Origin of the sequence: Bacillus sp. DJP31 (assembly GCF_049310945.1) — a bacterium.
GTDB lineage: Bacteria > Bacillota > Bacilli > Bacillales > SA4 > Bacillus_BS.
On the sequence record NZ_JBMERO010000021.1, the window covers coordinates 1 to 56,664 of the forward strand.

72 protein-coding genes and 2 other annotated features (1 of these 74 only partly in view) are annotated in these 56,664 nt (G+C 38.8%); of the genes, 2 read left to right on the forward strand and 70 right to left on the reverse strand.

The window, feature by feature from the left end; genetic code table 11:
* Positions 1–371: 371 nt before the first annotated feature.
* On the reverse strand, positions 372–599 hold the full coding sequence (locus ACOI1C_RS16550) for a hypothetical protein (RefSeq protein ID WP_422511706.1): 228 nt from the start codon (positions 597–599) through the stop codon (positions 372–374).
* 143 nt (positions 600–742) lie between these two features.
* On the opposite strand from ACOI1C_RS16550, the gene pdaB reads away from it, so the two are divergent.
* A complete protein-coding gene (gene pdaB, locus ACOI1C_RS16555; RefSeq protein WP_422511707.1) occupies positions 743–1,504 on the forward strand; it encodes a polysaccharide deacetylase family sporulation protein PdaB in 762 nt (253 codons plus the stop codon).
* A gap of 16 nt (positions 1,505–1,520) precedes the next feature.
* On the opposite strand, the gene ACOI1C_RS16560 is transcribed toward pdaB, so the two are convergent.
* Entirely contained in the window at positions 1,521–2,108 is a 588-nt protein-coding gene (locus tag ACOI1C_RS16560; RefSeq protein ID WP_422511773.1) for a KinB-signaling pathway activation protein, read from the reverse strand.
* A 142-nt stretch (positions 2,109–2,250) separates the two neighbouring features.
* On the opposite strand from ACOI1C_RS16560, the gene gerD reads away from it, so the two are divergent.
* Complete coding sequence (gene gerD / locus ACOI1C_RS16565; RefSeq protein ID WP_422511708.1) at positions 2,251–2,877, forward strand: spore germination lipoprotein GerD; 627 nt, start codon at positions 2,251–2,253, stop codon at positions 2,875–2,877.
* A 218-nt stretch (positions 2,878–3,095) separates the two neighbouring features.
* Here the strand turns inward: gerD and ACOI1C_RS16570 are convergent, their stop codons facing one another.
* The 68 genes from ACOI1C_RS16570 to ACOI1C_RS16905 all read right to left on the reverse strand — a co-directional run.
* On the reverse strand, positions 3,096–4,157 hold the full coding sequence (locus ACOI1C_RS16570; RefSeq protein ID WP_422511709.1) for a P-loop NTPase: 1,062 nt from the start codon (positions 4,155–4,157) through the stop codon (positions 3,096–3,098).
* 102 nt (positions 4,158–4,259) lie between these two features.
* A complete protein-coding gene (gene cwlD / locus ACOI1C_RS16575; protein ID WP_422511774.1) occupies positions 4,260–4,976 on the reverse strand; it encodes an N-acetylmuramoyl-L-alanine amidase CwlD in 717 nt (238 codons plus the stop codon).
* 107 nt (positions 4,977–5,083) lie between these two features.
* Positions 5,084–5,524, reverse strand: coding sequence for a DUF2521 family protein (locus tag ACOI1C_RS16580; protein WP_422511710.1), 441 nt, complete (start codon positions 5,522–5,524; stop codon positions 5,084–5,086).
* A 263-nt stretch (positions 5,525–5,787) separates the two neighbouring features.
* Entirely contained in the window at positions 5,788–6,180 is a 393-nt protein-coding gene (gene rpsI, locus ACOI1C_RS16585; protein WP_422511711.1) for a 30S ribosomal protein S9, read from the reverse strand.
* Between the two features lie 17 nt (positions 6,181–6,197).
* Complete coding sequence (rplM, locus tag ACOI1C_RS16590) at positions 6,198–6,635, reverse strand: 50S ribosomal protein L13 (protein ID WP_422511712.1); 438 nt, start codon at positions 6,633–6,635, stop codon at positions 6,198–6,200.
* 162 nt (positions 6,636–6,797) lie between these two features.
* Complete coding sequence (gene truA / locus ACOI1C_RS16595) at positions 6,798–7,541, reverse strand: tRNA pseudouridine(38-40) synthase TruA (protein ID WP_422511713.1); 744 nt, start codon at positions 7,539–7,541, stop codon at positions 6,798–6,800.
* Between the two features lie 10 nt (positions 7,542–7,551).
* Complete coding sequence (locus ACOI1C_RS16600; protein WP_422511775.1) at positions 7,552–8,349, reverse strand: energy-coupling factor transporter transmembrane component T family protein; 798 nt, start codon at positions 8,347–8,349, stop codon at positions 7,552–7,554.
* A gap of 2 nt (positions 8,350–8,351) precedes the next feature.
* Positions 8,352–9,221 (reverse strand): energy-coupling factor ABC transporter ATP-binding protein, encoded by an 870-nt coding sequence (locus tag ACOI1C_RS16605; protein WP_422511714.1) that lies wholly within the window; start codon positions 9,219–9,221, stop codon positions 8,352–8,354.
* On the reverse strand, positions 9,212–10,039 hold the full coding sequence (locus ACOI1C_RS16610) for an energy-coupling factor ABC transporter ATP-binding protein (RefSeq protein WP_422511715.1): 828 nt from the start codon (positions 10,037–10,039) through the stop codon (positions 9,212–9,214). The genes ACOI1C_RS16605 and ACOI1C_RS16610 overlap by 10 nt, the downstream gene beginning before the upstream one ends.
* Positions 10,040–10,193: 154 nt before the next feature.
* Positions 10,194–10,556, reverse strand: coding sequence for a 50S ribosomal protein L17 (rplQ, locus tag ACOI1C_RS16615; protein WP_422511716.1), 363 nt, complete (start codon positions 10,554–10,556; stop codon positions 10,194–10,196).
* 66 nt (positions 10,557–10,622) lie between these two features.
* Positions 10,623–11,567 carry a DNA-directed RNA polymerase subunit alpha gene (locus ACOI1C_RS16620; protein ID WP_422511717.1) on the reverse strand — a complete coding sequence of 315 codons (945 nt, stop codon included), beginning with the start codon at positions 11,565–11,567 and terminating at the stop codon, positions 10,623–10,625.
* A gap of 181 nt (positions 11,568–11,748) precedes the next feature.
* The gene (gene rpsK, locus ACOI1C_RS16625) at positions 11,749–12,138 is read right to left on the reverse strand and encodes a 30S ribosomal protein S11 (RefSeq protein WP_422511718.1); all 390 of its coding nucleotides are present in this window, start codon (positions 12,136–12,138) and stop codon (positions 11,749–11,751) included.
* 19 nt (positions 12,139–12,157) lie between these two features.
* A complete protein-coding gene (gene rpsM / locus ACOI1C_RS16630) occupies positions 12,158–12,523 on the reverse strand; it encodes a 30S ribosomal protein S13 (protein ID WP_422511719.1) in 366 nt (121 codons plus the stop codon).
* An 18-nt stretch (positions 12,524–12,541) separates the two neighbouring features.
* Complete coding sequence (gene rpmJ / locus ACOI1C_RS16635) at positions 12,542–12,655, reverse strand: 50S ribosomal protein L36 (protein ID WP_003156543.1); 114 nt, start codon at positions 12,653–12,655, stop codon at positions 12,542–12,544.
* Positions 12,656–12,696: 41 nt separating this feature from the next.
* Positions 12,697–12,915: a translation initiation factor IF-1 gene (gene infA, locus ACOI1C_RS16640; protein ID WP_422511720.1), complete on the reverse strand. Its 219-nt coding sequence runs from the start codon at positions 12,913–12,915 to the stop codon at positions 12,697–12,699.
* Positions 12,902–13,228: an RNA-binding protein gene (locus tag ACOI1C_RS16645; protein WP_422511776.1), complete on the reverse strand. Its 327-nt coding sequence runs from the start codon at positions 13,226–13,228 to the stop codon at positions 12,902–12,904. The genes infA and ACOI1C_RS16645 overlap by 14 nt, the downstream gene beginning before the upstream one ends.
* A gap of 15 nt (positions 13,229–13,243) precedes the next feature.
* A complete protein-coding gene (gene map / locus ACOI1C_RS16650) occupies positions 13,244–13,990 on the reverse strand; it encodes a type I methionyl aminopeptidase (RefSeq protein WP_422511721.1) in 747 nt (248 codons plus the stop codon).
* The gene (locus ACOI1C_RS16655; protein ID WP_422511722.1) at positions 13,987–14,640 is read right to left on the reverse strand and encodes an adenylate kinase; all 654 of its coding nucleotides are present in this window, start codon (positions 14,638–14,640) and stop codon (positions 13,987–13,989) included. Before ACOI1C_RS16655 ends, map begins: the two co-directional genes overlap by 4 nt.
* A gap of 56 nt (positions 14,641–14,696) precedes the next feature.
* Positions 14,697–15,992 carry a preprotein translocase subunit SecY gene (secY, locus tag ACOI1C_RS16660; protein WP_422511723.1) on the reverse strand — a complete coding sequence of 432 codons (1,296 nt, stop codon included), beginning with the start codon at positions 15,990–15,992 and terminating at the stop codon, positions 14,697–14,699.
* A complete protein-coding gene (gene rplO / locus ACOI1C_RS16665) occupies positions 15,992–16,432 on the reverse strand; it encodes a 50S ribosomal protein L15 (protein ID WP_422511724.1) in 441 nt (146 codons plus the stop codon). Before rplO ends, secY begins: the two co-directional genes overlap by 1 nt.
* 33 nt (positions 16,433–16,465) lie before the next feature.
* Complete coding sequence (rpmD, locus tag ACOI1C_RS16670) at positions 16,466–16,648, reverse strand: 50S ribosomal protein L30 (RefSeq protein ID WP_422511725.1); 183 nt, start codon at positions 16,646–16,648, stop codon at positions 16,466–16,468.
* Between the two features lie 13 nt (positions 16,649–16,661).
* Entirely contained in the window at positions 16,662–17,162 is a 501-nt protein-coding gene (rpsE, locus tag ACOI1C_RS16675; protein ID WP_422511726.1) for a 30S ribosomal protein S5, read from the reverse strand.
* A gap of 18 nt (positions 17,163–17,180) precedes the next feature.
* A complete protein-coding gene (gene rplR, locus ACOI1C_RS16680) occupies positions 17,181–17,543 on the reverse strand; it encodes a 50S ribosomal protein L18 (protein ID WP_422511727.1) in 363 nt (120 codons plus the stop codon).
* A 32-nt stretch (positions 17,544–17,575) separates the two neighbouring features.
* Entirely contained in the window at positions 17,576–18,112 is a 537-nt protein-coding gene (gene rplF, locus ACOI1C_RS16685) for a 50S ribosomal protein L6 (protein WP_422511728.1), read from the reverse strand.
* 32 nt (positions 18,113–18,144) lie between these two features.
* The gene (gene rpsH / locus ACOI1C_RS16690; protein WP_422511729.1) at positions 18,145–18,543 is read right to left on the reverse strand and encodes a 30S ribosomal protein S8; all 399 of its coding nucleotides are present in this window, start codon (positions 18,541–18,543) and stop codon (positions 18,145–18,147) included.
* Positions 18,544–18,573: 30 nt separating this feature from the next.
* The gene (locus ACOI1C_RS16695; protein WP_422511730.1) at positions 18,574–18,759 is read right to left on the reverse strand and encodes a type Z 30S ribosomal protein S14; all 186 of its coding nucleotides are present in this window, start codon (positions 18,757–18,759) and stop codon (positions 18,574–18,576) included.
* Between the two features lie 30 nt (positions 18,760–18,789).
* The gene (gene rplE / locus ACOI1C_RS16700; RefSeq protein WP_422511731.1) at positions 18,790–19,332 is read right to left on the reverse strand and encodes a 50S ribosomal protein L5; all 543 of its coding nucleotides are present in this window, start codon (positions 19,330–19,332) and stop codon (positions 18,790–18,792) included.
* A 22-nt stretch (positions 19,333–19,354) separates the two neighbouring features.
* A complete protein-coding gene (gene rplX, locus ACOI1C_RS16705; RefSeq protein WP_422511732.1) occupies positions 19,355–19,666 on the reverse strand; it encodes a 50S ribosomal protein L24 in 312 nt (103 codons plus the stop codon).
* A 55-nt stretch (positions 19,667–19,721) separates the two neighbouring features.
* Entirely contained in the window at positions 19,722–20,090 is a 369-nt protein-coding gene (gene rplN, locus ACOI1C_RS16710; RefSeq protein ID WP_422511733.1) for a 50S ribosomal protein L14, read from the reverse strand.
* Positions 20,091–20,136: 46 nt separating this feature from the next.
* Positions 20,137–20,400: a 30S ribosomal protein S17 gene (rpsQ, locus tag ACOI1C_RS16715; RefSeq protein ID WP_422511734.1), complete on the reverse strand. Its 264-nt coding sequence runs from the start codon at positions 20,398–20,400 to the stop codon at positions 20,137–20,139.
* A gap of 25 nt (positions 20,401–20,425) precedes the next feature.
* On the reverse strand, positions 20,426–20,623 hold the full coding sequence (rpmC, locus tag ACOI1C_RS16720) for a 50S ribosomal protein L29 (RefSeq protein WP_422511735.1): 198 nt from the start codon (positions 20,621–20,623) through the stop codon (positions 20,426–20,428).
* On the reverse strand, positions 20,613–21,047 hold the full coding sequence (gene rplP, locus ACOI1C_RS16725; RefSeq protein ID WP_422511736.1) for a 50S ribosomal protein L16: 435 nt from the start codon (positions 21,045–21,047) through the stop codon (positions 20,613–20,615). Before rplP ends, rpmC begins: the two co-directional genes overlap by 11 nt.
* A 2-nt stretch (positions 21,048–21,049) precedes the next feature.
* Positions 21,050–21,706 (reverse strand): 30S ribosomal protein S3, encoded by a 657-nt coding sequence (gene rpsC, locus ACOI1C_RS16730; RefSeq protein WP_422511737.1) that lies wholly within the window; start codon positions 21,704–21,706, stop codon positions 21,050–21,052.
* A 3-nt stretch (positions 21,707–21,709) separates the two neighbouring features.
* On the reverse strand, positions 21,710–22,051 hold the full coding sequence (gene rplV / locus ACOI1C_RS16735; RefSeq protein ID WP_422511738.1) for a 50S ribosomal protein L22: 342 nt from the start codon (positions 22,049–22,051) through the stop codon (positions 21,710–21,712).
* 17 nt (positions 22,052–22,068) lie between these two features.
* Positions 22,069–22,347 carry a 30S ribosomal protein S19 gene (gene rpsS, locus ACOI1C_RS16740; protein ID WP_422511739.1) on the reverse strand — a complete coding sequence of 93 codons (279 nt, stop codon included), beginning with the start codon at positions 22,345–22,347 and terminating at the stop codon, positions 22,069–22,071.
* 57 nt (positions 22,348–22,404) lie between these two features.
* Positions 22,405–23,235, reverse strand: coding sequence for a 50S ribosomal protein L2 (gene rplB / locus ACOI1C_RS16745; RefSeq protein WP_422511740.1), 831 nt, complete (start codon positions 23,233–23,235; stop codon positions 22,405–22,407).
* A gap of 27 nt (positions 23,236–23,262) precedes the next feature.
* Positions 23,263–23,550 (reverse strand): 50S ribosomal protein L23, encoded by a 288-nt coding sequence (rplW, locus tag ACOI1C_RS16750; protein ID WP_422511741.1) that lies wholly within the window; start codon positions 23,548–23,550, stop codon positions 23,263–23,265.
* Positions 23,550–24,173 (reverse strand): 50S ribosomal protein L4, encoded by a 624-nt coding sequence (rplD, locus tag ACOI1C_RS16755; RefSeq protein ID WP_422511742.1) that lies wholly within the window; start codon positions 24,171–24,173, stop codon positions 23,550–23,552. Before rplD ends, rplW begins: the two co-directional genes overlap by 1 nt.
* A gap of 26 nt (positions 24,174–24,199) precedes the next feature.
* Positions 24,200–24,823 (reverse strand): 50S ribosomal protein L3, encoded by a 624-nt coding sequence (gene rplC / locus ACOI1C_RS16760; RefSeq protein ID WP_422511743.1) that lies wholly within the window; start codon positions 24,821–24,823, stop codon positions 24,200–24,202.
* Between the two features lie 33 nt (positions 24,824–24,856).
* Positions 24,857–25,165, reverse strand: coding sequence for a 30S ribosomal protein S10 (rpsJ, locus tag ACOI1C_RS16765; protein WP_422511744.1), 309 nt, complete (start codon positions 25,163–25,165; stop codon positions 24,857–24,859).
* A gap of 417 nt (positions 25,166–25,582) precedes the next feature.
* Positions 25,583–26,773, reverse strand: coding sequence for an elongation factor Tu (tuf, locus tag ACOI1C_RS16770; RefSeq protein ID WP_422511745.1), 1,191 nt, complete (start codon positions 26,771–26,773; stop codon positions 25,583–25,585).
* A gap of 131 nt (positions 26,774–26,904) precedes the next feature.
* Complete coding sequence (fusA, locus tag ACOI1C_RS16775) at positions 26,905–28,983, reverse strand: elongation factor G (RefSeq protein WP_422511746.1); 2,079 nt, start codon at positions 28,981–28,983, stop codon at positions 26,905–26,907.
* A 129-nt stretch (positions 28,984–29,112) separates the two neighbouring features.
* The gene (gene rpsG / locus ACOI1C_RS16780) at positions 29,113–29,583 is read right to left on the reverse strand and encodes a 30S ribosomal protein S7 (protein WP_422511747.1); all 471 of its coding nucleotides are present in this window, start codon (positions 29,581–29,583) and stop codon (positions 29,113–29,115) included.
* Between the two features lie 51 nt (positions 29,584–29,634).
* Positions 29,635–30,057, reverse strand: a complete 423-nt coding sequence (gene rpsL, locus ACOI1C_RS16785; RefSeq protein ID WP_422511748.1) for a 30S ribosomal protein S12 — start codon at positions 30,055–30,057, stop codon at positions 29,635–29,637.
* A gap of 107 nt (positions 30,058–30,164) precedes the next feature.
* A complete protein-coding gene (locus ACOI1C_RS16790; protein WP_422511749.1) occupies positions 30,165–30,413 on the reverse strand; it encodes a 50S ribosomal protein L7ae-like protein in 249 nt (82 codons plus the stop codon).
* Positions 30,414–30,509: 96 nt separating this feature from the next.
* Positions 30,510–34,151: a DNA-directed RNA polymerase subunit beta' gene (rpoC, locus tag ACOI1C_RS16795; protein WP_422511750.1), complete on the reverse strand. Its 3,642-nt coding sequence runs from the start codon at positions 34,149–34,151 to the stop codon at positions 30,510–30,512.
* A gap of 241 nt (positions 34,152–34,392) precedes the next feature.
* Entirely contained in the window at positions 34,393–37,929 is a 3,537-nt protein-coding gene (gene rpoB, locus ACOI1C_RS16800) for a DNA-directed RNA polymerase subunit beta (protein ID WP_422511751.1), read from the reverse strand.
* A 300-nt stretch (positions 37,930–38,229) separates the two neighbouring features.
* Entirely contained in the window at positions 38,230–38,844 is a 615-nt protein-coding gene (locus ACOI1C_RS16805) for a class I SAM-dependent methyltransferase (protein ID WP_422511752.1), read from the reverse strand.
* A gap of 444 nt (positions 38,845–39,288) precedes the next feature.
* The gene (gene rplL, locus ACOI1C_RS16810) at positions 39,289–39,648 is read right to left on the reverse strand and encodes a 50S ribosomal protein L7/L12 (protein WP_422511753.1); all 360 of its coding nucleotides are present in this window, start codon (positions 39,646–39,648) and stop codon (positions 39,289–39,291) included.
* Between the two features lie 60 nt (positions 39,649–39,708).
* A complete protein-coding gene (gene rplJ / locus ACOI1C_RS16815) occupies positions 39,709–40,209 on the reverse strand; it encodes a 50S ribosomal protein L10 (protein ID WP_422511754.1) in 501 nt (166 codons plus the stop codon).
* Between the two features lie 41 nt (positions 40,210–40,250).
* Positions 40,251–40,395 (reverse strand) — a sequence feature (ribosomal protein L10 leader region).
* 45 nt (positions 40,396–40,440) lie between these two features.
* Entirely contained in the window at positions 40,441–41,142 is a 702-nt protein-coding gene (rplA, locus tag ACOI1C_RS16820) for a 50S ribosomal protein L1 (RefSeq protein WP_422511755.1), read from the reverse strand.
* Between the two features lie 117 nt (positions 41,143–41,259).
* On the reverse strand, positions 41,260–41,685 hold the full coding sequence (gene rplK, locus ACOI1C_RS16825) for a 50S ribosomal protein L11 (protein WP_422511756.1): 426 nt from the start codon (positions 41,683–41,685) through the stop codon (positions 41,260–41,262).
* Between the two features lie 165 nt (positions 41,686–41,850).
* Positions 41,851–42,384, reverse strand: a complete 534-nt coding sequence (gene nusG, locus ACOI1C_RS16830) for a transcription termination/antitermination protein NusG (RefSeq protein WP_422511757.1) — start codon at positions 42,382–42,384, stop codon at positions 41,851–41,853.
* Between the two features lie 299 nt (positions 42,385–42,683).
* Entirely contained in the window at positions 42,684–42,866 is a 183-nt protein-coding gene (secE, locus tag ACOI1C_RS16835) for a preprotein translocase subunit SecE (RefSeq protein ID WP_422511777.1), read from the reverse strand.
* Positions 42,867–42,929: 63 nt separating this feature from the next.
* Positions 42,930–43,076 (reverse strand): 50S ribosomal protein L33, encoded by a 147-nt coding sequence (gene rpmG, locus ACOI1C_RS16840; RefSeq protein WP_422511758.1) that lies wholly within the window; start codon positions 43,074–43,076, stop codon positions 42,930–42,932.
* A gap of 96 nt (positions 43,077–43,172) precedes the next feature.
* The gene (gene sigH, locus ACOI1C_RS16845; RefSeq protein WP_422511778.1) at positions 43,173–43,793 is read right to left on the reverse strand and encodes an RNA polymerase sporulation sigma factor SigH; all 621 of its coding nucleotides are present in this window, start codon (positions 43,791–43,793) and stop codon (positions 43,173–43,175) included.
* Positions 43,794–43,892: 99 nt separating this feature from the next.
* Positions 43,893–44,399 carry an NYN domain-containing protein gene (locus tag ACOI1C_RS16850; RefSeq protein ID WP_422511779.1) on the reverse strand — a complete coding sequence of 169 codons (507 nt, stop codon included), beginning with the start codon at positions 44,397–44,399 and terminating at the stop codon, positions 43,893–43,895.
* Positions 44,400–44,404: 5 nt separating this feature from the next.
* Positions 44,405–45,151, reverse strand: a complete 747-nt coding sequence (gene rlmB, locus ACOI1C_RS16855; protein WP_422511759.1) for a 23S rRNA (guanosine(2251)-2'-O)-methyltransferase RlmB — start codon at positions 45,149–45,151, stop codon at positions 44,405–44,407.
* Positions 45,152–45,568, reverse strand: coding sequence for a Mini-ribonuclease 3 (locus ACOI1C_RS16860; RefSeq protein ID WP_422511760.1), 417 nt, complete (start codon positions 45,566–45,568; stop codon positions 45,152–45,154).
* 3 nt (positions 45,569–45,571) lie between these two features.
* Positions 45,572–46,972, reverse strand: a complete 1,401-nt coding sequence (gene cysS, locus ACOI1C_RS16865; RefSeq protein ID WP_422511761.1) for a cysteine--tRNA ligase — start codon at positions 46,970–46,972, stop codon at positions 45,572–45,574.
* The gene (gene cysE / locus ACOI1C_RS16870; protein ID WP_422511762.1) at positions 46,953–47,627 is read right to left on the reverse strand and encodes a serine O-acetyltransferase; all 675 of its coding nucleotides are present in this window, start codon (positions 47,625–47,627) and stop codon (positions 46,953–46,955) included. The genes cysS and cysE overlap by 20 nt, the downstream gene beginning before the upstream one ends.
* Before the next feature lie 101 nt (positions 47,628–47,728).
* Positions 47,729–47,958, reverse strand: a binding site (T-box leader).
* 40 nt (positions 47,959–47,998) lie between these two features.
* Positions 47,999–49,456, reverse strand: a complete 1,458-nt coding sequence (gene gltX, locus ACOI1C_RS16875) for a glutamate--tRNA ligase (RefSeq protein WP_422511763.1) — start codon at positions 49,454–49,456, stop codon at positions 47,999–48,001.
* Positions 49,457–49,592: 136 nt separating this feature from the next.
* A complete protein-coding gene (ispF, locus tag ACOI1C_RS16880) occupies positions 49,593–50,072 on the reverse strand; it encodes a 2-C-methyl-D-erythritol 2,4-cyclodiphosphate synthase (protein ID WP_422511764.1) in 480 nt (159 codons plus the stop codon).
* A gap of 14 nt (positions 50,073–50,086) precedes the next feature.
* A complete protein-coding gene (gene ispD / locus ACOI1C_RS16885; protein ID WP_422511765.1) occupies positions 50,087–50,773 on the reverse strand; it encodes a 2-C-methyl-D-erythritol 4-phosphate cytidylyltransferase in 687 nt (228 codons plus the stop codon).
* 12 nt (positions 50,774–50,785) lie between these two features.
* Positions 50,786–51,874: a PIN/TRAM domain-containing protein gene (locus ACOI1C_RS16890; protein ID WP_422511766.1), complete on the reverse strand. Its 1,089-nt coding sequence runs from the start codon at positions 51,872–51,874 to the stop codon at positions 50,786–50,788.
* 226 nt (positions 51,875–52,100) lie between these two features.
* On the reverse strand, positions 52,101–53,480 hold the full coding sequence (gene radA, locus ACOI1C_RS16895) for a DNA repair protein RadA (protein WP_422511767.1): 1,380 nt from the start codon (positions 53,478–53,480) through the stop codon (positions 52,101–52,103).
* 78 nt (positions 53,481–53,558) lie between these two features.
* Entirely contained in the window at positions 53,559–56,003 is a 2,445-nt protein-coding gene (clpC, locus tag ACOI1C_RS16900; RefSeq protein ID WP_422511768.1) for an ATP-dependent protease ATP-binding subunit ClpC, read from the reverse strand.
* Positions 56,000–56,664: the 3' portion of a protein arginine kinase gene (locus ACOI1C_RS16905; RefSeq protein WP_422511769.1), read on the reverse strand. The gene runs 436 nt beyond the window's last position; 665 of the gene's 1,101 nt are visible here — the last part of the coding sequence; its start codon lies beyond the right edge, outside the window; the stop codon is at positions 56,000–56,002. Before ACOI1C_RS16905 ends, clpC begins: the two co-directional genes overlap by 4 nt.

Sequence of the window (56,664 nt, forward strand, 5' to 3'; positions counted from 1 at the left end):
CACCGGCAAAGCTTTTTCGCGATAGCGAAAATAGCTTTCAATAGTTCCCTCACATTAGTGAAAAGAACCTTCATTATTATCCTCGCGTTAGCGAATATAATAATGTTTGTTACATTTTTGACTAGGACTAGAAAGTCCAAGTCACGCTTGACGTTCTGTTTAGTTTTCAAAGAACTTTTTCTCGGCCGCTCAGAAGCGACTTTATTAATATATCACATTTGTCGTTTCGAAGTCAATAACTTTTTTTAAGTAAAAAAGTTATATGTTTCACATGTCCTTGAAGCGACAAGATATAATATATCATACTAAAGTAAAGGCAGTCAATATAAAATTTTTATTTTTAAAAAATCATATTCATTCTCCAGATCTATTCATTTATAATACCTTACCGGTTTCGTGCGAATATACTTTGTACATTCATTAGGATTAGCTACTCTTCTAAACAGATGGAACAAAATTTGATATCTTTCCTCCATTGCTCGCTTTACGATGTGATCTATTCTATTGTCTTGCAAATCATGTAGAATTTCATCCATCTCTCTTTTTAACATATATTCTAATTCCTTTAATTCCTTCTGGTTGACCAAGAAACCTATCATGCGAGTCACCCTCTTAATTAATATATTCTAGTTATTTCCATATTCCTTTTTTTTATGAAAAATATTTTCCCTCTCGTTTTTACTCATAAAACGTACAAGCACGCATATGTATTTCACAAGAGACAAGTCCGAGGAGGATGACTATGAATTTTTTCTTTATATTAAATGGTAGAAGGGTTAAGCAAGCATTAATTATTGTCATTGCCGCATTTTTCACAGCAGGGATATTATTTATCGAGAACTCTTTATATGAGCCTGTTTTCAAGACAAAGGATGGATCAAGGGCTATTTATAAGGGTGAGGAAAAAGGAAATACTGTTGCTCTAACTTTCAACATTAGCTGGGGTGATGAAAGAGCGATTCCTATATTAGATTCACTAAAGTCACAAAACATTAAGGGATGTACATTCTTTCTATCAGCCGCTTGGGCAGAACGACATCCTAATATCGTGAAACGTATAATGGAAGATGGTCATGAAATTGGAAGTATGGGGTATCAATATAAAAACTATACATCAATGGATGAGCAAAAGATAAGGCGTGATATTTTACAGGCTCAAGATGTATTTAAAACACTCGGGATAAAAGAAATTCATTTATTAAGACCTCCTACTGGGAATTTTAATGGTAAAGTACTTAAGGTTGCAGAAAGCGTTGGTTATACAGTTGTTCATTGGAGTATTAATTCACAGGACTGGACGAATCCAGGAACAGACTTAATCGTGAAGAATCTCAAGAATACAAAATCTGGTGACATCGTTCTTCTTCATGCATCTGATTCCGCTAAACAAACGGAGAAGGCTATTCCTCAAATTGCAAAGCTTTTGAGTAGTAAGGGGTACAAAAATCAGTCCCTTTCTGAGTTAATTGCAAATACAGAGGCTTCAACAAATGAAATAAAATAAAAGCTGACCATTAGCGTCAGCTTTTTTTTATAAGGCGATGTAGCAATAATAATTGATAGCTGTTACAAATCATGAGCGGAAATAGCATTAAGTATAACCAACTCTCATCATCTACTTTAAAAGCTGGTACCCATTCGATGACTGTAACGACGACCATAAAAAACAATGCTGGGATAAATGCCTCTTTGTTTGTTTGTTTTCTTTTATAATACGCAATTATAAGTCCAAAAAGTAAAATTATGAATGGGAATGCTAATAGGGGAATGGTATTTTTTTCACTACTGCCCATCAGTTGTTCTCTAAAGAATATTAAGTCGAAAATGACAAAAACAATCAGTACGATTTGAACCAAATTCCATAAAGGTAAGGATCGGAATATCCCTAAGCCAAATCGATGAACGGTCAAATAAGCAAAGAAACCCATTTGACTAATAATGCTAAAAAGTAACCCTAATACAAAGAACCATATTGAAACAGATAGAATTTCAATCATATCGGTCTTGCCAAATTCATCCCATTTAAATAATAATCCGATAATAGTTGTACTAAGTCCACCTACTAATAATGTTGACATAAATAGTCGGACCCAATTACGGCTTCTCACAATAACTTCCTCCATTCATATATTCCCCACTGATTTTACCACGTCCCTTCAAAAAAGCCAGTAAATCAATTTTTATCATGCATAATTCTATTCGTAAAAAATCATATTAAGAGTATGAAGCAGTTTGAAAGGGGAAAATACAATGAGATTTCAGAAGTTGTTCCTCCTTTTCGTTTTTTTACTACTCTTAGCTTCGTGCTCTGGTGGTGGAGAACAAGGCAGTGGAGAACCCGATTATGAACAAACAAAGAAAATGGTAGTTGATATCTTAAAAACAGATGATGGAAAAAAAGCCATTCAAGAAGTAATGGCTGATGATAAAATGAGACAAGCCTTAGTTATGGATCAAGCAATCGTTATAGATACGATTCAACAAACATTAACTTCTGATGCAGGTTCACAGTTCTGGACGAGAACATTTGAAGATCCTAAATTTACAGAATCATTTGCAAAGAGTATGCAACCAGAACATGAAAAAATGATTAAAGGGTTAATGAAGGATCCCGAATATCAAAAGATGATGATTGAACTTCTTCAAAACCCAGAGGTTGAACGTCAGGTACTTACTGTGTTGAAAAGTACAGAGTATCGTGCACACCTTCAGCAAGTCATTTCAGAAACCTTTGAAAGTCCGTTATTTAAGGCGAGGTTAGTTGATGTCATCATTAAATCTGCTGATCAACTGCAAGATACTAGCAGCAAAAAAGAAGAAGATGGCGGTCCTAAAGAAGAGAAAGAATCAGAAGGCGACGGACAGAGCGCTGGATAAATGAACAAAAGGCGCAAGCGCCCCGTTTTGCCTCAGGCATAGCAAATGTTCTAAAAAAATTAAAAGGTGGTTTTCCCTTTTCTTTTTTTCAGGTTATTTGACCTCCAGAGGCAGGGCGCTAGATCCGGATTCAGATGCACTAGCCCATATAAATTCTGATATTATAAAAAAGCACCCAATTTGGGTGCTTTAAAACCTCTTTTAGTTAAAGAGGTTTTTTATTTGTTTTTAATAAGCTGTGTAACTTTTTCTGCAATGTCTAAATAGATTTTACCAATGGTATGGTCTTCCGCATAAACGGATGGAGCGAAATCAACTTCATTCCAATCAGGCTGTTGTAAGGGGATTTGACCTAGAAGTTCAGTTTGTAGCTCATCTGCAAGCTTGTCTCCTCCGCCCTTACCAAAAACATATTCCTTTTCACCTGTTAGCTTACTTTCAAAGAAAGACATATTTTCAATAACACCCAATATTTCATGCTCTGTACGCAATGCCATTGCACCCGCTCTTGCTGCAACAAATGCTGCTGTTGGATGTGGTGTTGTTACGATAATTTCCTTACAGGCTGGAAGCATGGTGTGGATATCTAGTGCTACATCACCAGTCCCTGGTGGTAAGTCTAATAGTAAGTAATCTAAGTCGCCCCACTCTACATCATTGAAGAAATTATGAAGCATTTTTCCAAGCATCGGTCCTCTCCATATAACAGGAGCATTGTCCTCTACAAAGAAACCCATCGAAATGACCTTTACCCCAAAGCGTTCTACAGGTATAATCATTTCACCTCGAACGACAGGACGTTTCGTTATTCCCATCATATCTGGAACACTAAAGCCATATATGTCAGCATCTATAATACCCACTCTTTTTCCAAGCCTAGCTAAAGCAACGGCAAGGTTTACAGAAACGGTTGATTTTCCAACTCCACCCTTACCACTAGCGATTGCGACAAAGCTGGTCTTGTTTGTCGGTGATAATAACGAGTGATCAGAAGAAGTAGAATCGTTTGAAGCGTATTTCGCTAGCTCTTCTTGTGATAAATCAGTAAAGCGAAGCCCTACTGATTCTGCCCCCGCTCCCTTTAAAGCTTGTACAATTGATGATTGTAGCTGCATTTGCTCAGCTGTACCTGTTTTAGCAATAGCAATTTTTATACTAACGTGTGCCTTCTCTTCTTTGACAGTTACCTCTTGGATACCATTTGTTTCTTCTAATGTCATATGTAATATAGGATCCATCATTTTATTTAATATAGAACGAACTCTTTGTTCTGTTAGCATGTAGACACCCCTTATGTATTCGTTTTCTTTCGTTAGTATACCATAATTACCTACTTTTATAGGATAACTTGTTTTCATAATTGTAGCGAACAAAATCCCCCTTTACTCAGGGAGATTGGGTTCTTTTGTATAATAGCGAAGGATACCTTTATATATTGATGCTGCCATCTGATCTTGATAATTTTCTTTTTTCAAAAGATCCCTTTCTCTTGGATTAGATAAGAAACCTACCTCTATTAGTGCCCCTGGAATCTGTGCCTTCTTTAATAAATAAATTCCGCTGATTGCCTTTGCGGTTCGATTTGTATTCTCTAAGTTTCTTTTGATCTCTGTTTGAACAAATGTTGCTAAGCGTTTATTTTCCTCAAGTGATCCGTAAAAAAAGGTTTGAGCACCACTCCAACGCTCAGATGGGATTGCATTTAGATGGATTGTCACAAACGAGCTTGCTTCTGATTCGTTAATAAACTTCACTCTATTTTTTAAATCTTCTACTTTTCTATTTCGGATTCCCTTTGTATCAGGACTGGCAAGGTCATGACTATCTTCTCTCGTTAATAGAACTAAGGCGCCTTGTTCTTGCAGGTAATCCTTAAGCTTTAATGCAATACTTAGCGCAATTTCCCGCTCGAATACATCTTTTCCAAAAGATGCACCACCATCAGGGCCACCATGACCTGGATCAATGACTATTATTTCTCCACTTAGAGGCAGATTCCAGGACTTCCATGAGTCACTGCTTATGAACTGGTACTGAATGATAAGGATGAGAGCAAAAATCCCAATCCCAACACCAACTATTTTCGACTTTTCCTTCAGCATTTCTCTTTCTCCCTCCCGCCTATCCCTATAAATCACTATATGGGACAAGAGGAAGAAATATGAATTAATGAACGGTTTTCACTGAAAATGTTGTTTTTGTTCAATTAATGAAGGCGAAGCTTGTATCTCATCATACCTTTTTGAAACCCTTCATTAATCCACTTCGAAACATATTGTTCACATGCCATATAAAGGGATTCGCTGATAAACTCATTGTCACCCATGTTTCCCCAGTATTGTAAATATTCATATAAAGTATCGATTAAATACTTTTCTTCAGAATATGTACGCTTCTTTATATTTTCAAAGGATTCACCATAATGACCAATCTTCCCGAAGCTTGCTCCAAGTAAATATGCCTCAATGGCCACATCAACACTTCCATCTTCAATCGCTTGAGAAAAAGCAGCACGCAAGAAGAAGTGATGAAAATATAACTTTACTTCTCCCGTTATTTTCTCTAACGAAAGCTCCCTTAATACTTTTCGTTCATATAGTACCTGTTTTTCTTTCCTTTTTTCTTTGAAAGATGTAATAACTGTCATATTGCACCCTCCTTTTTGTAGGTTTGTGTAACCATATAAGGATTTAATTCTATTACTAGTAGGATGCACGAATTTCGAAAAGGTTTGAATGGCAATATTATCACATTAAGGCAATTATATTTTATATGAACTTCCTTTTTGGTAATGCCTGTTTCTAGAAACTTAATTCAAATTAATTTAAGCACCAATAAGCCTACTTATTTAAGAAATTATCCATATAAAAAAGCCCCAGCATAGTGCTGAGACTTTGATTTGAATAAATATTAACGCTTTGAGAACTGAGGTGCACGACGTGCGCCTTTAAGTCCGTATTTCTTACGTTCTTTCATACGTGGGTCACGAGTTAAGAATCCAGCACGCTTTAAAGTCGCACGGAATTCAGGATCAGCTTGTAGTAAAGCACGAGAGATACCATGACGGATCGCTCCAGCTTGACCAGTATAACCGCCACCCTTAACACCTACGATAACATCGTAGCTTCCAAGAGTTTCTGTCGCAACAAGAGGTTGTTTAACAACTTCTCTTAGTGCTGGTAATGGTAGATAGTCTTCAAATTCACGTTCGTTGATTAATACACGTCCGTTACCAGGAACTAAACGTACACGAGCAACCGAGCTCTTACGTCGTCCAGTACCGTAATATTGTACCTGTGCCAATATAATAACCTCCTTAATTATCCGCGAAGTTCGTAAACTTCAGGTTTTTGTGCTTGATGTTCATGCTCGCTTCCAACAACTACATGAAGCTTCTTGCCAACTTGACGTCCAAGTGGACCTTTAGGAAGCATTCCTTTAATTGCAAGTTCTAGCATTTGAACTGGGTAGTTCGTACGCATTTCAAGAGCAGTTCTAACCTTTAATCCACCTGGGTGCATTGTGTGACGGTAGTAAAGCTTGTCAGTTAGCTTCTTCCCAGTTAATTCAATCTTCTCAGCGTTGATAATGATTACATGATCACCAGTGTCAATATGTGGTGTAAATGTTGGCTTATGCTTACCACGTAGAATAGAAGCTACTTCAGTAGACAAACGACCTAATGTCTTACCTTCAGCATCTACCACATACCATTTACGTTCAACTTCAGTTGGCTTAGCCATATAAGTAGTACGCATGTTTTTCCCTCCTAAATAATTCAAACTGTTTATTCTATTTTTTAAGCTATTTTTATTATTCATCACAATAAGAATCCGGGGCTTATCGTGGGGTTTAAAAATAGTACCATATGCTATGATATATCCTGACAACTCTAATGTCAAGGAAATGTTACACCAGGATTAGTTGTCATAACTTACTTTCCATAAATATAAACCACTACCAGGCGCAGTAATTCCAGCCTTTGCTCGGTCACGGGCTTCCAAAATGACCAAAACTTCCTCTGGTCTTTTTAAACCTTGGCCAATCTCAAGCAATGTCCCCACTATGATTCGCACCATATTGTATAAGAAACCACTTCCAACAAATCGAAAGGTTAGAATATCATCTTCCTCAAAGAATTCAATCTCCGAAATGGTACGTATTCTGTCCCTAGTTGTTGTTTTAGCCGAGCAAAATGATGTGAAGTCATGAGTACCAACAAAAAATTTTATGGCTTCCTTTATGGAAATATAATCTAGTTTATAGGGATAATGATAGTGATAGTTTTTCATAAATACATCCCGATGACGTGCTAACGAAACCTTGTATCGATATTCCTTATTTAACACATCATACCTAGCATGAAAATCTGATGTAACAAGCTGAATACTTTGAATTAAAATCTCATCTGGAAGCATAGAATTTAATACAACTTTCCACCTATTAACAGGTATGTTCAATGCTGTGTCAAAGTGAATGGTTTGTCCCACAGCATGAACCCCTGCATCTGTCCGACCTGAGCCAGATATATATACAGGTTCACCCTTATGGATCTTTTTTAAGACTGTTTCTATTACTGCTTGAACAGTTCGTTGGTTTGGTTGAATCTGATATCCGGAGAAGGCAGATCCATCATATGAAATCACACATTTTAACCTTTGCATATACTCACCACTATAATCGAATAACTACTAATATGAGTGTAACCATGACTAAACTCATTATAAAGATCGAGTCCGATACCTTCCACTTTAATTCCCTTAGCTTTGTTCGGCCTTCCCCACCACGGTAACCTCTTGCCTCCATGGCATTGGCAAGCTCCTCTGCTCTTCTAAATGAATTGATAAACAAAGGCACCAACAAGGGAATTACAGCTTTTAATCTTTCGGTAATTGGACCACTGGTAAACTCTACACCTCTTGCTGTTTGTGCCTTCATTATTTTTTCCGTTTCCTGCATTAAGGTTGGGATAAAACGTAAAGATATAGACATCATTAAGGCCAACTCATGTACTGGTAGACCGAACCGTTTAAAAGGGTGAAGCAAGCTCTCCATCCCATCAGTGACTTCAATTGGAGTTGTGGTTAATGTTAACAACGATGTCATGACAACGAGCAAAAAGAATCGAATTGAAATAAAGATTCCGGTCCTTAAACCTTCTTCATAAATCGTGAACCATCCCCATTGAATTAATACATCACCCTCTTTTGTCATTAAAACATGTAGGGCGAATGTAAAAAGGATAATCCATATAATAGGCTTTAGTCCTTTTAAAATATATGAATAAGGTACTTTTGTTAAAAGAGTAACAATAACTGTATATACGATCAATAGGCCGTAGCTTTCAAGATTATTGGCTAGAAAAATAATTATGACATAGCCAAAGATTAATAAAAGCTTTGATCTAGGATCCATTCGATGAATGAGTGAATCAAGAGGAATATACTTACCAATAATGACACTATCCATCAAACTCATACATGATTCTCCTTTGTAAGGAATTGATGAATTGAATGAACCATTTCTTCTATCGTCAAAAAAGTACCACCGATAGATTTACCAACCTTTTTTTCAAGCATCTCTATAAAACGATACGTTTCAGGAATATCTAAACCTACTTGTAAAAGCCTTTCTTTCTGAGAAAAAATTTCGTGTGGTGTACCTCTCATTAACACTTTCCCTTTGTCCATCACAACTACTTGATCTGCATATGCCGCCGTATCTTCCATGCTATGTGTAATCATAATGGTTGTCAGGTTCTTTTCTTGGTGTAGTGAAGAGAATAATTTCATCATTTCTTTTCTTCCACGTGGATCAAGACCTGCTGTCGGTTCGTCAAGGATAATAACATCTGGTTCCATTGCAAGTACTCCAGCAATGGCCACTCTTCTCATTTGGCCTCCACTTAAATCAAAAGGTGAACGGTTCAAAAGGTCCTCATGTAAGCCGACAAGTGCTAACGCTTTCTTTGCTCGTTCCTTGGCCGCTCCCTCTGAAATCCCAAAATTCATAGGTCCAAAGCATATATCCTTCTCAACTGTTTCTTCAAACAACTGGTGTTCCGGAAACTGAAAGACCATACCAACTCGTTTTCGCAAGGATTTTAAATGCTTATCCTTTTGTTTTGGTCCGATTGTAAAATCACCGACACTCACTGTTCCGTCTGTTGGTTTAAGTAGACCGTTAAGATGTTGAATAATTGTTGATTTACCTGAACCAGTATGACCAATAATAGCGATAAATGAACCACTATCTATTGTTAGATCTACTTCATTAAGTGCCAATTTTTCAAAGGGTGATTTATCCTGATAGCGATGAGTTAGCTTATTGATGGCTATGTCCATAACTCTTTAATCAACCCTTCTTCTGTAAATGGTAGGCCTTTCATTCGAATACCTTTTTCCTTAAGTAGCTTACTTACCTTTACGGTAAATGGCACATCTAAGCCTATACTTTCTAGTTGATCTTCTAACTGAAATATAGCTTGAGGTGTGCCTTCTGCAAACACAGATCCTTGATTAAACACAATAATCCGATCTGCCCTTGCTGCTTCATCTAGGTCATGAGTGATCGATAACACCGTTAACTCTTGATTTCGTTTAAGAGAGTGGATGGTGTTAAGGACTTCATAGCGACCTTGAGGATCAAGCATTGAAGTTGCTTCGTCTAGTAATAATATAGCAGGCGCAATGGCAAGAATACTAGCAATGGCAACACGCTGTTTCTGTCCGCCAGATAAATGGTGTGGCTCTTGATCGAGAAACTCTCCCATTTTTACAAGTGATAAGCAGTTCTCAATTCTACGCAACATTTCTTCACGTGGGACTCCTCTATTTTCTAAACCAAAAGCCACATCATCCCTTACAGTTGTGCCTACAAACTGATTGTCGGGGTTTTGAAAGACCATTCCAATTGCTTGACGGAAATCCCAAACCGTTTCTTCTGACAGATAAGTCTGCTGGTTTAAGATAATCTCTCCACTCGTAGGAAGTAACAGTCCATTTAGAAGTTTAGCAATGGTTGACTTACCTGAACCATTATGCCCGACAATGGCTAACCATTCTCCACGTTTTACCGAAAAGTTTACATCCGTCAAAGCAAAAAGCTCTTGATTAGGGTATTGATAAGAAACGTTCTTAACTGAAACTATATTCTCCCCCATCATAACCCTCCTAAGCTATTCTCTTCTAAACTCATCTGATGCTTGAAAAGCATAAGTGCCTTGTTCAGCACTGTAGCCAGAAAAAAACAAAAAAGGGCATAGATCCAGTTACAAGAGAACTGTTCCGCCCTTTTAGTAGTTAAGCGTAAAAGAATTACACTAACTCGATAATTACCATTGGTGCACCGTCACCACGACGTGGTCCAAGCTTAAGGATACGAGTATATCCACCTTGACGTTCAGAGTAACGAGGAGCAATATCACCAAATAACTTTTGAATAGCGTCTTGGTTTGTCTCTTCATTTGCTACTTCATGACGAATGTATGCTGCGGCTTGACGACGAGCATGCAAATCACCACGCTTACCTAGTGTAATCATTTTCTCCACAACTGATTTCAATTCTTTTGCTCTAGCTTCAGTTGTTTGAATGCGCTCATTGATGATTAAGTCAGTAGATAAATCACGAAGTAGTGCTTTACGTTGAGCACTTGTACGACCTAATTTCTGATATCCCATAGGAAGTTCCCTCCTTTTGTTGAAATATAACTGTATCAGTTTAGAAGTAAGCTAGTAAACTGGATTTCAGTCGTCCTTACGAAGACCTAATCCTAGCTCTTCTAATTTATGTTTAACTTCTTCTAAGGACTTGCGTCCAAGATTACGAACCTTCATCATATCTTCTTCGGTTTTATGTGCTAGCTCATGAACCGTATTGATTCCTGCACGCTTCAAGCAATTGTAAGAACGGACAGATAAGTCTAGTTCTTCAATCGTCATTTCAAGCACTTTTTCCTTTTGGTCTTCTTCTTTTTCTACCATGATTTCAGCATTTTGTGCTTCATCAGTAAGACCAACAAAGATATTAAGATGTTCATTTAAAATTTTTGCTCCAAGTGCTACTGCTTCTTTAGGACCTATACTACCATCTGTCCAAACATCAAGAGTTAACTTATCAAAATTTGACAATTGACCAACACGCGTGTTCTCAACTTGATACGTTACACGTGATACTGGTGTGTATATTGAATCAATAGGAATCACACCAATTGGCTGGTCTTCTCTCTTATTTAAAACAGCTGGCGTATACCCTCTTCCACGTCTCGCAGTTAAACGCAAACGAAGTGTTGCACCCTTAGCTAATGTAGCAATATAAAGGTCAGGGTTTAAGATCTCTACATCACTATCAAAAGTTATGTCTGCAGCTGTGACAATTCGCTCACCCTGCACATCAATCTCAAGAGTCTTTTCATCGTCTGAGTAAATCTTGAGTGCAAGCTTTTTAAGGCTCAAGATGATAGTTGTTACATCCTCTACGACACCTTCAATAGTTGAGAACTCATGCAGTACGCCATCCATTTGAATAGCTGTTACAGCGGCACCAGGTAGTGAGGATAATAAAATACGACGTAAGGAGTTACCCAATGTAGTACCATACCCACGCTCAAGTGGTTCCACGACAAATTTACCAAATTTGGCTTCGTCGCTGATTTCAACCGTTTCGATTTTTGGTTTTTCAATTTCGATCATTATAAACCCTCCTTCAAAACGTCGAAACCTCGGCTAGACAATGTGTCTAACCGAAATTCCCCATTAGGCAGTTCCCGTTTTGTGCACAACAACTTGATCAATGTTTTGTAATCGAATTTATCAACGAAAATACTGTATCATTATCCCATTATAGACAGGGTTTCAAAATCTATACAGATAATTATACGCGACGACGCTTTGGTGGGCGACAACCATTATGAGGTACAGGAGTAACGTCTTTAATAGCAGTCACTTCAAGACCTGCTGCTTGAAGAGCACGAATAGCCGCTTCACGACCAGCTCCTGGTCCTTTAACTGTAACTTCTAAAGTCTTTAAACCATGTTCCATAGCAACCTTAGCAGCAGCTTCTGCAGCCATTTGAGATGCGAACGGAGTTGATTTACGAGAGCCTTTGAAGCCTAAAGATCCAGCACTTGACCATGAAAGAGCATTACCATGAGAATCTGTAATTGTCACGATTGTGTTGTTAAATGTAGAACGAATATGCGCGATACCAGTTTCAACATTCTTTTTAACACGACGCTTACGTGTTTGAGTTTTACGAGCCATCGATCATTTACCTCCTTTACTATTTTTTCTTGTTTGCTACCGTACGACGCGGACCCTTACGAGTACGAGCGTTGTTCTTAGTATTTTGACCACGAACTGGTAAACTACGACGATGACGTAGACCACGGTAAGAACCAATTTCAATTAGACGCTTAATGTTTAATGAGATTTCACGACGAAGATCTCCTTCTACTTTTAAACGGTCAATAGCTTCACGAATTTTTCCTAGTTCATCTTCAGTTAAATCACGAACACGTGTATCTTCTGATACACCAGCTTCAGCAAGAACTTGCTTGGCTGTTGTGTTACCAATTCCGAAAACGTACGTTAAGGAAATTACCACACGCTTATCACGTGGAACATCTACACCTGCAATACGTGCCATTAGTGCACCTCCTTCTAATTAACCTTGTTTTTGCTTATGTTTAGGGTTTTCACAAATAACCATTACTTTACCTTTTCGACGAATAACTTTACATTTTTCGCAGATCGGCTTTACGGATGGTCTTACTTTCATCTTTTAAACCTCCTTAAATGTACGGAGTGCTGGTTGTTTTTTTATTTAAAGCGATACGTAATACGACCACGAGATAAATCGTATGGTGATAATTCAACAGTCACTTTATCACCTGGTAAAATACGGATAAAATGCATGCGAATCTTACCTGAAACGTGAGCCAGAACAACATGACCGTTTTCTAACTCTACTTTAAACATTGCATTCGGCAATGTATCTATGATGGTACCTTCCACTTCAATTACATCATCTTTCGCCATCAACAAGCTCTCCCTTCTCCAAATCAGTAACCTGCCCATTGACAAACTTCGTCATAGCAAAACGCAGTTTTCCGTTTGTCACACGACCTGATTCACTTATACTGTTCTGAACCTCCGGAGAAACGTTATCAAATAGTGTAACATGGTTGATATTCTTCTTTTTAGGTTTATCGTATTTTCGCAGATTACCATCAGCAATTAATACAAACCGTTCGTTTAGAATACTTATGATTATGGCATATTGCCCTGCATCTTTACCTTGAGTAATAGAGACAAACTGACCTATTCGTGGACATGAAATAGAATTATTCATCCAAATCACCTTCACTTAGACTTTAGTTAATATCTCATAACCTTCCTCTGTAATTGCAATGGTGTGTTCAAAGTGTGCACACATACGTCCATCCACAGTTACTACAGTCCAGTCATCTTGTAACGTTTTTACATATCGACTACCCGCATTAACCATTGGCTCAATTGCAAGAACCATACCTGGTCTTAACTTCGGTCCTTTATTTGGAGGTCCATAGTGTGGGATTTGTGGATCTTCATGAAGGTCCATCCCTATACCATGACCAACGTATTCACGAACAACAGATAGTTTATTCGCTTCAACGAAGTTTTGGATTGCATGGGAGATGTTTGTTAGACGCTCTCCTGCCTTAGCTTCCTTTAAACCTATATAGAGGGATTCCTCAGTAACGAATAGCAAATGTTGATTTTCTTTAGAGATGGTGCCAACACCATAAGTCCAAGCTGAGTCACCATGATAACCATTGTACTTTGCACCAATATCAATACTAATAATGTCGCCTTCTTGAAGTACTCGATCACCTGGAATTCCATGAACAAGTTCCTCGTTCACAGATGCACATATACTTCCGCGAAACCCATTATATCCTTTAAAGGATGGAACGGCATCATGTTTACGAATAAAGCTTTCCGCAATGGCATCTAGCTCAATTGTCGTAATTCCCGGATGTATATGTTTTTTTAATTCTTGGTGAGTGAGTGCCACAATGCGGCCTGCAACTCGCATTATTTCTAATTCGCGAGGTGTTTTACAAATAATCATTTGTTTATACTCATTAATAGTTCATTGATATCTAAATATACACGGTCAATTTCTTGCTCACCATTGATTGTACGTAGATACCCTTTTTCCTGATAAAAATCAAGTAAAGGATTCATCTGCTTTATGTTCACGTCTAGACGATTTCCAACTGTTTCTACGTTGTCGTCATCGCGTTGATACAACTCTCCTCCACACTTATCACAAATTCCTTCTTGTGCTGGTGGATTGAAAACAAGATGATAGGTTGAACCACAGCTCTTACAAATTCTACGACCTGTAAGGCGTTCCAAAAGTAAACTTTGGTCTACATGGATGTGTAACACATAATCTATAGTACGTTCAAGTTGGTTTAACATAGACTCTAATGCCTCGGCTTGTGCCACAGTACGTGGAAAACCATCTAATAAAAAACCTTTGTTACAATCATCTTTACCTAAGCGTTCACGAACAATACCTATCGTTACCTCATCTGGTACAAGTTGACCCAGATCCATAAAAGACTTTGCCTTTAAGCCCAACTCAGTTCCTTCTTTGATAGCAGCTCTAAACATATCACCTGTTGAAATGTGAGGGATATGATATTGTTCTACTATTTGTTCAGCTTGAGTACCTTTTCCAGCCCCAGGCAAGCCCATTAGTATTAAATTCATAGTAACCTACCCCCTCAGTCTAAATGAGGCAGTGGGAAGAATAGTCTTCCCATTCCCTATTGCTTCATAAATCCTTTATAGTGCCTTTTCACAAGCTGGCTTTCAAGTTGTTTCATTGTTTCTAGTGCAACACCAACAACAATTAACAAACTTGTTCCACCGATCTGTGCAGACTGTGGTAAATTCGCAAAATTAATAAAGAATACAGGTAATACTGAAATAAGTGCCAAGAACAATGAACCCACTAGAGTAAGACGATATAGGATCTTCGTTATAAACTCTTGTGTACTTCTTCCTGGACGAATTCCCGGAATATAACCACCTTGCTTCTTTAGGTTCTCTGACATTTGTTCAGGATTAACTTGAACGAATGTGTAGAAATAAGAGAATGCAATGATTAGTGCAACGTAGACAATCATACCAATTGGCTTTGAATAGTCAAACGTATCACGAATCCACGTTGTTACATCATTTGTTCCAAAGAACGATGCAATTGTTGGTGGAGTAATTATAAACGAAACAGCAAAGATTACCGGAATAACCCCCGCAGTATTAACTTTGAGTGGAATATGAGTAGATTGTCCACCAACAGGGCTTCTTCCTACGAGCTTTTTAGCATATTGAATAGGAATCTTACGAAGTGCTTGTTGGATGAAAATAACACCTACTATAATAGCTAAAACAGCAATCAATAATAGAATAACAGTCACAATACGTAAGAATAATTGTTCGCCTGCACCCTCGATTTGCTGTAAGTAGATTTGGTTTACTGTTGTTGGAATTGCGGCTGCGATACCTGCAAAAATAAGGATCGAAATACCGTTACCTACTCCCTTAGTTGTGATTTGTTCTCCAAGCCACATTAAGAAGGCAGTTCCTGCAGTTAACACCGTTGCAATAAATAAATATGTGAGTATATTTGGGTTCTCAATTAGTTGTCCACCAGCAAGATTGTTAAAGCCGATCGACATACCAATTGCTTGGATAAACCCAAGTACTATTGTTCCATAGCGGGTAAACTGAGCCAGCTTACGGCGCCCAACCTCTCCCTGCTTTGACCATTCTGTAAACTTAGGAACAACATCCATCTGTAAGAGTTGAACAATGATGGATGCTGTGATGTATGGCATGATACCCATTGCGAAGATCGAGAAGTTCTGAAGAGCTCCTCCACCAAACGTATTAAGGATACCGAACACATTAAGTTCATCTTGGACTTTTAATACTTCAGCATTTACTCCCGGTACAGGAATAAACGTTCCAAGTCGGAATACTACAAGCATTAAAAGTGTGAATATAATTTTATTTCTAATATCACTCACGCGCATAAGATTAGAGATTGTCTGAAACATTATACCACCTCAGTGTTACCGCCAGCCGCCTCAATCGCTTCCTTTGCAGAAGAAGAGAATTTGTGAGCTCTGACAGTAAGTTTCTTTTCTAGCGTACCTCTTCCAAGGATTTTAACGCCAGCAGTATACTTGCTGATAACACCAGTCTCAATTAGAAGTTCTGGTGTTACTTCAGTTCCTTCTTCAAAACGATTAAGAGTATCTAAGTTTACAATCGTAAACTCTTTACGATTAACGTTTGTAAATCCACGCTTAGGTAGACGTTGGAATAGAGGTGTTTGACCACCTTCGAAACCAGGACGCACACCACCACCGGAACGAGCATTCTGACCTTTATGACCTTTACCTGAAGTCTTACCGTTACCTGACCCGATTCCACGTCCTAAACGGTTACGTTCTTTACGGGAACCCTCAGCTGGTTTTAATTCATGAAGTTTCATTTGGGCACCTCCTTATTATAACAGTTTAAATAATTATTGTTCTTTTACCGTAACAAGGTGAGAAACTTTGTTAATCATTCCGCGAATCGCAGCGTTATCATTGTGAACAACTGTTTGATGCATTTTATTTAAGCCTAATGTCTTAACAGTCACACGTTGATTCTCAGGACGACCTATCAAACTACGAGTGAGGGTAACTTCTAATTTTTTTGTCATGATAATTCCCTCCTTATCTTAACAGTTCTTCTACAGTTTTGCCACGTAACTTAGCTACATCTTCAGCACGCTTAAGGGCTTTTAAACCGCTAATAGTTGCACGAACCATATTGATTGGTGTGCTAGATCCGTATGATTTAGAAAGGATATCGCCTACACCAGCTAATTCAAGTACTGCACGAACTGGTCCACCAGCAATAACCCCAGTACCTTCAGATGCAGGTTTCATAAAGATGTTACCAGCTCCGAATTTACCAATTACTTGATGAGGAATTGTTGTACCGACCATAGGTACAGTTACAATATTTTTCTTTGCATCTTCAATTGCTTTACGAATTGCTTCTGGAACTTCTTGTGCTTTACCAGTACCAAAACCAACATTACCATTTTTGTCTCCAACTACCACTAGTGCAGCAAAGCGGAAACGACGTCCACCTTTAACAACTTTCGCGACACGGTTAATGGCAACTACACGTTCTTCAAGTTCCAATTTGTTTGGATCAATGCGACGCATGTATGTCCCTCCTTTTTATTAAAATTCAAGACCTGCTTCACGAGCAGCATCTGCAAGTGCTTTAACACGTCCGTGGTATAAGTAACCACCGCGGTCAAATACAACTGTTTTAATACCTTTTTCAATTGCACGTTTAGCAACAAGCTCACCTACAAGCTTTGCAGCTTCTGTATTTCCAGTTGAATCTGCAGAAAGTTCTTTATCTAAAGTTGATGCACTAACTAGTGTTACAGAGTTTGAATCATCAACAACTTGTGCATAAATATGTGAATTTGAACGGAACACGTTTAAACGCGGACGTAGAGTTGTGCCTGTAAGCTTTGAGCGTACACGTGCATGTCTCTTTTTACGAGTAGCATTTTTAGCTGGTTTCGTAATCATTTAGGTCACTCCTTTCTCTTACCTAATGGTAATTACTTCGCAGTTTTACCTTCTTTACGACGTACAAATTCGCCTTCATAGCGAATACCTTTACCTTTATAAGGCTCTGGTGGACGAACGTCACGGATATTTGCCGCTAGAGCACCTACGCGCTCTTTATCTATACCTTTAATGATGATCTTTGTGTTTGCAGGAACTTCAATGTCAATTCCTTGTTCTGGTGTAATTTCAACTGGATGTGAGTAACCAACGTTTAATATAAGCTTGTCGCCTTGCTTTTGAGCACGGTAACCAACCCCAATTAATTCAAGACCTCTCTCATAACCTTTTGTTACACCCTCTACCATATTACCTAACAGGCTAGCTGTAGTACCATGAAGAGCTCTATGTTCTTTGTTATCAGTAGGACGAGCTACCGTTAAAATGTTTTCTTCTATTTTGATTTCCATATCTGGATGGAATGTACGGGTTAATTCACCCTTACCGCCTTTGATCGTTACCGTATTATTGTTATTTGTTACAGTAACACCAGCTGGAACTTCTATTGGTTTTTTACCTATACGAGACATTCTGTTTTCACCTCTCTTTTTCTAACAAGTGATTACCATACGTATGCTATTACTTCTCCGCCGACTTGTTTCTGTCTAGCTTCTTTATCAGTGATAACTCCGTTAGAAGTTGAAACGATTGCGATACCTAGACCATTTAGTACACGAGGTACCTCATCAGCCTTTGCGTATACACGTAAACCAGGCTTACTAATTTTCTTTAATCCAGTGATAACGCGTTCGTTATTTGCACCGTACTTTAAGAAAACACGTAGGATACCTTGTTTGTTATCTTCAACGAATTCAACGTCACGAACGAAACCTTCACGCTTTAAAATATCGGCGATTTCTCTCTTCAATTTTGATGCTGGGATTTCTAGTTTTTCGTGACGAACCATGTTCGCATTACGAATGCGAGTAAGCATATCTGCAATTGGATCTGTCATGACCATTGAATATTACCTCCTTCCCATGCTTGGGTATTACCAACTAGCTTTCTTAACACCTGGAATTTGTCCTTTGTGAGCGAGCTCACGGAAACAAATACGGCAAAGTCTAAATTTACGAAGTACTGAGTGTGGACGTCCACAACGTTCGCAACGTGTATACTCTTGCACTTGGAATTTTTGCTTGCGTTTTTGCTTTGCAATCATAGATTTTTTAGCCATAGTTCCGCCTCCTCTTCATTAGTTGGCATTTTATTTCTTTTGGAACGGCATTCCAAATTGAGTTAATAATTCACGAGATTCCTCGTCTGTATTTGCTGTTGTAACGATAACAATATCCATACCTCTTACTTTTGACACTTTATCGTAGTCAATTTCAGGGAAGATAATTTGTTCTTTAACACCAAGAGTGTAGTTTCCACGGCCATCAAATGATTTATTTGATACACCACGGAAGTCACGCACACGTGGAAGTGAAACAGATACTAATTTATCTAAGAACTCATACATGCGTTCTCCACGAAGTGTTACTTTCGTACCGATTGGCATACCTTCACGAAGACGGAAGCCTGCGATTGATTTCTTTGCTTTAGTTACAACTGGCTTTTGACCAGTGATTGTTGTTAATTCTTCTACTGCGTTGTCTAAAGCCTTTGCATTTGCAACTGCATCACCAACACCCATGTTGATAACTATTTTTTCAAGTTTTGGAACTTCCATTATTGATTTATAGTTAAACTTGCTCACAAGAGCAGGAGTGATTTCTTTTTGGAACTTTTCTTTTAGGCGGTTCATTCAAGTAGACCTCCTTTCAACATTATTTATCTAAAAATTGACCTGATTTTTTAGCAACTCGCACTTTTTTTCCATCTACTAACTTGTAACCAATTCTTGTGGGTTCACCGCTTTTAGGATCTAAGGGCATAACATTAGATACATGAATCGCTGCCTCTTTGCTGAGGATCCCACCTTGAGGGTTTGCTTGTGATGGTTTAGAATGCTTCTTTACTATGTTAACACCTTCAACTAGGACGCGGTCTTTCTTTGGGAAGGCTTCTAGGATTACACCTTGCTTACCTTTGTCTTTACCAGAAATAACCTGTACTTTATCGCCTTTTTTCACATGCATCGATCGTGCACCTCCTCTTACAAGGCATTCATATTTTTCGTACCTTTAATATAAATTATAATACTTCTGGAGCTAGTGAAACGATCTTCATGAAATTGCTATCACGAAGTTCACGTGCAACTGGTCCGAAAATACGAGTTCCACGAGGGCTCTTGTCATCACGGATAATTACGCATGCGTTTTCGTCGAAACGGATATATGAGCCATCTTTACGTCTCATTCCACGCTTTGTTCTTACAACAACTGCCTTAACAACGTCACCTTTTTTAACAACGCCTCCTGGTGTTGCTTGTTTCACTGTAACAACGATTACATCACCGATGTTGGCAGTCTTTCTGCCGGAACCACCAAGGACTTTAATCGTTAATACTTCACGAGCACCAGAGTTATCGGCAACTTTCAACCGAGATTCTTGTTGAATCATACTATGAAACCTCCCTTCGGAATAACATGCTCCGAACTTTAATTAATTAGATAATTACTGTCTTCTCTACGATTTCTACTAAACGGAAACGTTTTGTAGCAGATAGTGGACGTGTCTCCATAATACGCACGACGTCGCCCGCTTTTGCTTCGTTTAACTCATCATGAGCTTTTAACTTTTTTGAGTATTTAACACGTTTACCGTATAGAGAATGTTTTTTATAAGTTTCAACTAGAACAGATACTGTTTTGTCCATTTTGTCAGAAACAACACGTCCAGTATAAACCTTACGTTGGTTGCGCTCAGTCATTTAAGCAAACCTCCTCTTTTGGTTATTATTTCACGCTTAGCTCTCTTTCAGTAACAACAGTTTTCATACGAGCAATTGCTTTACGTACTTCGCGAATGCGAGCTGTGTTTTCTAATTGACCAGTAGCTAATTGGAAACGTAAATTGAAAAGTTCTTCTTTAAGTGATTTCACTTTTTGTTCAATCTCGGCAGTGGTTAGATCACGGATTTCATTAGCCTTCATTAGACTCACCACCAATTTCTTCACGTTTTACAAACTTAGTCTTAATTGGAAGCTTATGTGAAGCAAGACGTAGTGCTTCGCGTGCTACCTCTTCAGATACCCCAGCGATTTCAAACATTACTTTACCAGGCTTTACAACCGCTACCCAACCTTCAGGAGCCCCTTTACCGGAACCCATACGTACTTCTAGTGGTTTAGCTGTGTACGGCTTAGATGGGAAAATCTTAATCCAAACCTTACCACCACGCTTCATGTGACGAGTCATCGCAATACGTGCAGCTTCGATTTGACGGTTAGTAATCCAAGAAGCTTCAATAGCTTGTAATCCAAACTCACCAAAGTGTACTTCCGTACCACCCTTAGCACGTCCGCGCATCTTTCCACGGTGTTCTCTACGGTATTTCACACGTTTAGGTAATAACATTATTATTTTCCTCCTTCCGCATCTTTCTTCTTAGTAGGAAGGACTTCACCACGGTAGATCCATACTTTCACGCCAAGCTTACCATATGTTGTGTCAGCTTCTGCAGTTGAATAATCAATATCAGCGCGAAGTGTATGAAGTGGAACAGTTCCTTCACTGTAAGACTCAGAACGAGCAATATCAGCACCACCAAGACGACCAGATACCATAGTCTTGATACCTTTAGCTCCTGATCTCATAGCACGTTGAATTACTTGTTTTTGAGCACGACGGAATGAAACACGGCCTTCAAGTTGGCGGGCAATGTTATCCGCAACTAGCTTAGCATCCATATCCGCTCTCTTGATTTCCATAATGTTAATATGAACTCTTTTGTTAGTTAATTGGTTAAGTGCCTTACGAAGTGATTCTACTTCAGTACCGCCTTTACCAATTACCATACCTGGCTTCGCTGTGTGAACTGTAATGTTTACACGGTTCGCCGCACGTTCGATTTCAATCTTTGATAATGATGCATCAGCTAAACGCTTGAATACATACTCGCGGATTTTAATATCTTCATGTAATAGATCTGCATAATCTTTACCAGCGAACCACTTGGATTCCCAGTCACGAATTATTCCAATACGCAGTCCGACCGGATTAATTTTTTGACCCACAGCTTATCCCTCCTTTTTTTCTGTTAATACGATCGTAATGTGACTTGTACGTTTATTGATCGCACTTGCACGACCCATAGCACGTGGACGGAAACGTTTTAAGGTTGGTCCTTCGTCTACGAATACTTGTGAAATTACTAAGTTATTTGGTTCCATTTCATAATTATGTTCAGCATTCGCTATAGCAGAGTTTAAAAGCTTCTCTACTACAGGAGACGCAGATCTTGGTGTAAGGCGTAGAATCGAAATTGCTTCGCCTACTTGCTTTCCTCGAATTAAATCTACTACTAATCGAACTTTACGAGGAGCAATACGAATTGTTCTGGCAATTGCTTTCGCTTGCATCGAAATGCCTCCTCTCATTAACGTCTTGTTTTCTTATCGTCACTATCGTGACCTTTGTAAGCACGTGTAGGTGCAAATTCACCCAGTTTATGTCCAACCATGTCTTCAGTAACAAATACTGGAACATGTTTACGGCCATCATATACAGCAATTGTGTGACCAATGAATTGAGGGAAAATAGTAGAGCGTCTAGACCAAGTTTTTATAACTTGCTTTAGTCCAGCCTCTGTCATTTTTTCAACCTTAACCATTAAGTGGTCATCCACAAAAGGTCCTTTTTTTAAGCTGCGACCCATTTTTGAACCTCCTCGTGCAATCGACCTACGGCCCTTTGGAACCGTAGAACAATTACGTTATTTTTTACGGCGACGAACGATAAACTTATCAGACTTGTTTTTCTTCTTACGCGTCTTATATCCAAGTGTTGGTTTACCCCAAGGAGTCATCGGAGACTTACGTCCGATAGGAGAACGACCTTCACCACCACCGTGTGGGTGATCATTAGGGTTCATTACAGATCCACGGACAGTAGGACGTTTGCCCATCCAACGTGAGCGACCTGCTTTACCAATTTTAATTAGCTCATGCTGCTCATTACCTACTTGACCGATAGAAGCACGACAAGTAGAAAGAATCATACGAGTTTCACCTGAAGTTAAACGAACTAAAACATATTTACCTTCTTTACCTAAAACTTGAGCAGATGTACCAGCTGAACGAACTAACTGTCCACCTTTACCAGGCTTAAGCTCTATGTTGTGGATAACTGTACCAACTGGAATATTAGCAAGTGTTAATGCATTACCTACTTTAATATCAGCTTCTGAACCAGACATTATTTCTAGTCCTACAACAAGTCCTTTAGGAGCTAAAATATAACGTTTTTCTCCATCAGCATAATTAATTAGCGCGATGTTTGCAGAACGATTTGGATCGTACTCGATTGTAGCAACGCGTCCTGGTATGCCATCTTTTTCACGTTTAAAGTCAATAATACGGTATTGACGCTTATGTCCGCCACCATGGTGACGTACAGTAATCTTACCTTGGTTATTACGACCAGCATTTTTACTTAAAGGAGCTAGTAGTGACTTTTCCGGTTTATCCGTAGTAATTTCAGCGAAATCAGATGCTGTCATACCACGACGACCAGCAGAGGTTGGTTTGTACTTTTTAATCGCCATCTTTGTTTCCCTCCTTATCTTTAAGAATTAAACTTCAAAGAATTCAAGTTCTTTACTTTCAGAAGTAAGTGTTACGATCGCTTTTCTACGACGTGGAGTATATCCACTGTGACGACCCATACGCTTGAATTTACCTTTATAGTTTTGAACATTTACCTTCTCAACTTTTACATTAAAAATCTCTTCAATTGCATCTTTAACTTCTGTCTTATTAGCTCTTAAGTCCACTTCAAACGTGTACTTCTTTTCAGCCATTAAGTCAGCAGAACGTTCAGTAATTACAGGGCGCTTAATAATATCACGAGGATCTCTCATTATGCAAGCACCTCCTCTATTTTTTCCACCGCAGCTTTAGTCATTAAAAGCTTTTCATGGTTAAGTACATCAAGAACATTAATTCCATCAGCAGTAACCACTGTTATTCCAGGGATGTTTCTAGCAGATAAAACAACCGCTTCGTTAAGATCTCCAGTAACAACAAGGGCTTTCTTTTCAACATTCAAACTCTTTAACACAACTACCATTTCCTTTGTTCTTGGAGCAGCAAGTGTTAAATTTTCAAGAACTAAGACGTTCTCTTCAAGTACCTTTGTTGATAAAGCAGATTTGATCGCTAAACGGCGTACTTTTTTTGGTAGTTTGAAGCTATAGCTTCTTGGAGTTGGACCGAAAACGATACCACCACCACGCCATTGAGGCGAACGGATAGAACCCTGACGAGCACGACCAGTTCCCTTTTGACGCCATGGCTTACGACCACCACCACGAACTTCAGAACGATTTTTTACTTTGTGAGATCCTTGACGTAAGGATGCTCTCTGCATGATTACTGCATCAAATAATACATTCTCATTTGGTTCAATTCCAAATACAGAATCGTTTAATTCGATTTCTCCAACAGTTGAACCTGTTTGGCTATACAATGCAACTTTCGGCATTTGTACTCCTCCTTTCTCGAAGATAATTATTTCGCTTTTACTGAACTCTTAACTGTAATAAGAGATCTTCTAGCTCCAGGAACATTACCCTTTATTAATAAAAGATTACGTTCTAGGTCAACTCTGATAATCTCTAGGTTTTGTACAGTAATAGTTTTAGCTCCCATTTGACCAGCTAACTTTTTACCTTTGAAAACACGGTTTGGAGCAACAGCTCCCATTGAACCTGGACGACGATGATATCGTGATCCGTGGGACATTGGTCCACGTGATTGTCCATGACGTTTAATTACACCTTGGAAACCTTTACCTCTTGAGATTGCTGTAACATCAACTGTTTCACCTTCAGTGAAAACATTAACTTTGACTTCCTGACCAACTTCTAATTCAGAAGTTCCACGAAATTCTCGGATGTAGCGCTTAGGAGCAGTGTTTGCTTTACCTGCATGGCCTTTTTGTGGCTTGTTTGCACGGTTTTCTTTAAGGTTATCAAAACCTAATTGAATTGCCTCATAGCCGTCTGTCTTAACAGTTTTCTTCTGTAGTACTACATTCGGAGCTGCCTCAACAACAGTTACAGCAATAAAATTACCATTTTCAGTAAACACCTGCGTCATACCGATCTTTCTACCTAAGATTCCTTTGGTCATTCGTCACACCTCCTATAGTTTCATTTATTATTATTATAATTTAATTTCGATGTCTACACCTGACGGTAAGTCTAATCTCATTAGAGCATCGACCGTTTGTGGTGTTGGATTAATAATGTCGATTAAGCGTTTATGTGTACGCATTTCGAACTGTTCACGAGCATCCTTGTATTTATGGACTGCACGAAGAACTGTGTAGATAGACTTATCAGTTGGTAACGGAATTGGTCCCGAAACTGTAGCACCTGAACGCTTTGCAGTTTCAACAATCTTTTCTGCTGATTGGTCTAAAATCCTATGATCATATGCCTTTAAACGGATACGAATTTTTTCTTTTGCCATAATTTTCCCTCCTTTTCGCCTATTTGGAATAGACAGTTCTCAATGGAAATTTCCTTACACTCGCCATGGCAAAGCGGCCGTGTGTATCAGCAACCTTCCACATCATCGCAGTCAAAGACCAACATTGTCTATTATATAAAAATATAATAACGAATGCAAGAAAAAGTTGAATAAAATCTATTTCGAACACTTTTGTAAGTATATAGTTTTTTAAGCTGAAACACAAGGAGTGAAAATTACTAAATAATAGCAGCCATTCAACGGGAACTGTAAATATGATTAGTAGTATTAGTAACTGCAATATAGTTAGGATAAATCACTAGATTAAATATAAACAATGTTTACGAAAATAGCCAAAAATAAAAAGAGGCAGATACACAATGTGTATCTGCCTCTTCATTATATAGAAATTTTTAATTATTCAGTAATTGTTGCAACTACTCCAGCACCTACAGTACGTCCACCCTCGCGGATAGAGAACTTAGTACCTTCTTCGATTGCGATTGGAGCAATAAGCTCAATCGTCATTTCGATGTTGTCACCAGGCATAACCATTTCTACGCCTTCTGGTAAGTGACAAACCCCAGTTACATCCGATGTACGGAAGAAGAACTGTGGACGATAGTTTGTGAAGAATGGAGTATGACGTCCACCTTCTTCTTTAGAAAGAACATATACTTCAGCTTTGAACTTTGTGTGTGGCTTAACAGTACCTGGCTTAGCAAGCACTTGCCCACGCTCGATATCTTCACGAGCAACTCCACGAAGAAGTGCACCAATGTTGTCTCCAGCTTCAGCATAGTCAAGAAGCTTACGGAACATTTCTACACCGGTTACAGTAGTTGACTTAGGCTCTTCAGTTAAACCAACGATTTGAACAACTTCTCCAACTTTAACTTGTCCACGCTCAACACGTCCTGTAGCAACAGTCCCACGACCAGTAATTGAGAATACATCCTCAACTGGCATCATGAAAGGCTTGTCAGTTGCACGTTCTGGTGTTGGGATATAGCTGTCAACAGCGTCCATTAATTCATAAATCTTTTCTTCCCATTCAGGTAGTCCTTCAAGGGCTTTAAGAGCAGATCCACGGATTACAGGAACGTCATCTCCAGGGAAGTCATAGTCAGTTAAAAGGTCACGAATTTCCATTTCAACTAATTCTAATAACTCTTCGTCGTCTACCATATCACATTTGTTCATGAATACAACAAGGTGAGGTACACCAACTTGACGAGATAAAAGAATGTGCTCACGAGTTTGTGGCATTGGACCATCAGTAGCAGATACTACTAAAATTCCGCCGTCCATTTGAGCAGCACCAGTGATCATGTTTTTAACATAGTCAGCATGTCCTGGGCAGTCTACGTGTGCATAGTGACGGGCATCAGTTTCATATTCAACGTGTGCAGTTGAGATTGTGATTCCGCGTTCTCTTTCTTCTGGAGCCGCATCGATTTGATCATAATTCATTGCAGTTCCTCTTCCGTATTTCTTATGAAGAGTTACAGTGATAGCAGCAGTTAATGTAGTTTTACCATGGTCAACGTGTCCAATTGTCCCAATGTTAGCATGTGGTTTGGTTCTGTCAAATTTCTCTTTACCCATTAGAATAGCCTCCTCATAATTTAAGCTCATTATAGTAAGTTAGTATGTAATGTTTGAAAGGGAATGCCTTATAGCATCTACACTTTCAGAGCTTACATAGTAGTTATACTTAAAATTAGGGTGAAAATCAATTATTCACCTTTATTTTTTTTGATAATTTCTTCTTGAATACTCTTCGGTACATCCTCGTAATGATCAAAGTGCATTGTAAATACTCCGCGACCTTGAGTGTTTGAACGAAGCGCTGTAGCGTAACCAAACATTTCAGATAGTGGAACCATTGAGCGAACTACTTGCGCGTTCCCACGAGCTTCCATGCCTTCAACACGGCCACGACGGGCTGTAATACCACCCATGATGTCTCCCATGTATTCTTCAGGGATTACAACTTCTACTCTCATTATTGGCTCTAATACAGCTGGACTACATTTTGAAGCTGCGCTTTTAAGAGCCATAGAAGCAGCGATTTTGAATGCCATTTCAGATGAGTCAACGTCATGGTAAGATCCGTCAAACAGTTTTGCTTTGATATCCACTAAAGGGTATCCAGCAAGTACACCATTTTTCAATGCGTCATTAAGACCTGCTTCAACAGCTGGGACATATTCACGAGGAACTGTACCACCAACTACACCATTTATGAATTCAAAGCCTTTTCCTTCTTCGTTAGGAGAAAACTCGATCCATACATGTCCATATTGACCACGTCCACCAGACTGACGTGCAAACTTTCCTTCTACCGAAGCAGAACCACGGAATGTTTCACGATAGGCAACCTGAGGAGCACCAACATTTGCCTCAACCTTGAATTCACGTCTCATACGATCAACAATGATATCTAAGTGAAGTTCACCCATACCAGCGATGATCGTTTGACCTGTTTCTTGGTCAGTATGTGCTCTGAATGTTGGATCTTCTTCTTGCAGCTTTTGTAAGGCAGTTGTCATTTTGTCTTGGTCTGCTTTAGACTTTGGCTCAACAGATAACTGGATTACTGGTTCAGGGAAGTTCATTGACTCTAGAATAACTAAAGCTTTTTCATCACAAAGTGTGTCACCTGTAGTTGTATCTTTTAATCCTACTGCTGCTGCAATGTCACCTGAGTAAACCATTGAGATTTCTTCACGGCTATTTGCATGCATTTGTAAAATACGACCTACACGCTCACGCTTACCTTTTGTTGAGTTTTGAACATATGATCCTGCATTTAATGTACCTGAGTAAACACGGAAAAATGTTAACTTTCCAACATAAGGGTCAGTCATAACTTTAAAGGCTAGAGCTGAGAAAGGCTCTGAGTCGCTTGAAGAACGAACTACTTCTTCATCTGAATCAGGTAAAATACCTGTAATTGCAGGTACATCTAATGGAGATGGAAGGTAGTCAATAACCGCATCAAGCATCATTTGAACACCTTTGTTTTTGAAAGCAGATCCACAAATAACTGGGAAGAATTCAACGTTTACTACACCTTTACGTATTGCCGCTTTTAGCTCTACGTTAGAGATCTCATCTCCATTAAGGTATCTCTCCATTAAATTTTCATCAAGTTCTGCAACTGCCTCAATTAATTTTACACGGTATTCTTGAGCTTGTTCTTGGTATTCTTCTGGAATTTCGCGATCTTGAATATCAGTTCCTAAGTCATTACCATAAAAAGTTGCTCTCATTTCAACAAGGTCAATGATACCGTTGAACTGATCTTCAGCACCAATTGGTAGTTGAATAGGAGCTGCGTTTGCTTGTAAACGGTCAAGGATTGTACCTACTGAATATAAGAAATCAGCACCAATTTTGTCCATTTTGTTTACGAATACAACACGTGGTACTCCGTAAGTTGTAGCTTGGCGCCAAACTGTTTCAGTTTGAGGTTCTACACCTGATTGAGCATCAAGAACTGCAACCGCACCATCTAATACACGAAGTGAACGTTCAACCTCAACTGTGAAGTCTACGTGTCCAGGAGTATCAATGATGTTTACGCGATGACCTTTCCATTGTGCGGTAGTAGCAGCAGAAGTAATCGTGATTCCACGTTCTTGTTCTTGCTCCATCCAGTCCATTTGAGACGCACCTTCATGTGTTTCACCAATCTTATGTATACGACCAGTGTAATAAAGGACACGTTCTGTTGTCGTAGTTTTACCAGCATCAATATGAGCCATGATCCCGATATTACGAGTATTATTTAAGGAGAATTCTCTTGCCATTGGGTATTTCTCCTTCCATTTTAATTTTTTGTGGGTAGTGGCATAGAGTGATATCTAGCCAAAAAGCCGAGGAAAAGAGCATCAGAAATTAAATTCTTGAACTCTCTTCCTTTCTCTTTGAATATAAACCTACCAGCGGTAGTGAGCAAATGCTTTATTTGCTTCTGCCATTTTGTGCATTTCTTCACGCTTTTTTACTGAAGCTCCAGTATTATTCGAAGCGTCTAAAATTTCGTTAGCTAAACGCTCTTCCATAGTCTTTTCTCCACGTTTACGTGAATAGTTTACTAAGTAGCGAAGACCTAATGTTGTACGACGCTCAGGGCGAACTTCGATAGGTACTTGATAGTTAGCACCACCTACACGGCGTGCTTTTACTTCTAGAACTGGCATAACGTTCTTTAGGGCTGTTTCAAATACTTCGATTGGCTCTTTTCCAGAACGGTCTTGAACTAATTCGAACGCTTTATAAAGAATTGCTTGAGCAGTACCTCTCTTACCATCAATCATCATACGATTGATTAGGCGTGAAACTAACTTTGATTTATAAATCGGATCTGGTAAAACGTCTCTTTTTACTACAGGACCTTTACGTGGCATGTTATGTCCCCCTTTCTTGTGTTTTGATCATTTTGATCATGGAACTAGTTATTACTTTTTAGGAGCTTTTGGTCTCTTCGTACCATACTTAGAACGACCTTGCATACGGTTGTTTACCCCAGCAGTGTCTAGTGCTCCACGAACGATGTGGTAACGTACTCCCGCTAAGTCCTTTACACGACCTCCACGAATTAGTACTACACTGTGTTCTTGTAGGTTATGTCCAATACCCGGGATATACGCAGTTACCTCGATCCCGTTTGTTAAACGTACACGAGCGTATTTACGTAATGCCGAGTTCGGCTTTCTCGGTGTCATAGTACCAACACGGGTACATACGCCACGTTTTTGTGGAGATGTTACATTAGTCTGTGACTTCTTAAAGCTGTTATAACCTTTATTTAGTGCAGGAGAATTTGATTTTACAACCTTATTCTCACGGCCTTTACGGACTAACTGATTAATTGTTGGCATGTTATTTTCCTCCCTCCTTGATTAAGTCCACACACCCAGGTGGTTCATTCCTAGGCAAAAACAAAGTTTTTGTAGAACAACTCAAGAGCTATTCCACAAAAACAGTTTTAATTAGTAATTGCTACCGCTGCTGCCCCGACTTCGATTCCACAAGCTTTTCCAAGCTTTTTCATAGAATCTACTCTTGTAACAGGTACTTGTAGTTCCTTCGCTGTCTGCACTACCTTGTAAGTAACACGAGGGTCAGCATCATCAGCCACCACAAGTTCTTTTACTTCGCCGTTTTTTAAGGCTTTGATGGTTTGCTTTGTTCCTACAATCACATTGTAAGCCTGTGACACTTTTTCATAAGACAATTTCCATATCCTCCAAAGTTACAGGTATTTATAGGAGCACCCTCGATATAGTACCATCCTGACATTTAGATGTCAACTACTTGCCAAAAAATGAATCTACTTTTGAAGGGCTTTTTCTGTTTCTAATCCATGTTGATTCTCAACTGCTGTATTATTGTTTTCTCCGTCTTGTTCAGGACCTGTCACGAGAACTACATTTCTGTAGCGTGTCATTCCAGTACCAGCTGGGACAAGTTTACCAATAATTACATTCTCTTTTAAGCCGAGTAACTCGTCTCGTTTCCCTTTTATAGCAGCATCCGTCAGGACACGAGTTGTCTCTTGGAATGATGCAGCTGATAGGAATGAATCCGTTTCAAGAGATGCCTTTGTAATTCCTAGTAGCACAGGTCTTCCGGTAGCAGGTTGCTTACCGTCTAGTAGCACTTGTGTGTTTGCTACTGTAAATTGGTGGACATCTAATAACGAACCAGGTAAGACATTTGTATCACCAGCATCCATTACTCTTATTTTTCTAAGCATTTGACGAACCATAACCTCAACATGCTTATCACCAATTTCTACACCCTGCATACGATATACTTTTTGTACTTCTTTTAATAGGTACTCTTGAACAGCCGTGATATCTTTTACTTTCAGGAGTTCTTTTGGATCAATTGATCCTTCTGTTAACTCTTGACCACGGGAAATCTTTTGTCCTTCAACTACCTTTACGCGTGCACCAAAAGCAGCAATATATGATCTCGTTTCTACTTCACCTTGGATTGTAACCTCTTGCTTATCCTTAGCATCATTTATAGCTGTAACAATTCCATCGATTTCAGAGATTGTTGCTTGACCTTTAGGATTACGTGCTTCAAATAGTTCTTGAATACGTGGTAAACCTTGTGTGATATCATCTCCAGCAACTCCACCTGTGTGGAATGTACGCATCGTTAACTGTGTACCTGGTTCACCGATTGATTGTGCAGCTATAATCCCTACTGCTTCCCCAACCTCTACTTCAGTTCCTGTTGCCAAGTTACGACCATAACATTTTTTACAGACTCCGTGACGTGTGTTACATGTAAATGCAGAACGAATTCTTACTTCTTCAATACCTGCTTCAGTAATGATTCGTGCAATATCCTCTGTAATTAAATCGTTTTCTTCCACAAGAATTTCACTTGTTTTAGGATGCTTTATTGGCTTTCTGGCATAGCGACCTAATAATCGCTCATCAAGCTTCTCAATGACTTCATTACCTTCCATGAGTGCAGAAACTAACAATCCTCTATCTGTACCACAATCTTCTTCTCGCACAATAACATCCTGCGCAACGTCTACAAGACGTCTTGTTAAGTAACCAGAATCTGCTGTTTTAAGAGCTGTATCCGCAAGACCTTTACGGGCACCGTGGGTCGAGATAAAGTATTCTAGAACAGTTAATCCTTCACGGAAACTAGATTTGATTGGAAGTTCAATGATTCGACCTGCCGGGTTAGCCATAAGTCCTCGCATACCAGCAAGTTGAGTAAAGTTAGATGCGTTACCACGGGCTCCTGAATCACTCATCATGAAGATTGGGTTTAAATGATCAAGTGATTCCATAAGCTTACCTTGGATGACATCCTTTGCAGAACTCCATATAGAGATAACTCGGTCATATCGTTCTTCATCTGTGATTAATCCCCGTTTAAATTGCTTTAATACTGTATCTACTTTTCCTTGAGCCTCGGTAATGATAACCTTCTTATCAGCTAAAACGATAATGTCAGAAACACCAACTGTAATACCAGCTTTTGTAGAATATTTAAAGCCCAGATCTTTCATTCGGTCTAGCATTCTAGATGTGTCAGTAATCTTAAAGCGTTTGAATACTTCAGCAATAATATTTCCAAGGATCTTCTTCTTAAAAGGAACAATTTCCTCACGTGAAGAGATTTCCTTCCTTACATCTGTTCCTTTTTCAATAAAGTACTTAGTAGGGGTTTCCTTTTCTAAGTTATATTGAGTTGGTTCATTAATGAAAGGGAAAGAGTCAGGGAGGATTTCGTTAAAAATCAACTTACCAACCGTCGTCATTAGCAACTTTTTATTTTGTTCTTCAGTAAAGGTTTGATTTTTTAATGAACCAGCGTGTACTGCAACACGAGTATGTAGGTGTACATATCCGTTTTGATACGCAATAATCGCTTCGTTTGTATCCTTAAAGATCATACCTTCTCCAATGGCACCAGCTCTCTCAAGAGTTAGATAGTAGTTTCCTAGTACCATATCCTGTGACGGTGTAACAACCGGTTTACCATCCTTAGGGTTAAGAATGTTCTGAGCTGCAAGCATTAATAAACGCGCTTCTGCTTGTGCTTCAACAGATAACGGAACGTGAACAGCCATTTGGTCACCATCAAAGTCCGCATTATAAGCTGTACAAACTAGTGGATGAAGACGAATTGCACGTCCTTCTACTAGTGTGGGTTCAAATGCCTGAATTCCTAATCTATGCAGAGTCGGGGCACGGTTAAGTAATACTGGATGCTCCCTAATTACATTTTCTAGAACATCCCACACATCTGGTGAGACACGTTCAATCTTACGTTTCGCACTCTTTATATTATGAGCTAAGCCACGTTCAACTAGCTCTTTCATAACAAATGGTTTAAATAATTCAAGGGCCATCTCTTTTGGAAGTCCACATTGGTACATCTTCAAGTTAGGTCCTACGACAATTACAGAACGTCCTGAATAATCAACACGTTTACCAAGTAAGTTTTGACGAAAACGACCTTGCTTACCTTTTAACATATGAGAAAGTGACTTTAATGGTCTATTTCCTGGTCCAGTAACCGGTCTACCACGTCTACCATTGTCGATAAGAGCATCTACAGCTTCCTGTAACATACGCTTTTCGTTTTGCACAATAATACTAGGTGCTCCTAAATCTAAAAGACGCTTTAATCGGTTATTACGGTTAATTACCCGTCGGTACAGATCATTTAAATCAGAAGTCGCAAAACGACCACCATCTAATTGAACCATCGGGCGTAATTCTGGAGGAATAACAGGAAGTACATCTAAGATCATCCAAGAAGGATGGTTACCGGAATTTCTAAACGCTTCTAGAACTTCCAAACGCTTAATTGCTCTTGTACGGCGTTGACCTTGAGCTGTTTTAAGCTCTTCTTTTAAACCAGCAACCTCTTTTTCAAGCTCAATATCTGATAGAAGCTTCTTAATTGCCTCTGCACCCATGGCTGCTTGGAAGGATTGGCCGTATTTTTCACGATATGCACGGAATTCCTTCTCAGAAAGTAACTGTTTCCTCTCTAGTGGAGTATCACCAGTCTCAGTTACAACATAAGAAGCAAAATAAATAATTTCTTCCAAAGCACGAGGAGACATATCTAAGACCAGACCCATACGACTCGGAATTCCTTTGAAGTACCAAATGTGGGATACTGGAGCAGCTAATTCAATGTGCCCCATACGCTCACGGCGAACTTTTGCACGAGTGACTTCTACACCACAACGATCACAAACAACACCCTTGTAACGTACACGCTTGTATTTACCACAATGACATTCCCAATCCTTAGTAGGTCCAAATATACGTTCACAAAACAAACCGTCTTTTTCAGGTTTTAACGTACGATAATTAATAGTTTCTGGTTTCTTGACTTCCCCAAATGACCAAGAACGAATCTTGTCAGGTGAAGAAAGTCCAATTTTCATGTATTCGAAATTATTGACATCTATCAAGGGGCCTACCTCCCTTTATTTTAACGCCAGAATTTATGCATATAAATCTGACCGTTTTCAAAACTGTTGTACAACAGTATATCAATCACTAGATATCTGAGAAAACATTATTTAGTTGAAAATTATATACACGAACACGATAAGGAAATAGATGAGAGAGAGAAATCATGTCGATTTCTCTCTTTCTCTACTTCATAATAATATTTCATGAAGACTTCTTATTGGGTTGTCTTCATTTCACTTAAACTTCATTTTTAGCCTCGATATCGATATTTAGCTTATCAGCAGATTGAACATCATCATCATCTGTGTCTCTCATCTCTATTTCTTTATCCTCACTAGACATGATCTTCACATCCATACCTAAACTTTGAAGTTCTTTGATCAATACCTTGAATGATTCAGGAACACCAGGTTCAGGAACATTTTCTCCTTTGACAATTGCTTCGTATGTTTTCACACGGCCCACAACATCATCAGATTTAACTGTAAGAATTTCTTGAAGAGTATAAGCTGCTCCATATGCTTCAAGTGCCCATACTTCCATCTCACCAAAACGCTGTCCACCAAATTGTGCTTTACCACCTAATGGTTGTTGAGTAACCAGTGAATATGGTCCAGTCGAACGTGCATGAAGTTTATCATCAACCATGTGGGCAAGTTTAATCATATACATGACACCTACAGAAACACGGTTATCGAAAGGTTCTCCTGTACGTCCATCGTAGAGTACTGTTTTTGCGTCACGAGCCATACCAGCTTCATGAAGCGTTTCCCAAACATCTTCCTCACGAGCACCATCAAATACTGGAGAAGCTACATGAATACCTAATTTTCTAGCTGCCATCCCTAAATGTAACTCTAGAACCTGACCGATATTCATACGAGATGGTACACCAAGTGGATTTAACATAATATCAACCGGTGTTCCGTCAGGCATATACGGCATATCTTCTTCAGGTAAGATACGAGAGATAACCCCTTTGTTACCGTGGCGTCCCGCCATTTTGTCACCTTCGGAAATTTTACGCTTTTGAACAATATAAGCACGGACCATTTGGTTTACACCTGGTGGAAGTTCATCACCGTCTTCACGATTGAAAACTTTAACGTCAAGTACGATACCACCACCACCGTGTGGTACACGTAAAGATGTATCACGTACCTCACGCGCTTTTTCACCAAATATTGCGTGTAATAGACGTTCTTCAGCTGTAAGCTCAGTTACACCTTTAGGGGTAACCTTCCCTACTAATAAATCGCCATCTTTTACTTCAGCACCAACACGAATGATTCCACGAGCATCAAGGTTCTTTAATGCGTCTTCCCCAACGTTAGGAATATCACGTGTGATTTCTTCAGGTCCAAGCTTTGTATCACGTGCTTCTGACTCATATTCTTCAATATGAACAGACGTATATACATCATCTTTTACGAGACGCTCACTCATGATGATTGCATCCTCGTAGTTATATCCATCCCATGTCATGAACGCCACTAATACGTTACGTCCTAGAGCTAATTCACCTTTTTCCATTGAAGGACCGTCAGCCAAGATTTCACCTGTTACCACTTCGTCTCCAACACTTACAATTGGGCGTTGGTTGTAGCATGTACCTTGGTTAGAACGGATGAACTTTTGTAGTTTATATTTATCAAGGTCACCTTTAACTTTTTCACCAGCTACTTCAGTATATCTTCTGACTAGTATTTCTTTTGCTTGCACTTTTTCAACTACTCCAGGTTGCTTACAAATAACAGCAGCTCCTGAATCTTTTCCAGACATATACTCCATGCCTGTTCCGACAATTGGAGCCTCTGGGTCTAACAAAGGAACAGCTTGACGTTGCATGTTTGCCCCCATAAGAGCACGGTTGGAGTCATCATTTTCTAAGAAAGGGATACAAGCAGTGGCTGCAGAAACAACTTGCTTAGGAGATACATCCATATAATCAACACGATCTTTATAAACAACTGTGTTTTCTCCACGGAAACGCGCAACGATATCATCATCAATAAATGAACCGTCATCTGCTAATCTGGCGTTTGCTTGTGCAACTACATAATTGTCTTCCTCATCCGCTGTTAAGTAATCTATTTGGCTAGTTACTTTCCCAGAATCAGGATCTACTTTACGATATGGGGTTTCAATAAACCCAAAACGATTCACTTTAGCATAACTTGATAGTGAGTTGATTAGACCGATGTTTGGACCCTCTGGCGTTTCAATTGGACACATACGACCATAATGGGAGTAGTGAACGTCACGCACTTCGAATCCAGCACGTTCACGTGTTAAACCACCGGGCCCTAAAGCCGATAGACGGCGTTTATGAGTCAATTCAGCTAAAGGATTGGTTTGATCCATAAACTGTGACAATTGAGAACTTCCAAAGAATTCTTTTATTGATGCAATAACTGGACGTATATTTATTAATGCTTGTGGTGTAATTGCGTTCGTGTCCTGGATAGACATTCTCTCACGTACGACACGTTCCATTCTAGATAGACCGATACGGAATTGGTTTTGTAATAATTCACCAACAGAACGTAAGCGACGATTACCTAAATGGTCAATATCATCTGTATCTCCTACTTTATATAAGAGGTTAAAGAAATGACTAATAGAAGCAATAATATCAGGAGATGTAATGTTCTTAATACTTACATCTATATTCGCATTGCTTAAAACATTAATAACATGATCGCCTTCACCTTCAATTGGCGCAAAGATTTTAATAGACTGTAATGTCATATCTGAAGCTAATATTGAAGAAGAAGGGCGGAAAGTAGTATAGCCAACATTTTCTTCTAAAGCAGGTAATACTCGATCTAACGTACGACGATCTAGTACAGTACCTTTTTCTACTAAGATCTCACCAGTTTCTGGATCTACTAAAGATTCTGCTAAACGTTGGTTAAATAAGCGATTCTTAATATGAAGCTTTTTATTAATCTTATAACGACCAACATTTGCCAAATCATAGCGCTTTGGATCGAAGAATCTAGATTCTAATAGACTCTTTGCATTATCAACTGTTGGTGGCTCTCCAGGACGAAGACGTTCATAGATTTCAAGTAATGCCTTTTCTGTATTCTCGGTGTTATCCTTATCAAGGGTATTTCTTAAGTATTCATTATCTCCAAGTAAATCTATAATTTCTTGGTCAGTACTGAAACCTAATGCACGCAAAAGAACCGTAACCGGCAGCTTCCGAGTACGATCGATACGAACATACACAACGTCCTTGGCATCTGTTTCATACTCAAGCCAAGCACCACGGTTTGGAATAACAGTAGCTGTAAAGCCACGTTTACCGTTCTTATCAATTTTCCCATTATAGTAAACACTCGGAGATCGAACTAGCTGTGAAACGATAACACGCTCAGCACCATTGATGACAAACGTACCTGTTTCCGTCATTAAAGGGAAGTCTCCCATAAACACATCTTGCTCTTTTACTTCACCAGATTCCTTATTAAGTAGACGAACTTTCACCCTTAAAGGAGCTGAATATGTAACATCTCTTTCTTTTGTTTCATCCACAGAGTATTTTGGTTCGCCTAAGCTATAATCTATAAACTCTAGTGACAAATTACCTGTGAAATCCTCAATTGGTGAAATATCATGGAACATTTCACGTAATCCCTCATCAAGAAACCACTGATAAGAAGAGGTTTGGATTTCAATAAGATTTGGTAATTCTAAAACCTCACTAATGCGAGCAAAGCTTCTGCGTTGGCGGTGGCGTCCGTACTGAACTAGTTGACCTGTCAACTGATTCACCCCTCAAATCAAGCATATTTATTTCACATCGAAAACACAAAAGCTTTCGAAATGATGAACAATGATTAAAACAAAATTAGACTTGTAAACTAATACAACCTATTCATTCATAAGACAAAAGAAAAAAGGGTTTCATTTTAGAAAACCACATTTAAACTTTAGGTCCTATTGAATTAGTTTTCCCTTATTATTCGGATATTATACGTTTACTGTATAAAGTTAACCAAGGAAAAAAATATATGTAGGCATTATATAATGCTAACACAGGTAAAATTATCCGTCAATCAATTTTTATGTAATTCTTCTTGACTTTTTTGCCCTTATAATAAAATAGCCTTTACTTCTAGAAATAGTTTCAACCAAAGGTGTAAGAGTCAGTAACTTTTCTATCGCCGATGGCGCACCTTGCTTCTTTTGAATCACAATCCACAAATCTCCGTTGGGGGCTAAGTGTTTGAAGCTTTCCTCAAGTATCTCATGAACAACCTTTTTCCCTGCACGTATAGGAGGATTTGTAAGAATTGCTGCATAATTTATATGGGTGACATTTTGAAGAGCATTACTATAAAACACCTCAACATTCGATACTAGATTAACCATCGCATTTTCTTTTGAAAGTGTTAAAGCACGCTCATTTACATCTACCATATCGATTGTTCTAATAGGGAATTCTTTTGCTAAGGTAATCCCTATTGGTCCATAGCCACAGCCGACATCTAATAATCTCCCATCTACATCTGGCAGACTAAACGAGTCTAGTAATAACCTCGATCCAAAGTCCACATCACCTTTTGAAAATACCCCTGAATCCGTTGTAAATGTTAACTTACTTCCTCGAAGAGTAGATTCCCACCTTTGCGGTTTACTCTCCACAGACGGATTTCGAGAATAATAATGTTCACTCATACACACTACTCCTCTCAATTGATTTGGGTTTGGGTTTTCGTGACGAGGCCGTTGCTTCCCCGAGTAATCTTCACACACCCCCACCCTGATGGATATGAGACTTTTTAAAAAGTACGTGTTAAATATTTCTGTTGATTGCAGCGAGGGGATGCTCGCTTTCCGCTCCAATCAATATAGGCTCCTTAAATTAGCTCTTTTTTCGGAACTATCTACTTTTCCAGTGGTCTCGATGGATACAACGAAGTGCCACACAGAAAAAATTCAAATGAAAAGCTTACTTTTCATTTTGACTTTTTCTCTATTTGAAGTAAGGAAGGAACTGAATAACCAAACAATACTCAGGCTTCAATAAACCTTTTTCATGTACTATATTTTCCCAATCCCATATATTTTTATACAAAAATAAGCTCGCTACAATAGCGAGCTTACCTCTTTTAGCCAATATTACTTAACTTCTACGTTAGCTCCAACTTCTTCAAGCTTAGCTTTAACCGCTTCAGCTTCTTCTTTAGCAACGCCTTCTTTAACAGCCTTAGGCGCGTTATCAACAAGGTCCTTCGCTTCTTTTAATCCAAGACCAGTGATTTCACGTACTGCCTTGATAACCTTGATTTTTTGATCTCCAGGGCTAGAAAGGATTACGTCAAATTCTGTTTGCTCTTCAACAACAACCGCACCAGCACCAGCCATAGCCATAGGAGCAGCAGCAGTAACTCCGAATTCATCTTCAATTGCTTTTACTAAGTCATTTAGTTCTAAAACAGTCATATTTTTAACTGCTTCGATAATTTGTTCTTTAGTCATGAGAAATATCCTCCTTTTATTTTTTAAGGTTTTTTGTTTTACGCGGTACATTTTACTTGATTATGCGCCTTGTTCTTCTTTTTGTTCTGCGACAGCTTTTGTAGCAAGAGCAAGATTTCGAATAGGTGCTTGAAGCACGCTAAGCAACATAGAAAGTAAACCTTCACGAGAAGGAAGTTCAGCAAGTGCCTTCACATCTTCTAGCGTTGCAATATTACCTTCAATGACACCAGCTTTGATTTCTAACTTCTCGTTCTTCTTCGCAAAATCATTTAAGATTTTTGCAGGAGCTACAACATCATCTGTACTAAATGCGATTGCATTTGGTCCAGTAAGAAATTCATTTAGTCCTTCTAATCCAACTTCAGAACTAGCACGGCGAGCAAAAGTATTTTTATATACTTTAAATTCAATACCAGCTTCACGAAGTTGCTTACGTAATTCAGTTAATTGACCAACTGTTAATCCACGATAATCAACTACGATCGTTGATTTACTACCACGAAGTTTGTCAGCAATTTCAGATACAGTTTGTTTTTTCAGTTCAACTGCGCTGCTCATTTCTACACCTCCTGTAAGTTACTCCATAAATACCGTTCAAATGGTGTATTAAAAAACCTCCATGGCAATGGCTGACATGGAGGTAGTAATAGACAGCAAATTAAATTTGCATCTGTTATCTAATCACCTCGGTAGGATTTATGCATGAAACGCACCTACTGTCTACGGTATAAATGATTTATTTTTGAAACAACATTTTATATTTTACAGCCAACAGGGTTAAATGTCAACTTATTTTACTGCAGAAAATGTAGACGAATCTACCTTAACACCAGGACCCATAGTAGAACTTAAAGCAACGTTCTTCATATAAGTACCTTTAGCAGCAGCAGGTTTAACCTTCATAAGTGTATCATATATAGTTGCAAAGTTTTCAATCAGCTTTTGATCATCAAAAGAAACTTTACCAACTGGAACATGTATAATACCCGCTTTGTCTGCGCGGTATTCAACTTTACCAGCTTTAATTTCGTTAACGGCTTTTGTTACATCAAATGTAACTGTACCCGTTTTAGGGTTTGGCATTAAACCTTTAGGTCCTAAAACACGACCTAGTTTACCAACTTCACCCATCATGTCAGGTGTAGCAACGATTACATCGAATTCAAACCAACCTTTAGTGATCTTTTCAATGAAATCGATATCTCCTACAAAATCAGCTCCAGCAGCTTCTGCTTCCTTCGCCTTTTCACCCTTAGCAAATACTAAAACGCGTTGAGTTTTACCAGTACCATTTGGAAGCACTACTGCACCACGAATTTGTTGATCTGCTTTCTTAGGGTCAATCCCTAAACGGAATGCTGCTTCAACAGTAGCATCAAATTTAGTTACGCTAGTCTTTTTCACAAGGTCTACCGACTCAGAAACAGAGTATGCTTTAGTACGATCGACAAGCTTTTCAGCTTCTAAATACTTCTTACCCTTTTTAGCCATTTTCATTTCCTCCTTGATTGTGGTTTTAACGGATATACCTCCCACGATTAAAGGTTGCGAGACTTGGAATTTTTCCATATCCGCAACCTCGGCCATTCAAAGACGCCATTCACGGGATTAGTCTTCGATGATAATTCCCATGCTACGCGCTGTACCTTCAACCATTCTCATAGCAGCTTCTACACTTGCTGCATTTAGATCCGGCATTTTTTGTTCTGCAATTTCGCGTACTTTATCACGCGTAACAGTTGCAACTTTCTTTTTGTTTGGTTCACCAGAACCAGACTGAATTCCAGCTACTACTTTTAATAAAACTGCAGCAGGCGGAGTTTTTGTAATAAATGTAAATGAACGGTCTTCAAATACCGTGATTTCAACAGGGATTATTAATCCTGCTTGATCAGCTGTACGAGCATTGAATTCCTTACAGAATCCCATAATGTTCACACCTGCTTGACCTAATGCAGGTCCTACTGGCGGTGCAGGGTTTGCTTTACCGGCAGGGATTTGAAGCTTAACAATCTTAATGACTTTTTTAGCCACGAGACACACCTCCTTAAGTCCGTGATGTGGTAATAGGGCATTGCCCTCCCACTCATCCTTCTTTATATTATCTAATAAAGAATTTGACGAATATCGCCTTCTTTTTGAAGACATATTGACCTATGCAATATTACCACTTTCATTAGACAATTTCAAGTTTTTCATTTATATTTTTTCGATTTGTGAGAAATCAAGCTCTACAGGTGTCTCCCGGCCAAACATGTTTACATGTACTTTCGCCTTTTGTTTCACCTTATCCATTTCCTCAATCTTACCAGTAAAGTTAGCGAAAGGTCCTTCGATTACTCTTACGCTTTCTTTAAGTTCAAACCTCGTATCAAGCTTCGGTTGTTCCATTCCCATGCGCTTTAAGATGAACGTAATTTCCTCGGGCTGTAATGGAGTTGGTTTAGAACCATGTCCTGAAGATCCAACGAAACCTGTTACACCCGGTGTATTCCGAACAACATACCATGAATCATCTGTCATAATAATTTCCGCAAGTACATATCCAGGGAAAACTTTCTTTTTAGTAACCTTCTTTTTGCCATCCTTTATCTCTGTTTCTTCCTCTTCAGGAACAAGAACTCGAAAGATCTTGTCTTGCATGCCCATTGATTCTACACGCTTCTCCATGTTGGCTTTAACCTTATTTTCATAACCAGAGTAAGTATGAACTACATACCATTGTTTTTCCATGTGCTAGGACGTTTGTCCTTCCCTCCTCAAAATCATATATTTTTAATTAAATCAGGTTTTTGTATCATGTAACTTTCATTAATTATGGGTTATAGACCTAAATCCTCACCTTCTTGGTGGGGTAAGAATGATATCCTATCAACTCAAAAATTCTCCAGTTCCATTTGTTTACAACTATTTAGATTGAATTGCTAAAAAAGACAAATTAAAAAACCCGTGTTACGGGGTTTTTCGGAAATACCTTTATTATCCACCATTATACCATGAGTGTATAAGAATTATTCAAGTAGTGAATCAAATTAAGGAAGCACTAGTCGAATTAACGCGGATATTCCTTGGTCTATAATAGCAAAAAAGACAGCAACAAAAGCAACAGTCGAAACAACCGTAATCGTATAACGAGTTAATTCTTTTCTCTTTGGCCAGCTTACTTTCTTCATTTCACGTACTACATCACGTAAAAATTTCGTTAATCGTTGTATCATGGCTACCATTATGACTACCTCCAACTATCCTACAGTCAAGCTCTTTATATAAAGAGAGTATTATTTTGTTTCCCGGTGAACAGTGTGAGAATTACACACCTTACAAAACTTATTTACTTCTAACCTATCAGCTAAGGTTGTATTCTTCATTGTTGAATAGTTCCTTTGTGAACAAACCTCACAAGCTAGTATTACTTTTTTTCGCATTTTTTCACCTTTTACAATAAAAAAGATAAGTTCAAGCTATCTACAATCTATAAAAATGTATCACAGTTAGAAATTGTATGTCAACAAGCCTTTTGTTTACAATGTTATTTCTCGCAGCTCTAAGTAGCGTTCAAGTTTCCTCTTTACCCTTTGGAGTGCGTTATCAATAGATTTGACATGTCTATTTAGTTCATCCGAGATCTCTTGGTAAGATTGGCCATCTAGATAAAGGGCGAGTACTTTTCGTTCTAAATCACTTAGAAGCTCCGCCATTTTTAGCTCAATATCATCAAATTCCTCTTTGTTAATAATTAATTCCTCGGGATTTAAGATTTTCGCACCCGAAATGACATCCATAAGTGTTCGATCTGACTCTTCATCATAAATAGGTTTGTCCAATGATATGTATGAATTCAGAGGTATATGCTTTTGTCTCGTGGCTGTTTTAATAGCCGTAATGATTTGTCTTGTTATGCATAGTTCGGCAAAAGCTTTAAACGAAGATAGCTTGTCCTCTTTAAAGTCACGAATTGCTTTATAAAGACCTATCATTCCTTCTTGGATAATATCTTCACGATCAGCGCCAATTAAAAAGTAAGAACGAGCCTTGGCACGTACAAAGTTCCGGTACTTGTTAATTAAGTAATCAAGCGCCTCTGCATCACCTTGATGAACATGATCGACTATGATTTCATCTTCTAATACTTCGAACTTCATGTTGTCATTTTCCTTGAGGTACGAATTCACTCCTATCCCTCCGGACTCACACAGTAGATAGAAATATTATACAGCAGTTTTCAGAGGAGCGTCAACTACTCATCGCTCTCCTCTTCTCCATTTTTCAAAAATTTCTGTAAGTTCATCAGATAGCTGGATACGTGAAGGTCTCTTATCTTCCTCTTTTAGAAGGGTTTTTTTTATCCCCTTCTCAATTGTATGCATTTCAATAAGTAGTTCCCGTGCAGATTTTCGTAATGCTCCTTGTCCGAAAATGACCCATTGCTCTGTGAGGTCAGAAGTTGCCACATGTATTTGGGTACGTATATTTCTTAACTCTTTTGTTAATTTTTCAATTCGTTCATCAGCTGTCTCGTCTTCCCTTGTAAAAACAATCTCTACTTTATGATTTTTCTTCTTCTTTTCAATTCCTTTAACCAAATGTGCATCGAAAACGATAATGACCCGGTAACCCGTATAGGCCTGATACTCTGCCATTTTTTCGATAAGAGAATCTCTAGCCGCTGAGAGATCTGTTAGTTTTAATTTCCGTAGCTCTGGCCAGGCACCAATTACGTTATAGCCATCAACAAGCAATACATCGATGTACCTCATTTCCCAAGAGGGTGTCTCTTGCGGAAAACCTCATACATAAGCAAACTTCCCGCTACCGAAGCATTCAGTGATGTTACCCTCCCAGCCATAGGTAGGCTTACTAGAAAGTCACAGCTTTCTCGAACTAACCGGCTCATTCCTTTACCTTCGCTCCCAATCACTAATCCAAGAGGTAATGTCGTTTCCATCTGTCGATAATCGATTTTTCCAGATGCATCCGTTCCGATGATCCATACCCCTTTTTCCTTTAATTCCTCTATTGTTCTTGTCATATTCGTTACTCGAACAACAGGGATATACTCAATGGCTCCTGTTGATGCTTTTGCCACGGTTGCTGTAAGTCCAACAGCTCTTCGCTTCGGTATAATGACTCCATGTGCTCCCGCTGCATCTGCTGTTCTTAAGATCGAACCTAGGTTATGCGGGTCCTCAATTTCATCTAACAAAATAAAAAACGGATCTTGCTCTCTTTCCTTAGCAAGCTGGAACAAATCATCTAGTTCTGCATACTGATAAGCTGCAACATAGGCCACAATTCCTTGATGGGTTCCATCTGATGTTAACTGATCTAGCTTTTTTCTAGGTGTAAATTGAACAATAACCCCATTTTCTTTAGCTAAATCCAAAACTTGCTGTGTTTGCCCCTTTTGAGCCCCCTCAGCAATTAGAATTTTATTCATATCACGTCCAGATCTTAACGCTTCTAGAACAGGGTTTTTTCCATACAAAATCTCTTCAGACATTTATTTTCCTCCTTTCTTTTCTTCAATTAATTCAATGGATAGTTCAATAAGTTCTGTTAATCTTTCGTGATTTTTCGTTAAAAAGTGATGACCAATTAAGGCTTCAAACCCTGTACTGTATCGGTAGGTTTGTACATCTGTGTTTTTAGGGGTTGTTCCGGATTTCGCATTTCTCCCCCTCTTCACAATCCCTTCTTCTTCTTCTGTAATGATACCCCTATTAAATAACTCATGAATAATGTAAGCTTGTGCCTTAGCTGATACAAAGCTAGTCGCTTCTTTGTGTAGCTTATTGGGACGAACACTTCCTTTTAATAAAAGGTGATGCCTTATCTGTGATTCATATATGGCATCACCCATATAAGCTAGAGCTAAACTATTTAATAAATTTGCATTGATTTCCTTATATTGATTCATAATTTATCCTCTTTTCCACCTAATCCCTTGTGGAGTATCTTCAAGGATAATGTTTACATTTTTTAGGTGATCTCGAATCTGATCGGCTAGTGGAAAATCACGGTTATTTCTAGCTTCGATACGTTTTTGTATGAGCTCTTCAATTTCTTCATCTAACATCTCTGCATGTTTTTCCATGGTCAAGCCGAGGACTCCCATTAACTCTTCAAACAATCCTGTGAAACTATGGATAACACCTTCAGATGTTGTCTTTTCTAACAAATAAAGGTTAGCTGTTTTGGTAAGGTCAAAAATGACGGAGATGGCATTTGCTGTATTAAAGTCATCATCCATTTCTGATTTGAAAGACTCACGAAAACCCTCTAGCTTTTCTACCCAAATCTGATCATTTTCCGTTAAATTTGTACTGCTTTTTATGCGATGCTTTAAATTTTCATAAGAAGTAACGATTCGTTCATATCCATTTTGCGCACTATCTACTAAATCCTGACTAAAATTAATGGGATGGCGATAATGCACAGATAACATAAAAAATCGAAGGACTTGAGGGTCAACTGTCTTGATAATGTCGTGAACAAGAATAAAATTACCTAATGATTTCGACATTTTCTCATTGTTAATGTTAATGTATCCATTATGCATCCAGTAGTTTGAAAATGTCTTTTCATTCAGGGCTTCCGATTGGGCAATCTCATTTTCATGATGCGGAAACGTTAAATCTTGACCTCCTGCATGAATATCAATCGTGTCTCCGAGGTATTTTTTTGCCATTGCCGAGCATTCGATATGCCACCCCGGCCTTCCATTCCCCCACGGACTATCCCAGGAAATTTCCCCTTCCTTCGCAGTCTTCCATAAGGCAAAGTCTAATGGGTCTTGTTTCTTTTCTCCAATTTCAATTCTAGCGCCTAATCGTAAATCATCAATAGATTGATGCGATAGCTTACCGTATCCTTCAAAGGACCTTGTCTTAAAGTACACATCTCCTTCTGACTCATACGCATAACCCTTTTCAATCAGCTGTTCAATAAATTCAACGATAATATCCATACTTTCCATTACTCGAGGATGGTAATCTGCCTTTTTGCAACCTAATGCTTCTACATCTTCAAAATAAGCCTCAATAAAACGATTAGCAATCGTTGGAACATCTTCCCCTAGTTCCTTAGCTACTCGGATTAATTTATCATCAACATCTGTAAAATTTGAAATAAACTGTACATCATATCCGCTATATTCAAAATATCGTCTCACTGTATCAAAGACAATAGCTGGCCTAGCATTACCTATGTGAATATAGTTATAAACCGTTGGACCACACACATATATTTTGACCTTACCTTCTTCAATCGGTTGAAACTCTTCCTTTTTTCTTCTTAATGTATTATAAAGTTGGATGGCCACTTTCAATCTTCCCTTCCTTTAGCTGTTTTAATTCTATTTGCAATCTCTCTAGCTCGACCTCTAGAACCTTGAAGCGATCTGCCACTGGATCTGGTAAATTGCAATGGTCTAAATCCTTCTTGATTCTAACTCCATCCTGAATGACGACTCTTCCTGGAATTCCGACAACAGTTGAATTCGGAGAAACATCATGTAATACGACCGATCCTGCTCCTACCTTAGAGTTTTCCCCAATAGTAATGGAACCTAACACCTTTGCCCCTGTTGCGATTAAGGCATTATCTTTAATCGTCGGGTGCCGTTTTCCCTTTTCTTTTCCAGTTCCACCGAGAGTAACACCCTGAAAGATGGTAACATTATCTCCAATTTCACAGGTTTCTCCAATCACCACACCCATTCCATGGTCAATGAAGAATCTTCTTCCAATTGTAGCACCTGGATGTATTTCAATACCTGTGAAAAAACGACTGATTTGCGAAATACTCCTGGCAATAAAGAATAACTTTCGCTTATAAAAAGTATGTGCGAGACGGTGAGACCAGATGGCATGTAGTCCAGAATAGGTCAAAACGACTTCAAATGAGCTTCTCGCTGCTGGATCTTGTTCAAACACAACCTGTATATCCTCTTTAAACCTCTTTAACCACCTAAACAACTTGACTCCCTCCCCTGTAATGCTAAAGCTAGAAACTAAACCCTAGTTAAATATCATATTTCTCACTAATAAAAATATAAAAAAGCGCCTCTGTGTAATAACACAGAGACGCTTGTATGCGCGGTTCCACTCTGATTAGACAAAATAAAATGTCTCAACTCTGACTCTCATAACGGTGAGTATCCGCTTCTACCTACTAAACGCAATCGTAGTTCAATAGAAGACTCAGAGGTGCACTTCAGAAGCATTGTTCTTAGAACCACTTTCAGCCAGTGATGGTTCTCTCTAGAATAGGAACATATGCACTTACTTTCCTCGTCAGCATTTTACATTTTATTATACCCTTACTATATTACATATTAGAACAATTGTTAACCAATAAGTTGCTTAATTCTTAATGTAACTTTTTCTTTACCTAATAAGGAGATTGCTTTTGGTAGATCCGGGCCATGTGTTTGTCCAGTTGTTGCTACTCTAATTGGCATAAATAGCTTCTGTCCTTTTTGACCTGTTGCTTTTTGAGTTGCCTTAATTGCAGATTTAATTTCTTCAGCTCCAAAAACCTCTAAGCGATTAAGTTCAACAAGAAATGCTTTCATAACCTCTGGGACTTGATCCTCAGATATGACCTCTTTTGCCTCATCATCGTATTGGATCTCAGTCTTATAGAAAAGCTCTGTTAACTCAACAATTTCAGCACCAAAACTCATTTTCTCCTGATAAAGGGCTATTAGATCTCGTGCCCAAGCCATTTCTGATTCTGATGGAGTTGCACTAATTCTACCTACCTTCACTAAATGTGGTAGAGAAAGTCCGACTACCTGATCTAAGTCTAGCTTCTTCATATATTGATTGTTCATCCATGTGAGTTTTTGTGTATCAAAAACAGCAGGAGACTTCGAAAGACGAGCTGGGTCGAATATTTCAATAAACTGCTCTTTACTAAAAATCTCTTCCTCCCCAACCGGCGACCAACCCAATAGACTGATAAAGTTAAATAGAGCTTCTGGAAGATAACCTAACGCTTCATATTGCTCAATAAATTGAATAATACTTTCATCCCGCTTACTTAACTTTTTACGCTGATCATTTACAATCAAGGTCATATGTCCAAATGTCGGAATGGACCAATTGAGAGCTTCGTATATCATCATCTGCTTTGGTGTATTTGAAATATGGTCTTCTCCGCGAAGTACATGCGTAATTTTCATTAAATAATCATCTACGACTACAGCAAAATTATAAGTAGGTATGCCATCCTTTTTGACGATAACAAAATCACCTATTCCATCAGCTTCAAAGCTTATTTCCCCTTTAACCATATCGTTAAAACGATACACTTTTCCCTCTGGTACTCGGAAGCGAATACTCGGTTGTCTTCCTTCCTTTTCAAAGGCTTCTCGATCAGCTTCTGTTAAATCACGGTGTCTTCCTGAATAACGAGGCATTTCAGAACGAGCAAGTTGTTCTTCTCTTTCATGCTCTATCTCTTCTTCTGTGAAATAGCATTTATAAGCAAGACCCTTTACCAGTAATTCTTCGTAATATTTTTGATATAAGTCATTACGCTCTGATTGTCTGTATGGACCAAATTCACCGCCAACATCTGTGCTCTCGTCCCAATCTACACCTAACCATTTTAAATATTTCAGCTGGCTCTCTTCTCCACCTTCAATATTACGCTTTTGGTCTGTATCTTCAATTCGGATAATAAATTTTCCGTTTTGATTTCTGGCAAATAAGTAATTAAATATAGCTGCTCTTGCATTCCCAATATGTAAATGCCCTGTTGGACTAGGCGCATAGCGTACTCGTACTTCATTTAACATCAAATAAACACCATCCTATTAAGCTTTTATCCTTCAACCAAGGGTTGCCCCTAGTAATATTTCAAAACTAACAAGCCTTATTTTATCATCACATGAAGGATGTTGCACCTTCTATTCACTCGGATTTAGGCCCTATTTAAATCTTTTTCTGAATTAAAATGACCGCTTGAGCTGCAATGCCTTCTCCACGACCCGTGAAGCCAAGCTTTTCAGTCGTTGTTGCTTTGACATTGACTTGCCCAGGCGTTGCATGAAGTAACTCAGCAATTTGTTCTTTCATACTTTCGATATGAGGGGCCATCTTTGGCATTTGTGCAATAATAGTACAGTCTAGATTCATCAGGACATATCCACGTTGTTCAACCAAATCCCAAACATGAGATAATAATTTGGCTGAATCAGCTCCTTTATAGGCTGGGTCCGTGTCAGGAAAATGCTTTCCGATGTCCCCCTCCCCGATAGCACCCAAACAAGCATCTGCAATCGTATGTAATAAAACATCTGCATCAGAATGTCCAATTAACCCTTTCTCGTAAGGGATCGTAATGCCACCAATAATCAGTGGATACCCAACACCAAGCTGGTGAACGTCAAAGCCTTGTCCAATTCGAAACATAGTAAATTCCCCCTTTATTTTTGACGTTTCTGTAAAATTGATTCTCCATATGTAAGATCTTCTGGCGTGGTTAGTTTAATATTTTCATAATCACCCATAACAATCGTGATAGGCATTCCTAAATATTCAACCAGACTTGCCTCATCTGTCCCAATAAAACCCGCTCGTATTGCCTGTTCATATGCCTCTACTAGAATTGCAACACGAAAAGCCTGTGGGGTTTGTACAGCCCACAAGCTTGATCGCTCAACCGTTTCATCCACTAAATTATTAGTCACTTTTTTTATTGTATCTTTTACTGGTACCGCTAATATTGCGGCACCCTGTTTTGATGCTACATGAACAAGCTCGTGAATTTTTTCGATTGTGACGAAGGGTCTTGCACCATCATGAACTAGAACCAGCTCAACATTAGAATCCATCTTCACTAACCCATTATAAACACTATGCTGTCTTTCTTTGCCACCTCTAACAAGGTGTTGTACTTTTTTGATCTGATACGTCCATAACATTTCCTCAAAAGTAGCGGTTTCTTTCTCATTAATAACAAGGATAATTCCAGTACAGTCAGGGTCATGTTCAAATACGCTTAGTGTATGGATAATGACAGGTAACTGTCCCAACTGAATAAATTGCTTGTTTATCCCGGCATTCATTCTTTTACCTTGACCTGCAGCCGGTATCACGACTTTGTATTTCATATTTCCTCCACGTTACAATGCTTTTTCTAGTAGTTTTAGCTTTGCAAAGATCATTCGACCAGCAGATGTTTGAAGTACACTTGTGACAAGAACATCGATTCTTCTACCAATGTATTCTCGACCGTCTTCCACAACAATCATCGTACCGTCATCTAAGTAAGCCACTCCCTGATTATATTCCTTACCATCCTTAATGACTTGGACGTTAAGCTCTTCTCCCGGAAGTACAACTGGTTTAACAGCATTAGCTAAGTCATTGATATTTAATACGGCCACATTTTGCAGCTCACATACTTTGTTTAAGTTAAAATCATTCGTCACCACTACACCCGAAGTTATTTTTGCAAGCTTTACTAGTTTACTATCCACTTCTTGAATCTCATCAAAGTCACCCTCATAAATCTCAACCTTGATTGCTAGTTCTTTTTGGATTCTATTTAGTATATCTAGGCCTCTACGCCCACGATTTCTTTTTAGTACATCTGATGAATCGGCAATATGCTGTAATTCTTCTAAAATAAACTGAGGGATGACGATTGTCCCCTCTAAAAAACCAGTCTGACAAATATCTGCCACTCTGCCATCTATAATGACACTTGTATCTAGGATCTTTAATTTTTCTTTCTCAATCACTTCATCTTCTTCATTTTCTTTCTTTTTTCCCATTCGGTTGACCGAGAATAGATTGATTAATTCATCCCGCTTTTTAAAGCTTACTTGAAAGCCAAGATAGCCAAGTAACAAGGTTAACAAGAGCGGAATGACGGTATTTACAAGTGGGAATTGAATCGTCTTTATAGGAATAGCAATTAAAAACGCCACAATTAGTCCAAAGATTAATCCTAAACTTCCGAATAGCAAATCCACAATAGGTGCTTTTACAAGAGCTTCTTCAACCCATTTTATAAAGTCAACAACAAAATCGACTAACCAAAATGTTATGATAAAGAATATAATTGCACCTAATCCAGCTTTTATATAAGGAGAATTTAATAACGGAAAAGTACCCACATCTAATAAAGAAAATAAGGACGGGATTAAGAAAATTCCTAGTGTTCCACCAATGAGTAAAAAGCTTAATTGTACAAATCGTTTTATCATACATTCACCTCCTATTAATTCATTATAAACATTTTGCCATCTTTGAAACCTATTATTACAATTGTTTGTTAAAAATGTTGTCTATTTGACATAGACTTGTAAAAAAATAACAAAGATTTATCTATAATAGGAAGTATCGGACGAAATGATTTGTTTTTTCGGTGTACAATTTGTTTGATAATATAGCAGTAAAGTAAAAAAATGTCAACTTTACATATTTTTACTCTCACCATTTTCCAAGTGTGATTTGCAGAGCCTGTTTTACATGATCCACACCAACAAGCTCAATCCCTTTTGGCACTGTCCAATTCCCTATATTTCTAGTTGGTATAATAGCTCGTTTAAATCCTAGCTTTGCTGCTTCCTGTACTCGTTGCTCTATTCTTGATACCCGGCGAACTTCTCCTGTTAAACCTACTTCTCCAATGAGAATGTCAGTTGCAGAAGATGCTTGGTCTTTAAAACTAGAAGCTATACTTACAGCTACAGCTAGATCAATAGCAGGCTCATCAAGCTTTACCCCACCAGCAACTTTTAAATAAGCATCCTGATTTTGCAGTAACAGTCCGACCCGTTTCTCAAGTACTGCCATGAGCAAGGAAACGCGATTTACATCCAGACCTGTTGCCATTCTTCTCGGATTCCCAAAACTTGTTGGAGACACGAGTGCCTGTATTTCAACTAGTACCGGACGAGTCCCTTCCATAGAGGCTACAACTGTTGATCCTGCCGCACCCTTTGAACGTTCTTCAAGAAAGATTTCCGATGGATTTTTAACTTCCTCCAAACCCTCTTCTTTCATTTCAAAGATACCCATTTCATTTGTTGAGCCAAACCGGTTCTTAACTGCCCGCAAGATCCTATATGAATGATGACGTTCACCTTCAAAATATAGAACCGTATCTACCATATGCTCCAAAATTCGTGGCCCCGCTATATTGCCTTCCTTAGTAACGTGGCCAACAATAAAAATAGCTATATTTTTCGTTTTTGCAATGCGCATGAGCTCAGACGTACATTCTCTAACCTGTGACACACTGCCTGGTGCTGACTGAATCTGTGGATGATAAACAGTTTGAATGGAATCTATAATGACAAATGAAGGATTAATCTGTTCAATTGATTTTGTGATATATTCAAGATCTGTTTCAGCTAACACATATAAGGCATCTGACGAGACCGTAAGTCGATCCGCTCTTAGCTTTGTTTGCTTGACTGATTCTTCACCAGATATATAAAGGACCTCTTGATCATTTGATGCTAAGTAGGCGGAAATCTGAAGTAGGAGTGTTGACTTTCCAATACCTGGGTCTCCTCCGATTAGTACGAGTGATCCCCGAACGATCCCACCACCAAGTACACGGTTAAATTCAGTAATGTCTGTCTTAATCCTTGGTTCTTGAATGGTCTCGACTTCCTTAAGTCTAAGAGGCTTAGAAGCTCCTTCATTAGCTGAGGTTGTAAAGGTGAGTTTTCTAGAGGACTTACTTTGTTCCATCTCTTCTGTTAAGGTATTCCATTCACCACATCCTGGACATTTCCCCATCCACTTAGCAGACTCATACCCACAATCTTGGCACATAAATTTTGTTTTAATTTTGACCATGGTAACTCCTTTCTTGAGCAGTTTCTCAACTATAAATGTTATCGGTAAATGAAAGAAAAGAGAGGGCCAAATAGCCCTCTACAGTATACTTGACTTCTCAACCTGTTTCACAACAAACTCGTTGTTTTCAACACTAAGCTCAATCTTGTGTCCTCTTTCGAACAATCCTCTTAATAGTTCTTCAGAAAGTCGGTCTTCAACATTCTTTTGGATGGACCTTCTTAAAGGTCGTGCCCCGTATTCAAGGTCATTACCTTCTTCCGCAAGTTTATCTAGTGCACTGTCTGTTACAACTAAATCAATATCTTGTTCAATTAAACGTTTTATTAATTGTTCACTCATAAGAGTCACAATATCTTTCAAGTGCTTCTTTTCAAGTGAATGGAACACAATGATTTCGTCAATTCGATTTAGGAATTCAGGACGGAAGGCTTTCTTCAATTCCTCCAAGACCTTCCCTTTCATATCCTTATAGTCCCGACCTTCGTCTTGGACATTAAATCCAACATATTTATTACGTCTCAACGTGTCTGCACCAACGTTAGATGTCATAATAACAATCGTATTGCGGAAATCAATAGCACGACCCTTTGAGTCAGTTAAACGACCATCCTCTAATACCTGTAACAGGATATTAAATACATCTGGGTGAGCCTTTTCAACTTCGTCTAACAGGACAACCGAATAAGGCTTTCTTCGTACCTTCTCTGTTAATTGACCACCTTCTTCATATCCTACATACCCTGGCGGGGAACCAACAAGGCGAGAAGTTGAATGCTTCTCCATATATTCGGACATGTCCACTCGAATCATAGCATCTTCGTCACCAAACATGGACTCTGCCAAAGCACGAGCAAGCTCTGTTTTACCAACACCTGTTGGGCCAAGGAAAATAAAGGATCCAATCGGACGCTTAGGATCTTTAAGCCCCGCTCTCGCACGACGAACTGCTTTTGAGACTGCTATTACAGCTTCCTTTTGACCAATTACTCTCGAGTGGAGAATTTCTTCAAGCTTTAATAGCTTTTCAGTCTCAGACTCCGCGAGCTTTGAAACCGGTATTCGAGTCCATGCAGCTACAACGAGGGCGATATCTTCAGTTGTAACCTCTGAATTCTCTTGCCCTTGCTTTTCTTTCCAAGTCTTTTTGGTTCCTTCTAACTGTTCACGAATTCGCTGCTCGGTGTCTCTTAGTGAAGCTGCCTTTTCAAACTCTTGACTTTGGACAGCTGAGTCTTTCTCTTTTCTTACTTCTTCTAGCTTTTGCTCTAACTCTTTTAAGTTAGGTGGAGTTGTGTAAGAGCGTAAACGTACTTTTGAGGCCGCTTCGTCAATTAAATCAATGGCCTTATCTGGCAAAAAGCGATCTGGAATATATCGATCAGACAATTTTACGGCTTCTATAATGGCTTCATCTGTTATAGATACGCGGTGGTGTGCTTCATAACGGTCACGTAAGCCTTTTAAAATTTGAATGGACTCATCAACACTTGGTTCATCCACCTGGATTGGCTGGAAACGTCTTTCTAAAGCCGCGTCCTTTTCAATATACTTTCGGTATTCATCCAATGTAGTTGCCCCAATACATTGAAGTTCGCCTCTTGCTAATGATGGCTTTAAGATATTAGATGCATCAATCGCACCCTCAGCCCCACCAGCACCAATTAATGTGTGAAGTTCATCAATGAATAAGATAATATTTCCTGCATTCCTGATCTCATCCATCACTTTCTTTAAACGATCTTCAAATTCTCCGCGATATTTTGTTCCTGCAACAACAGTTCCCATATCAAGAGTCATCACTCGCTTATCTCTTAACGTCTCGGGGATTTCATTGTTAACAATTTGTTGAGCTAATCCTTCTGCAATCGCTGTTTTACCGACTCCAGGCTCTCCAATTAAAACTGGATTGTTTTTTGTTCGACGACTTAGTACTTCAATAACACGTTGAATTTCCTTACTGCGTCCTATTACTGGATCGAGGCTTCCCTCTCTAGCAATAGCTGTTAAATCTCTCGCTAAACTATCAAGGGTTGGTGTATTGGCATGGACAGAGGTCCCACCCTGGTGTGAGCTCGATGAAGACTCATTACTACCAAGCAACTGCAGGACTTGCTGACGGGCTTTATTCAAGCTAACCCCTAGGTTATTTAAAACTCGTGCGGCAACACCTTCACCTTCACGAATTAGACCTAGTAGGATATGTTCGGTTCCGACATACGAATGACCTAGTTTCCGAGCTTCATCCATCGAAAGCTCAATTACCTTCTTTGCTCTTGGTGTATAATGAATAGTCTGTGAGGCATCTTGTCCTCTGCCAATCAGTGTCTCTACTTCTTTTTGAATTTTTTCCGGACTTAGACCGAGAGCCAATAGTGCCTTAGCGGCAATACCCTCACCTTCACGAACAAGACCAAGCAATATATGCTCTGTACCTATATTATTGTGTCCTAGACGGACTGCCTCTTCTTGAGCCAAAGCTAAGACCTTCTGAGCACGTTCTGTAAAACGTCCAAACATCATATCGTTTTGCCTCCTTCATCATTCATTAAATGATCTTTTTCCATATTTAATCTTTCCCTAATTATGGTTGCTCTTCTAACATCACGTTCATTTGCTCTAAGTGCCCCTCCAGCATACTGCTGTAAAAATCCAGGCTGAGTTAAAATCATTAGTTCATTAAGTATATTACGAGATACATTTTTTATGAAACCTAAATCAATGCCTAGTCTCACATCCGACAAGCACCTAGCAGCTTCTTTCGACTCAATGATTCTACTATAGGCCAAAATACCAAATGACCTATGAACACGATCCTCCAGCTGGATTCCAGATGTTTTCGTTAAAGCCTCACGTGCTGATCGTTCTTGAACAATCAACTGCTGAACGACACTCTTTAAATCTTCTACAATATCCTCTTCGGTTTTCCCTAAAGTTATTTGGTTAGAAATTTGAAAGATATTCCCCAAAGCTTCGCTACCTTCACCGTATATTCCTCTAACCACTAATCCTAACTGATTGATTGCAGGAATGATTCGATTCATCTGTTGTGTGATGACTAAGGATGGCAAATGCATCATGACAGATGCTCTCATCCCAGTTCCAACGTTTGTAGGGCAGCTTGTTAAGTAGCCTCTCTTTTCATCAAAAGCATAATCTACATGTTCCTCGATCCAATCATCTA

Excerpts from the sequence above, each read along its gene's own strand:
- ACOI1C_RS16550 (WP_422511706.1), bottom strand. The coding sequence starts at position 599 with ATGATAGGTTTCTTGGTCAACCAGAAGGAATTAAAGGAATTAGAATAT.
- pdaB (WP_422511707.1), top strand. The coding sequence starts at position 743 with ATGAATTTTTTCTTTATATTAAATGGTAGAAGGGTTAAGCAAGCATTA.
- gerD (WP_422511708.1), top strand. The coding sequence starts at position 2,251 with ATGAGATTTCAGAAGTTGTTCCTCCTTTTCGTTTTTTTACTACTCTTA.
- ACOI1C_RS16570 (WP_422511709.1), bottom strand. The coding sequence starts at position 4,157 with ATGCTAACAGAACAAAGAGTTCGTTCTATATTAAATAAAATGATGGAT.
- ACOI1C_RS16580 (WP_422511710.1), bottom strand. The coding sequence starts at position 5,524 with ATGACAGTTATTACATCTTTCAAAGAAAAAAGGAAAGAAAAACAGGTA.
- rplM (WP_422511712.1), bottom strand. The coding sequence starts at position 6,635 with ATGCGTACTACTTATATGGCTAAGCCAACTGAAGTTGAACGTAAATGG.
- truA (WP_422511713.1), bottom strand. The coding sequence starts at position 7,541 with ATGCAAAGGTTAAAATGTGTGATTTCATATGATGGATCTGCCTTCTCC.
- ACOI1C_RS16605 (WP_422511714.1), bottom strand. The coding sequence starts at position 9,221 with ATGGACATAGCCATCAATAAGCTAACTCATCGCTATCAGGATAAATCA.
- ACOI1C_RS16610 (WP_422511715.1), bottom strand. The coding sequence starts at position 10,039 with ATGGGGGAGAATATAGTTTCAGTTAAGAACGTTTCTTATCAATACCCT.
- rplQ (WP_422511716.1), bottom strand. The coding sequence starts at position 10,556 with ATGGGATATCAGAAATTAGGTCGTACAAGTGCTCAACGTAAAGCACTA.
- ACOI1C_RS16620 (WP_422511717.1), bottom strand. The coding sequence starts at position 11,567 with ATGATCGAAATTGAAAAACCAAAAATCGAAACGGTTGAAATCAGCGAC.
- rpsK (WP_422511718.1), bottom strand. The coding sequence starts at position 12,138 with ATGGCTCGTAAAACTCAAACACGTAAGCGTCGTGTTAAAAAGAATGTT.
- rpsM (WP_422511719.1), bottom strand. The coding sequence starts at position 12,523 with ATGGCACGTATTGCAGGTGTAGATGTTCCACGTGATAAGCGTGTGGTA.
- rpmJ (WP_003156543.1), bottom strand. The coding sequence starts at position 12,655 with ATGAAAGTAAGACCATCCGTAAAGCCGATCTGCGAAAAATGTAAAGTT.
- infA (WP_422511720.1), bottom strand. The coding sequence starts at position 12,915 with ATGGCGAAAGATGATGTAATTGAAGTGGAAGGTACCATCATAGATACA.
- ACOI1C_RS16645 (WP_422511776.1), bottom strand. The coding sequence starts at position 13,228 with ATGAATAATTCTATTTCATGTCCACGAATAGGTCAGTTTGTCTCTATT.
- map (WP_422511721.1), bottom strand. The coding sequence starts at position 13,990 with ATGATTATTTGTAAAACACCTCGCGAATTAGAAATAATGCGAGTTGCA.
- ACOI1C_RS16655 (WP_422511722.1), bottom strand. The coding sequence starts at position 14,640 with ATGAATTTAATACTAATGGGCTTGCCTGGGGCTGGAAAAGGTACTCAA.
- secY (WP_422511723.1), bottom strand. The coding sequence starts at position 15,992 with ATGTTTCAGACAATCTCTAATCTTATGCGCGTGAGTGATATTAGAAAT.
- rplO (WP_422511724.1), bottom strand. The coding sequence starts at position 16,432 with ATGAAACTTCATGAATTAAAACCAGCTGAGGGTTCCCGTAAAGAACGT.
- rpmD (WP_422511725.1), bottom strand. The coding sequence starts at position 16,648 with ATGACAAAAAAATTAGAAGTTACCCTCACTCGTAGTTTGATAGGTCGT.
- rpsE (WP_422511726.1), bottom strand. The coding sequence starts at position 17,162 with ATGCGTCGCATTGATCCAAACAAATTGGAACTTGAAGAACGTGTAGTT.
- rplR (WP_422511727.1), bottom strand. The coding sequence starts at position 17,543 with ATGATTACGAAACCAGCTAAAAATGCTACTCGTAAAAAGAGACATGCA.
- rplF (WP_422511728.1), bottom strand. The coding sequence starts at position 18,112 with ATGTCTCGTATAGGTAAAAAACCAATAGAAGTTCCAGCTGGTGTTACT.
- rpsH (WP_422511729.1), bottom strand. The coding sequence starts at position 18,543 with ATGGTCATGACAGATCCAATTGCAGATATGCTTACTCGCATTCGTAAT.
- ACOI1C_RS16695 (WP_422511730.1), bottom strand. The coding sequence starts at position 18,759 with ATGGCTAAAAAATCTATGATTGCAAAGCAAAAACGCAAGCAAAAATTC.
- rplE (WP_422511731.1), bottom strand. The coding sequence starts at position 19,332 with ATGAACCGCCTAAAAGAAAAGTTCCAAAAAGAAATCACTCCTGCTCTT.
- rplX (WP_422511732.1), bottom strand. The coding sequence starts at position 19,666 with ATGCATGTGAAAAAAGGCGATAAAGTACAGGTTATTTCTGGTAAAGAC.
- rplN (WP_422511733.1), bottom strand. The coding sequence starts at position 20,090 with ATGATTCAACAAGAATCTCGGTTGAAAGTTGCCGATAACTCTGGTGCT.
- rpsQ (WP_422511734.1), bottom strand. The coding sequence starts at position 20,400 with ATGACTGAGCGCAACCAACGTAAGGTTTATACTGGACGTGTTGTTTCT.
- rpmC (WP_422511735.1), bottom strand. The coding sequence starts at position 20,623 with ATGAAGGCTAATGAAATCCGTGATCTAACCACTGCCGAGATTGAACAA.
- rplP (WP_422511736.1), bottom strand. The coding sequence starts at position 21,047 with ATGTTATTACCTAAACGTGTGAAATACCGTAGAGAACACCGTGGAAAG.
- rplV (WP_422511738.1), bottom strand. The coding sequence starts at position 22,051 with ATGCAAGCGAAAGCAATTGCCAGAACAATTCGTATTGCTCCTCGTAAA.
- rpsS (WP_422511739.1), bottom strand. The coding sequence starts at position 22,347 with ATGGGTCGCAGCTTAAAAAAAGGACCTTTTGTGGATGACCACTTAATG.
- rplB (WP_422511740.1), bottom strand. The coding sequence starts at position 23,235 with ATGGCGATTAAAAAGTACAAACCAACCTCTGCTGGTCGTCGTGGTATG.
- rplW (WP_422511741.1), bottom strand. The coding sequence starts at position 23,550 with ATGAGAGATCCTCGTGATATTATTAAGCGCCCTGTAATTACTGAACGT.
- rplD (WP_422511742.1), bottom strand. The coding sequence starts at position 24,173 with ATGCCGAAAGTTGCATTGTATAGCCAAACAGGTTCAACTGTTGGAGAA.
- rplC (WP_422511743.1), bottom strand. The coding sequence starts at position 24,823 with ATGACCAAAGGAATCTTAGGTAGAAAGATCGGTATGACGCAGGTGTTT.
- rpsJ (WP_422511744.1), bottom strand. The coding sequence starts at position 25,165 with ATGGCAAAAGAAAAAATTCGTATCCGTTTAAAGGCATATGATCATAGG.
- tuf (WP_422511745.1), bottom strand. The coding sequence starts at position 26,773 with ATGGGTAAAGAGAAATTTGACAGAACCAAACCACATGCTAACATTGGG.
- fusA (WP_422511746.1), bottom strand. The coding sequence starts at position 28,983 with ATGGCAAGAGAATTCTCCTTAAATAATACTCGTAATATCGGGATCATG.
- rpsG (WP_422511747.1), bottom strand. The coding sequence starts at position 29,583 with ATGCCACGTAAAGGTCCTGTAGTAAAAAGAGACGTTTTACCAGATCCG.
- rpsL (WP_422511748.1), bottom strand. The coding sequence starts at position 30,057 with ATGCCAACAATTAATCAGTTAGTCCGTAAAGGCCGTGAGAATAAGGTT.
- ACOI1C_RS16805 (WP_422511752.1), bottom strand. The coding sequence starts at position 38,844 with ATGAGTGAACATTATTATTCTCGAAATCCGTCTGTGGAGAGTAAACCG.
- rplL (WP_422511753.1), bottom strand. The coding sequence starts at position 39,648 with ATGACTAAAGAACAAATTATCGAAGCAGTTAAAAATATGACTGTTTTA.
- rplJ (WP_422511754.1), bottom strand. The coding sequence starts at position 40,209 with ATGAGCAGCGCAGTTGAACTGAAAAAACAAACTGTATCTGAAATTGCT.
- rplA (WP_422511755.1), bottom strand. The coding sequence starts at position 41,142 with ATGGCTAAAAAGGGTAAGAAGTATTTAGAAGCTGAAAAGCTTGTCGAT.
- nusG (WP_422511757.1), bottom strand. The coding sequence starts at position 42,384 with ATGGAAAAACAATGGTATGTAGTTCATACTTACTCTGGTTATGAAAAT.
- rpmG (WP_422511758.1), bottom strand. The coding sequence starts at position 43,076 with ATGCGAAAAAAAGTAATACTAGCTTGTGAGGTTTGTTCACAAAGGAAC.
- sigH (WP_422511778.1), bottom strand. The coding sequence starts at position 43,793 with ATGAAGTTCGAAGTATTAGAAGATGAAATCATAGTCGATCATGTTCAT.
- rlmB (WP_422511759.1), bottom strand. The coding sequence starts at position 45,151 with ATGTCTGAAGAGATTTTGTATGGAAAAAACCCTGTTCTAGAAGCGTTA.
- ACOI1C_RS16860 (WP_422511760.1), bottom strand. The coding sequence starts at position 45,568 with ATGAATCAATATAAGGAAATCAATGCAAATTTATTAAATAGTTTAGCT.
- gltX (WP_422511763.1), bottom strand. The coding sequence starts at position 49,456 with ATGTTAAATGAAGTACGAGTACGCTATGCGCCTAGTCCAACAGGGCAT.
- ispF (WP_422511764.1), bottom strand. The coding sequence starts at position 50,072 with ATGTTTCGAATTGGACAAGGCTTTGACGTTCACCAGCTTGGTGTTGGG.
- ispD (WP_422511765.1), bottom strand. The coding sequence starts at position 50,773 with ATGAAATACAAAGTCGTGATACCGGCTGCAGGTCAAGGTAAAAGAATG.
- ACOI1C_RS16890 (WP_422511766.1), bottom strand. The coding sequence starts at position 51,874 with ATGATAAAACGATTTGTACAATTAAGCTTTTTACTCATTGGTGGAACA.
- radA (WP_422511767.1), bottom strand. The coding sequence starts at position 53,480 with ATGGTCAAAATTAAAACAAAATTTATGTGCCAAGATTGTGGGTATGAG.
- clpC (WP_422511768.1), bottom strand. The coding sequence starts at position 56,003 with ATGATGTTTGGACGTTTTACAGAACGTGCTCAGAAGGTCTTAGCTTTG.